General features: G+C 48.8%; 64 protein-coding genes (1 of these 64 only partly in view). 62 read left to right on the forward strand and 2 right to left on the reverse strand.

Translation table 11 applies throughout. The features are described 5' to 3' along the window. The 48 genes from RWJ43_RS00005 to RWJ43_RS00240 form a co-directional block, all read left to right on the forward strand. Nucleotides 1-2,750: DNA-directed RNA polymerase subunit beta' (locus tag RWJ43_RS00005; protein ID WP_314006593.1), on the forward strand; the 2,750-nt coding region annotated here is incomplete at its 5' end. Between the two features lie 185 nt (nt 2,751-2,935). Further along, nucleotides 2,936-3,319 (forward strand): helix-turn-helix transcriptional regulator, encoded by a 384-nt coding sequence (locus RWJ43_RS00010; RefSeq protein WP_035426967.1) that lies wholly within the window; start codon nt 2,936-2,938, stop codon nt 3,317-3,319. A 29-nt stretch (nt 3,320-3,348) separates the two neighbouring features. Continuing rightward, nucleotides 3,349-4,023 carry a hydrogenase nickel incorporation protein HypB gene (hypB, locus tag RWJ43_RS00015; RefSeq protein ID WP_314006596.1) on the forward strand — a complete coding sequence of 225 codons (675 nt, stop codon included), beginning with the start codon at nt 3,349-3,351 and terminating at the stop codon, nt 4,021-4,023. Between the two features lie 47 nt (nt 4,024-4,070). Next, entirely contained in the window at nt 4,071-7,076 is a 3,006-nt protein-coding gene (locus tag RWJ43_RS00020; RefSeq protein WP_314006598.1) for an FAD-dependent oxidoreductase, read from the forward strand. Nucleotide 7,077: 1 nt separating this feature from the next. After that, a complete protein-coding gene (locus tag RWJ43_RS00025) occupies nt 7,078-7,422 on the forward strand; it encodes a hydrogenase maturation nickel metallochaperone HypA (RefSeq protein ID WP_314006600.1) in 345 nt (114 codons plus the stop codon). Nucleotides 7,423-7,476: 54 nt separating this feature from the next. Beyond that, nucleotides 7,477-7,662 (forward strand): ArsR family transcriptional regulator, encoded by a 186-nt coding sequence (locus RWJ43_RS00030; RefSeq protein WP_314006602.1) that lies wholly within the window; start codon nt 7,477-7,479, stop codon nt 7,660-7,662. 95 nt (nt 7,663-7,757) lie between these two features. Further along, nucleotides 7,758-8,279 (forward strand): GNAT family N-acetyltransferase, encoded by a 522-nt coding sequence (locus tag RWJ43_RS00035; protein WP_314006604.1) that lies wholly within the window; start codon nt 7,758-7,760, stop codon nt 8,277-8,279. Nucleotides 8,280-8,281: 2 nt separating this feature from the next. Next, entirely contained in the window at nt 8,282-8,923 is a 642-nt protein-coding gene (locus RWJ43_RS00040; protein WP_314006606.1) for a CPBP family intramembrane glutamic endopeptidase, read from the forward strand. Between the two features lie 237 nt (nt 8,924-9,160). After that, the gene (rpsL, locus tag RWJ43_RS00045) at nt 9,161-9,532 is read left to right on the forward strand and encodes a 30S ribosomal protein S12 (protein ID WP_035427082.1); all 372 of its coding nucleotides are present in this window, start codon (nt 9,161-9,163) and stop codon (nt 9,530-9,532) included. A gap of 38 nt (nt 9,533-9,570) precedes the next feature. Then, the gene (gene rpsG, locus RWJ43_RS00050; RefSeq protein ID WP_012809249.1) at nt 9,571-10,041 is read left to right on the forward strand and encodes a 30S ribosomal protein S7; all 471 of its coding nucleotides are present in this window, start codon (nt 9,571-9,573) and stop codon (nt 10,039-10,041) included. 24 nt (nt 10,042-10,065) lie between these two features. Further along, a complete protein-coding gene (gene fusA, locus RWJ43_RS00055; protein ID WP_314006608.1) occupies nt 10,066-12,162 on the forward strand; it encodes an elongation factor G in 2,097 nt (698 codons plus the stop codon). Between the two features lie 43 nt (nt 12,163-12,205). Beyond that, entirely contained in the window at nt 12,206-12,514 is a 309-nt protein-coding gene (gene rpsJ, locus RWJ43_RS00060) for a 30S ribosomal protein S10 (RefSeq protein WP_314006610.1), read from the forward strand. A 538-nt stretch (nt 12,515-13,052) separates the two neighbouring features. Then, complete coding sequence (locus RWJ43_RS00065) at nt 13,053-13,508, forward strand: low molecular weight protein-tyrosine-phosphatase (protein ID WP_396427216.1); 456 nt, start codon at nt 13,053-13,055, stop codon at nt 13,506-13,508. A gap of 357 nt (nt 13,509-13,865) precedes the next feature. Next, nucleotides 13,866-14,486, forward strand: a complete 621-nt coding sequence (gene rplC, locus RWJ43_RS00070) for a 50S ribosomal protein L3 (protein ID WP_035426957.1) — start codon at nt 13,866-13,868, stop codon at nt 14,484-14,486. A gap of 39 nt (nt 14,487-14,525) precedes the next feature. Then, a complete protein-coding gene (rplD, locus tag RWJ43_RS00075) occupies nt 14,526-15,152 on the forward strand; it encodes a 50S ribosomal protein L4 (protein ID WP_035426955.1) in 627 nt (208 codons plus the stop codon). Then, entirely contained in the window at nt 15,152-15,451 is a 300-nt protein-coding gene (gene rplW / locus RWJ43_RS00080; protein ID WP_035426953.1) for a 50S ribosomal protein L23, read from the forward strand. The genes rplD and rplW overlap by 1 nt, the downstream gene beginning before the upstream one ends. A gap of 138 nt (nt 15,452-15,589) precedes the next feature. Beyond that, a complete protein-coding gene (rplB, locus tag RWJ43_RS00085; protein WP_314006614.1) occupies nt 15,590-16,426 on the forward strand; it encodes a 50S ribosomal protein L2 in 837 nt (278 codons plus the stop codon). A gap of 21 nt (nt 16,427-16,447) precedes the next feature. Beyond that, nucleotides 16,448-16,708 (forward strand): 30S ribosomal protein S19, encoded by a 261-nt coding sequence (rpsS, locus tag RWJ43_RS00090; protein ID WP_035426948.1) that lies wholly within the window; start codon nt 16,448-16,450, stop codon nt 16,706-16,708. Between the two features lie 35 nt (nt 16,709-16,743). Further along, entirely contained in the window at nt 16,744-17,085 is a 342-nt protein-coding gene (gene rplV / locus RWJ43_RS00095) for a 50S ribosomal protein L22 (RefSeq protein ID WP_232215476.1), read from the forward strand. A 2-nt stretch (nt 17,086-17,087) separates the two neighbouring features. Beyond that, entirely contained in the window at nt 17,088-17,798 is a 711-nt protein-coding gene (gene rpsC, locus RWJ43_RS00100; RefSeq protein ID WP_035426947.1) for a 30S ribosomal protein S3, read from the forward strand. Continuing rightward, nucleotides 17,798-18,223, forward strand: coding sequence for a 50S ribosomal protein L16 (rplP, locus tag RWJ43_RS00105; RefSeq protein WP_035426946.1), 426 nt, complete (start codon nt 17,798-17,800; stop codon nt 18,221-18,223). The genes rpsC and rplP overlap by 1 nt, the downstream gene beginning before the upstream one ends. Beyond that, complete coding sequence (rpmC, locus tag RWJ43_RS00110) at nt 18,223-18,438, forward strand: 50S ribosomal protein L29 (protein WP_035426945.1); 216 nt, start codon at nt 18,223-18,225, stop codon at nt 18,436-18,438. Before rplP ends, rpmC begins: the two co-directional genes overlap by 1 nt. Before the next feature lie 17 nt (nt 18,439-18,455). Beyond that, nucleotides 18,456-18,722: a 30S ribosomal protein S17 gene (gene rpsQ, locus RWJ43_RS00115; RefSeq protein ID WP_012809236.1), complete on the forward strand. Its 267-nt coding sequence runs from the start codon at nt 18,456-18,458 to the stop codon at nt 18,720-18,722. Between the two features lie 110 nt (nt 18,723-18,832). Next, nucleotides 18,833-19,201: a 50S ribosomal protein L14 gene (rplN, locus tag RWJ43_RS00120; protein WP_012809235.1), complete on the forward strand. Its 369-nt coding sequence runs from the start codon at nt 18,833-18,835 to the stop codon at nt 19,199-19,201. 11 nt (nt 19,202-19,212) lie between these two features. After that, entirely contained in the window at nt 19,213-19,530 is a 318-nt protein-coding gene (gene rplX / locus RWJ43_RS00125; RefSeq protein ID WP_035426943.1) for a 50S ribosomal protein L24, read from the forward strand. A 302-nt stretch (nt 19,531-19,832) separates the two neighbouring features. Beyond that, complete coding sequence (gene rplE, locus RWJ43_RS00130) at nt 19,833-20,393, forward strand: 50S ribosomal protein L5 (RefSeq protein ID WP_035432050.1); 561 nt, start codon at nt 19,833-19,835, stop codon at nt 20,391-20,393. A gap of 124 nt (nt 20,394-20,517) precedes the next feature. Then, on the forward strand, nt 20,518-20,703 hold the full coding sequence (locus RWJ43_RS00135) for a type Z 30S ribosomal protein S14 (protein ID WP_012809232.1): 186 nt from the start codon (nt 20,518-20,520) through the stop codon (nt 20,701-20,703). An 89-nt stretch (nt 20,704-20,792) separates the two neighbouring features. Continuing rightward, entirely contained in the window at nt 20,793-21,191 is a 399-nt protein-coding gene (rpsH, locus tag RWJ43_RS00140; RefSeq protein WP_035426940.1) for a 30S ribosomal protein S8, read from the forward strand. 27 nt (nt 21,192-21,218) lie between these two features. Continuing rightward, nucleotides 21,219-21,755, forward strand: coding sequence for a 50S ribosomal protein L6 (rplF, locus tag RWJ43_RS00145; RefSeq protein WP_035432048.1), 537 nt, complete (start codon nt 21,219-21,221; stop codon nt 21,753-21,755). Between the two features lie 68 nt (nt 21,756-21,823). Beyond that, nucleotides 21,824-22,192, forward strand: a complete 369-nt coding sequence (gene rplR, locus RWJ43_RS00150) for a 50S ribosomal protein L18 (protein ID WP_035426936.1) — start codon at nt 21,824-21,826, stop codon at nt 22,190-22,192. A gap of 9 nt (nt 22,193-22,201) precedes the next feature. After that, entirely contained in the window at nt 22,202-22,723 is a 522-nt protein-coding gene (gene rpsE / locus RWJ43_RS00155) for a 30S ribosomal protein S5 (protein WP_035426935.1), read from the forward strand. Nucleotides 22,724-22,725: 2 nt separating this feature from the next. After that, a complete protein-coding gene (gene rpmD / locus RWJ43_RS00160) occupies nt 22,726-22,911 on the forward strand; it encodes a 50S ribosomal protein L30 (RefSeq protein ID WP_012809227.1) in 186 nt (61 codons plus the stop codon). Nucleotides 22,912-22,922: 11 nt separating this feature from the next. Beyond that, complete coding sequence (gene rplO, locus RWJ43_RS00165; protein ID WP_035426932.1) at nt 22,923-23,369, forward strand: 50S ribosomal protein L15; 447 nt, start codon at nt 22,923-22,925, stop codon at nt 23,367-23,369. Then, entirely contained in the window at nt 23,369-24,649 is a 1,281-nt protein-coding gene (gene secY, locus RWJ43_RS00170) for a preprotein translocase subunit SecY (protein ID WP_035432046.1), read from the forward strand. The genes rplO and secY overlap by 1 nt, the downstream gene beginning before the upstream one ends. A gap of 67 nt (nt 24,650-24,716) precedes the next feature. Next, nucleotides 24,717-25,343 carry an adenylate kinase gene (locus RWJ43_RS00175; protein WP_314006617.1) on the forward strand — a complete coding sequence of 209 codons (627 nt, stop codon included), beginning with the start codon at nt 24,717-24,719 and terminating at the stop codon, nt 25,341-25,343. Further along, nucleotides 25,340-26,128, forward strand: a complete 789-nt coding sequence (map, locus tag RWJ43_RS00180) for a type I methionyl aminopeptidase (protein WP_035432042.1) — start codon at nt 25,340-25,342, stop codon at nt 26,126-26,128. Before RWJ43_RS00175 ends, map begins: the two co-directional genes overlap by 4 nt. A 113-nt stretch (nt 26,129-26,241) precedes the next feature. Further along, nucleotides 26,242-26,460: a translation initiation factor IF-1 gene (gene infA / locus RWJ43_RS00185; protein ID WP_012809222.1), complete on the forward strand. Its 219-nt coding sequence runs from the start codon at nt 26,242-26,244 to the stop codon at nt 26,458-26,460. Nucleotides 26,461-26,606: 146 nt separating this feature from the next. After that, on the forward strand, nt 26,607-26,720 hold the full coding sequence (gene rpmJ / locus RWJ43_RS00190; protein WP_002563183.1) for a 50S ribosomal protein L36: 114 nt from the start codon (nt 26,607-26,609) through the stop codon (nt 26,718-26,720). 15 nt (nt 26,721-26,735) lie between these two features. Next, on the forward strand, nt 26,736-27,104 hold the full coding sequence (gene rpsM, locus RWJ43_RS00195; RefSeq protein ID WP_035426925.1) for a 30S ribosomal protein S13: 369 nt from the start codon (nt 26,736-26,738) through the stop codon (nt 27,102-27,104). A gap of 14 nt (nt 27,105-27,118) precedes the next feature. Then, nucleotides 27,119-27,520, forward strand: a complete 402-nt coding sequence (gene rpsK, locus RWJ43_RS00200) for a 30S ribosomal protein S11 (protein ID WP_012809220.1) — start codon at nt 27,119-27,121, stop codon at nt 27,518-27,520. A gap of 17 nt (nt 27,521-27,537) precedes the next feature. Next, complete coding sequence (rpsD, locus tag RWJ43_RS00205; protein ID WP_012809219.1) at nt 27,538-28,131, forward strand: 30S ribosomal protein S4; 594 nt, start codon at nt 27,538-27,540, stop codon at nt 28,129-28,131. Between the two features lie 24 nt (nt 28,132-28,155). Continuing rightward, nucleotides 28,156-29,097: a DNA-directed RNA polymerase subunit alpha gene (locus RWJ43_RS00210; RefSeq protein WP_314006619.1), complete on the forward strand. Its 942-nt coding sequence runs from the start codon at nt 28,156-28,158 to the stop codon at nt 29,095-29,097. A gap of 33 nt (nt 29,098-29,130) precedes the next feature. After that, nucleotides 29,131-29,616, forward strand: coding sequence for a 50S ribosomal protein L17 (gene rplQ / locus RWJ43_RS00215; protein WP_035426920.1), 486 nt, complete (start codon nt 29,131-29,133; stop codon nt 29,614-29,616). Nucleotides 29,617-29,689: 73 nt separating this feature from the next. Then, entirely contained in the window at nt 29,690-31,402 is a 1,713-nt protein-coding gene (locus RWJ43_RS00220; protein WP_314006620.1) for an ABC transporter ATP-binding protein, read from the forward strand. Beyond that, a complete protein-coding gene (locus RWJ43_RS00225) occupies nt 31,395-32,171 on the forward strand; it encodes an energy-coupling factor transporter transmembrane component T (protein WP_314006622.1) in 777 nt (258 codons plus the stop codon). Before RWJ43_RS00220 ends, RWJ43_RS00225 begins: the two co-directional genes overlap by 8 nt. A 128-nt stretch (nt 32,172-32,299) precedes the next feature. After that, nucleotides 32,300-33,196 carry a tRNA pseudouridine(38-40) synthase TruA gene (truA, locus tag RWJ43_RS00230; protein WP_314006624.1) on the forward strand — a complete coding sequence of 299 codons (897 nt, stop codon included), beginning with the start codon at nt 32,300-32,302 and terminating at the stop codon, nt 33,194-33,196. A 197-nt stretch (nt 33,197-33,393) separates the two neighbouring features. Beyond that, nucleotides 33,394-34,134: a hypothetical protein gene (locus RWJ43_RS00235; protein ID WP_314006626.1), complete on the forward strand. Its 741-nt coding sequence runs from the start codon at nt 33,394-33,396 to the stop codon at nt 34,132-34,134. A gap of 199 nt (nt 34,135-34,333) precedes the next feature. Further along, entirely contained in the window at nt 34,334-35,347 is a 1,014-nt protein-coding gene (locus RWJ43_RS00240) for a glycosyltransferase (protein ID WP_314006628.1), read from the forward strand. Between the two features lie 51 nt (nt 35,348-35,398). Here RWJ43_RS00240 and RWJ43_RS00245 read toward each other — a convergent pair whose 3' ends face one another. After that, nucleotides 35,399-36,565, reverse strand: coding sequence for a glycosyltransferase (locus RWJ43_RS00245; protein ID WP_314006630.1), 1,167 nt, complete (start codon nt 36,563-36,565; stop codon nt 35,399-35,401). Between the two features lie 73 nt (nt 36,566-36,638). On the opposite strand from RWJ43_RS00245, the gene RWJ43_RS00250 reads away from it, so the two are divergent. The 3 genes from RWJ43_RS00250 (at nt 36,639) to nrdG (ending at nt 40,930) form a co-directional block, all read left to right on the forward strand. After that, entirely contained in the window at nt 36,639-37,628 is a 990-nt protein-coding gene (locus RWJ43_RS00250) for a glycosyltransferase (RefSeq protein ID WP_314006631.1), read from the forward strand. Between the two features lie 423 nt (nt 37,629-38,051). Then, nucleotides 38,052-40,274 (forward strand): anaerobic ribonucleoside-triphosphate reductase, encoded by a 2,223-nt coding sequence (gene nrdD, locus RWJ43_RS00255; RefSeq protein WP_314006633.1) that lies wholly within the window; start codon nt 38,052-38,054, stop codon nt 40,272-40,274. 113 nt (nt 40,275-40,387) lie between these two features. Further along, nucleotides 40,388-40,930 carry an anaerobic ribonucleoside-triphosphate reductase activating protein gene (gene nrdG / locus RWJ43_RS00260; RefSeq protein ID WP_314006635.1) on the forward strand — a complete coding sequence of 181 codons (543 nt, stop codon included), beginning with the start codon at nt 40,388-40,390 and terminating at the stop codon, nt 40,928-40,930. Nucleotides 40,931-40,998: 68 nt separating this feature from the next. Here the strand turns inward: nrdG and RWJ43_RS00265 are convergent, their stop codons facing one another. Continuing rightward, nucleotides 40,999-41,946 carry a DMT family transporter gene (locus RWJ43_RS00265; RefSeq protein ID WP_314006637.1) on the reverse strand — a complete coding sequence of 316 codons (948 nt, stop codon included), beginning with the start codon at nt 41,944-41,946 and terminating at the stop codon, nt 40,999-41,001. 201 nt (nt 41,947-42,147) lie between these two features. Between RWJ43_RS00265 and RWJ43_RS00270 the strand changes: the two genes are divergently transcribed. The 11 genes from RWJ43_RS00270 to ligA all read left to right on the forward strand — a co-directional run. Continuing rightward, nucleotides 42,148-43,032, forward strand: coding sequence for a DegV family protein (locus RWJ43_RS00270; protein ID WP_314006639.1), 885 nt, complete (start codon nt 42,148-42,150; stop codon nt 43,030-43,032). Nucleotides 43,033-43,067: 35 nt separating this feature from the next. Beyond that, nucleotides 43,068-44,261 carry an iron-containing alcohol dehydrogenase gene (locus RWJ43_RS00275; RefSeq protein WP_314006641.1) on the forward strand — a complete coding sequence of 398 codons (1,194 nt, stop codon included), beginning with the start codon at nt 43,068-43,070 and terminating at the stop codon, nt 44,259-44,261. A 93-nt stretch (nt 44,262-44,354) separates the two neighbouring features. Beyond that, nucleotides 44,355-44,813 (forward strand): fructose PTS transporter subunit IIA, encoded by a 459-nt coding sequence (locus RWJ43_RS00280; RefSeq protein WP_314006642.1) that lies wholly within the window; start codon nt 44,355-44,357, stop codon nt 44,811-44,813. A 150-nt stretch (nt 44,814-44,963) separates the two neighbouring features. Further along, on the forward strand, nt 44,964-45,536 hold the full coding sequence (locus tag RWJ43_RS00285) for a DJ-1 family glyoxalase III (RefSeq protein WP_314006644.1): 573 nt from the start codon (nt 44,964-44,966) through the stop codon (nt 45,534-45,536). Between the two features lie 3 nt (nt 45,537-45,539). Then, a complete protein-coding gene (locus RWJ43_RS00290) occupies nt 45,540-46,883 on the forward strand; it encodes a DNA repair protein (RefSeq protein ID WP_314006646.1) in 1,344 nt (447 codons plus the stop codon). After that, nucleotides 46,858-47,094, forward strand: a complete 237-nt coding sequence (locus tag RWJ43_RS00295; protein ID WP_314006648.1) for a hypothetical protein — start codon at nt 46,858-46,860, stop codon at nt 47,092-47,094. The genes RWJ43_RS00290 and RWJ43_RS00295 overlap by 26 nt, the downstream gene beginning before the upstream one ends. Nucleotides 47,095-47,143: 49 nt before the next feature. Beyond that, nucleotides 47,144-47,743 (forward strand): hypothetical protein, encoded by a 600-nt coding sequence (locus RWJ43_RS00300; protein ID WP_314006649.1) that lies wholly within the window; start codon nt 47,144-47,146, stop codon nt 47,741-47,743. A gap of 54 nt (nt 47,744-47,797) precedes the next feature. Further along, nucleotides 47,798-48,499, forward strand: a complete 702-nt coding sequence (locus RWJ43_RS00305) for an ABC transporter ATP-binding protein (protein ID WP_314006650.1) — start codon at nt 47,798-47,800, stop codon at nt 48,497-48,499. A 2-nt stretch (nt 48,500-48,501) separates the two neighbouring features. Next, on the forward strand, nt 48,502-51,834 hold the full coding sequence (locus RWJ43_RS00310) for an FtsX-like permease family protein (RefSeq protein WP_314006652.1): 3,333 nt from the start codon (nt 48,502-48,504) through the stop codon (nt 51,832-51,834). Nucleotides 51,835-51,914: 80 nt separating this feature from the next. After that, complete coding sequence (locus RWJ43_RS00315; protein WP_314006654.1) at nt 51,915-54,959, forward strand: DUF4422 domain-containing protein; 3,045 nt, start codon at nt 51,915-51,917, stop codon at nt 54,957-54,959. 54 nt (nt 54,960-55,013) lie between these two features. Next, nucleotides 55,014-56,949: the 5' portion of an NAD-dependent DNA ligase LigA gene (gene ligA, locus RWJ43_RS00320; protein WP_314006656.1), read on the forward strand. The gene runs 182 nt beyond the window's last position; 1,936 of the gene's 2,118 nt are visible here — the first part of the coding sequence; its start codon is at nt 55,014-55,016; its stop codon lies beyond the right edge, outside the window.

The following is a 56,949-nucleotide window of genomic DNA, read 5'->3' on the forward strand; positions in this document are numbered from 1 at the left end:
GCAACAACCTCAGAAGCCCTGCTTCTGGTAAGGTTCTGACCGTTCCTTCTCAGGATATGGTCTTTGGTGTCTACTACCTCACTTCCGAGAAGACCGGTGAAGATGCTAAGACGCTTACCTTTGCAAGCTTTGAGGATGCTCTTCTGGCTATTGAGGCTAACCGTGACCTTGATCTTCAGGCAAAGGTTGTTGTCCGCGTAAGCTCCAAGGATGCAAACGTTGCTGATAGCGATCGCGCTATCTTCCGCGTTATGACCGGCCGTGGTCAGTATGAGGACCTGGACGTTACTGAGGGTACTAAGCGTTTTGAGACCACTGTTGGTCGCATTATCTTCAACCGTCAGTGCCTGCCAGAGGATTACCCATACATCAACTACAAGATGGTTAAGTCTGATATTGGTGTTCTGGTCAACGATTGCTGCGACCGTTACCCAATGGCTGATGTTGAGCCAATTCTGGATAACATCAAGAAGACTGGTTTCCACTACGCAACTCTTGCTGGTCTGACCGTTTCTGTTTGGGACGCTGTCATTCCTCCACACAAGCCACAGCTGCTTCAGGAGGCACAGGACCGCGTTGACCAGATCAACGAGTACTACGAGGACGGCTTCCTTTCCGAGCGAGAGCGTCACGTTGAGGTTGTTAACGCATGGACCGAGTGCACCGATCTTCTCGGCTCTGAGATGCTTACAGGCTTTGCAGAGAACAACCCAATTTACATGATGGCTGACTCTGGAGCTCGTGGTTCTAAGACACAGCTTCGCCAGCTTGCTGGTATGCGAGGCCTGATGGCGGATATGTCCGGTGAAACCATCGACCTTCCAATTAAGGCAAACTTCCGCGAGGGTCTTGAGCCTCTTGAGTACTTCATTTCTACCTACGGCGCTCGTAAGGGTCTGGTAGATACCGCATCCCACACCTCCGACTCTGGTTACCTGACTCGTCGACTCGTCGACGTTGCACAGGACGTCATTGTCCGCGAGGAGGACTGCGGCACTGATGAGGCAGTTACCTATCCTCTGATTAAGCCTGGTCAGACTTCTGTTGATACTGACCTGATTGGCCGCTGCACCCTTGAGGATGTCTGCGATCCAAACACTGGCGAGGTTCTTATCCCTGCTGGTGGCTATGTTGAGTCCAAGCAGGATCTTGAGCGTCTTGTTGAGCACGGCCTTGCTAAGGTTCAGCTCCGTGCGCTTCTGACCTGTAAGTCTAAGTACGGCGTCTGCCAGAAGTGCTACGGTTGGGATCTTTCCACCCGTCGTCCTGTCAACATTGGTACTGCAGTTGGTATTATTGCAGCTCAGTCCATTGGTGAGCCTGGTACTCAGTTGACCATGCGTACCATTCACTCTGGTGGTGTTGCAGGCGCAGACGATATTACGCAGGGTCTTCCTACCGTTGCTCGTATGTTCGACGTCGTCGGCAACGTCAACGAGAAGATTCTTGGTCGCGAGGCTGACCTGGCTCCTGTTTCTGGTGTTCTTCACATCACCCCAGAGACCACCGAGTACCTGCTGCGTATTGTTGATGCAGACGATGCTTCCCGTGTTATCGAGGAGTGGCGTGTACCTGCATCCGTCCGCTTTATGCCTGGCATTGAGGATGGCGTTGTTGTCCGTGCTGGTGATCAGATTACCCGCGGCTTCGTCAACTTCCGTATGCTCCGTCGACTCACTGACATTGAGTCCACCATGCACACCTTCGTTGAGTCCGTTAAGGACGTTTATACCTCTCAGGGTGTAGAACTCAACGATAAGCACATCGAGGTTATCGCACGTCAGATGCTTCGTCGTGTTCAGGTTACCAACCCAGGTGACTCTTCGTACCTGCTTGGTCAGTATGTGGACCGCTATGTCTTTGCAGAGACTGTCCAGAATATTGCCCTTGCTGGTGGTACTCCACCAGAGGCAGAGCCAGCAATCCTTGGTACTCTGAAGGTTGCAAGCTCTATCGATTCTTGGCTCTCCAGCGCATCGTTCATTCGTACTGCAGGCGTTCTTACCTCTGCAGCTATCGAGGGCGACGTTGACCACCTGCTTGACCTCAAGTCCAACGTTATTGTTGGTAAGCAGATTCCTGCAGGTACTGGTCTCTCCGCATACAACGATGTTGAGCTTACGTACCATGGCACCAAGATTGATGGCCCAACTTCTTCTCTTGCTAAGTCTCTTCCAGACTGGGCACCAGCAGAGCTTAAGGACATCGAGGAGCAGCTTCCTAAGCAGCTTGACTGGGTCAACGAGGATTACAACGGTGGCGTTTACTCCAAGAATGGTCGCACGCTTTCAAGCGAGGACGCAAAGCTGTATCTCTTCGACGATCTTGGCGTGTCACAGCGTTGGACCAACAAGTTCAGCGAGGTTGGCATTGAGACCGTAGGCGATCTTATCGGTAAGACCGAGGAAGACCTGCTTCGCATCGATGGTATTGGTGCAAAGGCAATCGAGGAGCTCCGCGATGGCCTTGAGGCTCGTAACCTCCTCTACATCCTTGAGCCAGAAGAGGATGAGGCAGATTCTGAGGATCTTTCTCAGCTGCTCAACATGGTCTTCTCGCCAGAAGGCGATGGCGGCTTGATGCTGGGCTCTGCAGCTCCATCCACGCACTCTGATTACACCGAGACACTCATCGGTTCTTCTTCCGACGAGGTTAGCCCTGATGTAATCAACGAGGACCTTGGTTCTCTGGATGACCTTCTCAATCAGGTTGTCCGCATGGACGCTGAGGCAGACGGCGAAGACGAGTAAGTAATCTCGCCTGATACATCAAACTTTTTCGGAGATTGACTCCGATACAGAAGAGGACTTCAGCCGTTAGCTGGAGTCCTCTTTTAGTTACGCTTACAGAAGCGAGTATCGGTATATACTAATCTTTTATGAATTACGTTTGGTAAGCCATTTATTTTGCGGCTCTTAAAGGATAGGAATAGCAAATGGATAGTCACTCCCACGATTCCGAAAAATGCGAGCACACTCATTCTACGTGCGATTATGTTTCTGATCAGAAGCTGAATGAATACCTGGTAAACGATGACATCATCTACGATGCAACCCAGATTTTTGATGCACTGTCTGATTTCACTCGATTCCAGATTTTGGGTGCTCTAGTAAATGGCGAGAAAAGCGTAACAGAGCTGCAGGAAATGCTTTCGGTATCTCAGTCAGCAACCTCTCACCAGTTGCGTCTTTTGCGCGACCGCGGTCTTGTCAATGCAAAAAGAGATGGCAGAAAAGTTATCTACTCACTTGCAGATGAGCACGTCACAACGCTGATTCGCGTTGGCCTTGCACATGCAGCTCATCTGTTGGGTCATTAACATACGTTTCGGAACTGTGGAGAGAACTTATGGGTGAGTATCGCATCATTGAAGTTAAGCAGAGTGTTTTTGCAGCTAACGAGAAAAGCGCCGATCAACTAAGAGAAGAAATGAAGAAAAAGGGAACTCTGCTGGTAAACCTTATGTCTTCTCCAGGTTCTGGCAAAACTACCACCCTTAAAAAGACCATTGCTGCCCTGAAAGATAAGGTTTCCATTGCTGTTATGGAAGCTGATATTGATTCAGATGTTGATGCTGCTGCTATTTCAGAAACGGGCGTGAAAGTCATTCAGCTGCATACTGGCGGCATGTGTCACCTCGATGCGCATATGTGCGCTCAGGGTCTTGAAGGTCTCAATGCAGGTGATGTGGACCTTATCTTTTTAGAGAACGTTGGGAACTTGGTATGTCCGGCAGAGTTTGACACCGGTGCCGGCGTAAACGTCACTATTCTTTCTGTTCCCGAAGGCGACGATAAGCCGTTGAAATACCCTTTGATGTATCAGGTCTGTGATGTGGTGCTTGTTAACAAAATAGACGTAGCACCGTATTTTGATTTTGACCTGGAAAAACTCAAGGAAAATGTGGCCCTTAGAAATCCAAAGGCGGTTGTTATTCCTTTCTCTGCCAAAACTGGGGAAGGATTAAACGCTTGGACTGAATGGCTTTCTCGCAAAGTTGCTGAGTGGAAAAGCAGTCAGTAACCAATAGCTAGCGCTTAAAGAATGTCTTATGCCTGATAGGAGAGGTCATGGCAGAGGAAGTACCAGCACGTAAGACTCCAAAAGGTCAAAATGCCATGCGCGGCAGTCTTACTGATGAAGAAATTGCACGCAGAAATGTATTGCCAACTACTAACCCTGCTGGCGGTCCTACTCGCATACTCGCTCAAAATCACATTACTGAAAATGACGAGGTAGTTCATTACAAAACTGTAGATCCAAATGAGCCTGGACCAGCTTCTTCTGAGCAATTTAAGCCTCTTGTAAGAGATGAAGTTCAAAAAATTACGAGTCGCCTTGGTCACAAAATTGTAAAAGATGACCCAGAATATTGGGGCATAGCAGCAATTATGACTGAGGAAGAAGCTGCGGTAACCAAATACATGAAGGTTCGCCAGCCAGTTACCTTAGAGGAGCTTTGCAAGCGTACTGGAAAAACTGCGGGGGAGCTTCAGCCTATCCTAGACACCCTGTCTGTAAAGGGCATGATTGAGTACAACTGGGAAAACAAGAGCAAGCAAAAGCAGTATGTTCTTCCTATGTTTGTTCCTGGCTCCGCAGAGTTTACCGTGATGAACGAGCGTCAACTCGAAGAACATCCCGAGATGGGTTCTTTGTTTGAGCGTATGACCTATCTACCGCTCAAAAATGTCACCAAGTTAGTTCCTGAAGGCGGCGCGGGCGTTGGAATGCATGTCATTCCTGTTGAACGATCCATTGAGCAGGTAAATCACACAGTTACTGTCGAGCATATTTCGCATTGGCTAAAGAAATACGATAGATATGCTGCTACTCCCTGTTCTTGTCGCCTTGCTGAACGAGTTCGTGGCGACGGCTGTGCTGACGATCCAGAAGATTGGTGTCTTGCTATTGGTGATATGGCTGATTACTGCGTAGAAACAGGAAAAGGCCACTACATTACCTACGATGAGGTTATCGATATCTGTACAAAGGCCGAGAAAAACGGTTTTGTTCATCAGATTACCAACATTGACGGTGAAGATAAGATCTTTGCCATTTGTAACTGCAACGTAAATGTTTGCTATGCACTCAGAACTTCTCAGCTGTTTAATACGCCTAATTTGTCTCGTTCGGCTTTTGTGGCTCACGTTGATGAAGAAAAATGTGTTGCTTGCGGTGGGTGCGTAGAGGTTTGTCCAGCTGGAGCCCCTCAGTTAGGTCAGAAACTTCCTACCAGGAAGGGCAAAATTTCCTACCCAACGCAGGATCTTCCAGATGATAAGTTCTGGGGAGAGTCTGATTGGGATTGGAATTATAAAAATAACAACCGTATTGAGTGTCACGATACCGGTACCGCTCCTTGTAAGGTTGCCTGTCCAGCGCATATTTCTGTTCAGGGTTATCTGCGCATGGCTGCTGAAGGTCGCTATCGAGATGCGCTTGAGCTCATCAAAAAAGAAAATCCATTCCCTGCTGTTTGTGGTCGCGTTTGCAATAAACGTTGCGAGGCAGCGTGTACGCGAGGAACTATTGACCAGGCAGTAGCCATTGATGACGTTAAGAAATTTATTGCTCAAAAAGATCTTGAGGCAGAACATCGCTTTATTCCAGAGCCAGTTATCCCGTCAAATAGAGGCCGATTCAACCAGAAAATTGCCATTATTGGTGCAGGTCCAGCCGGCCTGTCCTGTGCATATTACCTGGCAGAACGCGGTTACAACCCCGTTGTTTTTGAGAAGAACCTTCTTCCTGGCGGAATGATGGTATATGGCATCCCTTCTTACAAGCTCGAGAAAAACGTTGTTGCCGCAGAGATTGACGTTCTTAAAGAAATGGGCGTTGAGATTCGCTGTGGTGTTGAGGTAGGAAAAGACATAACCCTTGATGAACTGCGTGCTCAAGGCTTTATTGGTTTTTATGTTGCCATTGGTTGCCAGGGCGGTAGAAAGGCCAATATTGCTGGAGAAGACGCCGATGGGGTTATTTCTGCTGTTGATTTCTTGCATTTTGTAACCGAACATCCTCTGCATGAAGTACCTGGAAAGACAGTGGTCATTGGCGGCGGTAATGTTGCCATTGATGCGGCTCGAGTCTCTGCTCGTTGCGGATCAGAGTCAGTTACTATGGTGTGCCTAGAGCAGCCAGATGAGATGCCTGCACTACCAGAAGAAATCACAGAAGCGCAGGAAGATGGTGTGTCAATCAAGAATGGTTGGGGACCTGCTTTTATTGCCACGGATGAGCAAGGACACGTTTGCGGCGTGATGTTTAAACGCTGTATGCGGGTTTTTGACAATGATAAGCGTTTCTCGCCTTGTTTTGATGACGAGCAAACAATGTATCTTGAGGCAGATGCAGTGGTCTTGTCTATTGGACAAACCGTTGAGTGGGGAAGTCTTTTGGAGGGAGAGGCAGTTGAGCTTACGCGCGGCAATTTTGCGCGTGCTGATTCCCAGACGTATCAGACTGCTCAGCCCGATGTCTTTGTGGGTGGAGACGTGTACACGGGTCCTCGCTTTGTTATCGATGCTATTGCCGCAGGTCATGAAGCTGCTGTTTCACTGCATCGTTTTGTGCAGAAAGGCTCTTCTTTGACTATTGGCCGTAACCAGCGCCATTATGTTGAGCTTGATAAATCTGACGCAGCAGTTGAGTCTTGTGGATACGATCACGCAGGTCGTCAGCGTTCCGCATGCGATTCAGTTAAAAACATCAGGCATAACTGGACAGATCCTAGCCATACTTTTACGCCAGAGCAAATCAGAATCGAGACCGCACGCTGCTTGAAGTGCGGCGCTTCAATTGTTGATGCAAATAAGTGTATTGGTTGTGGTCTCTGTACTACACGCTGCGAGTTTGATGCAATTCACCTGTTCCGAGACAATCCTCACTGTTCAGATATGGTTGCCGCAGAGCATAAGGCAGGAAAGATTCTCTCGTATGTTGGAAAACGTGCGGTAAAGATTATTAAGAACCCCGCGAGAAAAACAAAGACTCCTAAGCCTCAGTCACACGTAACAACCGATGAGCTTGGTAATCCCGTTTCTGCGGGCAGTACGGGAATTTCAAGTTAACATGCATGAGCTGGGAATTGCGTTTTACCTCATAGATATGGTTGAGGACCTGGGAAAACAGAACAACCTCACCTCAGTTGCACGTGTAAAGTTGCAGCTAGGGGAGGTATCTGGAGTTGTTCCAACGTATTTGTTGGATGTATGGCGTTGGGCAGCTGATCGCACGGAGTTGCTACACGGAGCTCAGCTAGAAATTGAAGAAGTGCCAGCTCTAACACAGTGTTTATCGTGCAATAAAACGTACGCTACGGTAACGTATGGTCGCACATGCCCTTACTGTTCTAGCGAGAAAACAGAACTCATCCAAGGCTTAGAAATTGAGCTTGCTGAGATTGAGGTTACCTAGCATTTGTAATTTCTATGAAGTATAGATACACCCAGCACAGTGGCTTGGTGACATGTGGCTTTCATCAGCGTAAAGTACTTCCTTTCTCAGTCTGCTACTTCTCATCAGCTCCGTCTCCTGCGTGATCGTGGTCTGGTAACTGCAAAAAGAGATGGTCGTCGCGTCATTTATTCTTTTGCTGACGATCATGTCATTACACTTATTAGCGTTGGCCTTGCTCACGCTGCACATCAGCACTAAAATATTAGAAGTTTTTGGTGTCTTGATTTTCAACGAGAAATGAATTTTTTGATTGATACCGTATGTTAAGTCTTCAGCACATAAACGGAAGAAACGTGTGGGACATTCTTAAGCTCAAGGTGTCCGAGGACCAGCAAGACTTTGTTGCTGGAAATGATGTAAGTCTTATCGAAGCCTATATAGCTAAGGCAGAAAACGGACAGATTTTCCCTTTTGGTATATACAAGAATGATTTACCAATAGGGTTTTTGATGATTGGGTTTGGCACAGATAGTAGCTGGGACAAAGCTCCAGCAATAGCTCAAAATAATTACGATCTTCGACGTCTGATGATTGATGCAAAATTCCAAGGTAGGGGATACGGTAAAGAAGCGCTCATGCTTGCGTTGGAGTTTATACGTACCTTTCCCTGTGGAAAAGCAGAGTTTTGTTGGCTATCCTATGAGCCTGAAAATAAAGCTGCTCGTAATCTCTATCGTACGTTTGGATTTGTTGAGACGGGCGAGAAGGACGGCGAAGAATCGATCGCTGTTTTAAAGCTATCCGCGGATGTAACTGAAGGAACACTCAGTACTAAGACACTTTTCTCTAACGATAAATGTAGAACGGTGAAGTAAGGATGGAAAATAAACAGAAAAAACAATTCAAGAATGAAGCTCTTTATAGTTATTTAATTTTGGTTTTCATAATTTTTATTGCATCGTTAGAATATAAATACAATGCGAATTTGTTTGAAAATAGTTACATTAGTAAAATAGCTTTTAGTATGGTCATTTCAATTTATCCTGTATATATAACCATAAAACATTACAGTAATATTATTGCTAAAAGTTTCAAACCTGCTAATATAGCCATTTTATTGCTCATTTCATTTATTCCTGTTCTTTTTTCTCAAGAAAATTATATTGATAGAATTTACGCTTGGGTTCACTATTTATTTTTAGTGGCACTTCCTGAGGAATTTTTCTTCCGAGTTTACCTAACCGAACAATTTAATGAAGGTTTATTAAGATATTGGAAGATCACTAATGTATCAGCATATATTATAGGTTCATTATTTGCTAACGTATTGTGGGGGGTAACTCATATAATCTTTCCGCTTGTAAATAATGTTAATAATCTTGAACCTCTTTGGTCTTATATTACCTTTGGTATTGGAAATGGTTTGTTATACACAGCTTTATTTTTAATATTTCGAAAGAATGTCTTGGCTCCTGTTCTCTTTCACGCAGTTATAGATATGTGCAATAAATTCTTATAAAAATTTTAAGATTGTGAATATCGGATTTTCAATAAAGGTTTTTGATAGTTAGACAAGTTATTTTGATTCTATATTATGTGCAGTTTATGAAGTATAGATACGCCCGGCACAGTGGCTTGTTGACATGTGGCTTTCATCAGCGTAAAGTACTTCCCTGCGTAATTCCAAGGGGACAGTGCTGTGTCACCTTTCGAATATGTAAAACTGCAGGTAGATAGGTATAAGAAGGAGAAGATCTTGCCTACTATTAACCAGCTCGTACGTAAGGGCCGCGTGAGCGTCAAGTCAAAGTCTAAGAACGCCGCTCTTCAGCACAACCCACAGAAGCGTGGTGTTTGCACCCGCGTTTTCACCACTACGCCAAAGAAGCCTAACTCAGCACTCCGTAAGGTTGCTCGTGTTCGTCTTGTTAATGGCATTGAGGTAACCGCTTACATTCCTGGTGAGGGCCACAACCTCCAGGAGCACTCCATTGTTCTGGTTCGTGGCGGCCGTGTCCGTGACCTTCCTGGTGTTCGTTACAAGGTTGTTCGCGGTGCATTCGACTGCGCAGCAGTTCAGAATCGTGCTCAGGGCCGTTCCCGTTACGGCACTAAGCGTGCTAAGTAATCACGTCCACTACTCGAACTAGTTCTTAGGAGATTAATATGCCGCGTCGCGCAGCAGCAGTACGTCGTGAGGTTATGCCTGACGCCGTCTACAACAATCGTCTGGTAACCCAGCTTATTAACAAGGTCCTTCTCGACGGCAAGAAAGCAACCGCAGAGCGCATTGTCTACGGTGCATTTGACATCGTCGCAGAGAAGACTGGTGAGGATGCCCTCACTGTCTTCAAGAAGGCTATGGATAACATTCGCCCAACACTTGAGGTTAAGCCTAAGCGTGTTGGTGGCGCTACTTACCAGGTCCCAATGGAGGTCAACTCCCGTCGTGCAACTACTCTTGCTATCCGCTGGATGGTCACTTTCAGCCGTAGCCGTAAAGAGAAGACCATGGCAGAGCGTCTTGCAAACGAGATCATCGACGCAACTAACGGCGTAGGTGCATCCGTCAAGCGCCGCGAGGACCTGTACAAGATGGCTGAGGCCAACCGCGCCTTCTCCCACTACCGCTTCTAGTCGGAATTCAGGAGTAGCAAACAAATGGCTAAGACTAAGTACAATCTTAAAGACCTCCGCAACATCGGCATCATGGCTCACATCGATGCTGGTAAGACCACCACTACGGAGCGTATTCTTTACTACACCGGTAAGACCCACAAGATTGGTGAGGTCCACGACGGTGCAGCAACCATGGACTGGATGATTCAGGAGCAGGAGCGCGGCGTAACCATTACTTCCGCAGCTACCACTTGCTTCTGGAAAGACCATGTCATCCAGATCATCGACACCCCAGGCCACGTTGACTTTACCGCTGAGGTTGAGCGTTCTCTTCGTGTTCTGGACGGCGCAGTTGCAGTCTTCGACGCAGTTGCAGGCGTTCAGCCACAGTCCGAGACCGTTTGGCGTCAGGCTACCAAGTACGGCGTACCTCGTATTGCATTCATCAACAAGTTTGACCGCGTAGGCGCAGACTTCTTCCGTGCAATCCAGACCATGCGTGACCGCCTTGGCGCAAACGCAATTGCAGCTCAGGTCCCAATGGGTGCTGAGTCCAACTTCTGGGGTCTTATCGACCTTGTCACTAACACTGCATGGGACTTCAAAGAGGATGCTAAGGGCATGATTTACCCTGAGCCACTCGACGAGATTCCTGCTGAGTTTGTAGAGATTGCAGCTGAGAAGCGTGAAGAGCTTCTTGAGGCAGCTTCTGACTTCTCTGAGGAGCTCATGATGGCTGTTCTCGAGGGTGAAGAGGTTGACGTTGAGACCCTTAAGGGTGCTCTTCGTGCTGGCGTTCTTGCTGGTCAGATTAACCCTGTCTTTGTTGGTTCCGCTTACAAGAACAAGGGTATTCAGGAGCTTCTGGACGCAGTCATCGACTTCCTTCCAAGCCCTCTGGATGTTCCAGAGATTGATGGTGTCACTCCTAAGGGTGACGAGGCTGTCCGTCACGCAGACGTCAAAGAGCCATTCTCCGCTCTTGCATTCAAGATTATGACTGACCCTTATGTCGGTAAGCTTACCTACATTCGTGTCTACTCTGGTCAGGCTGAGGCAGGTTCTTACGTCTACAACTCCGTCAAGGACAACCGTGAACGTTTTGGCCGCATCCTCGAGATGAACGCAAACGACCGTGTTGACCGTGAAGAGTGCTCCGCAGGCGACATCGTTGCATGCGTTGGTCTCAAGAACACCACTACTGGTGACACCCTTTGTGACGAGAAGAACCCAATCATCCTTGAGTCCATCAGCTTCGCAGATCCTGTTATCGACGTTGCTGTTGAGCCTAAAACCAAGGCTGAGCAGGAGAAGATGTCCATCGGCCTTTCTAAGCTGGCTGAAGAGGACCCAACCTTCCAGGTTCACACTGATCACGAGACCGGCCAGACCATCATTGCTGGTATGGGTGAGCTTCACCTTGAGATTATTGTTGACCGTCTCCGTCGTGAGTTTAAGGTTGACTGCAACGTTGGTAAGCCACAGGTTGCTTACCGCGAGACTGCTGGTAAGGCAGTAAGCCACGCTGAGGGCAAGTTTGTCCGTCAGTCTGGTGGTAAGGGTCAGTATGGCCACGCAGTCATCGACCTTGAGCCACAGGAAGAGGGCAAGGGTTACGAGTTTGTCAACGCTATCGTCGGTGGTGTTATTCCTAAGGAGTACATCCCATCTATCGATAAGGGCATTCGTGAGGCTCTTGAGAACGGTGTTATTGCTGGTTACCCAGTAGTCGACATCAAGGTCACTCTTGTTGATGGTTCTTACCACGAGGTCGACTCCTCTGAGGCAGCATTCAAGATTGCTGGTTCTATGGCAATTAAGGATGCTCTCAAGAAGTCCAACCCAGTCCTTCTCGAGCCAGTTGAGTCTGTTGAGGTTGAGACACCTGAGCAGTACATGGGCGACGTTATGGGCAACCTTTCTTCCCGTCGTGGCAAGATTGAGGGTATGGACGATCGTATGGACGCCAAGGTCATCCGCGCTAAGGTGCCTCTTGGTGAGATGTTCGGTTACGCAACCGACCTTCGTTCCCAGACCCAGGGCCGCGCGAGCTACACCATGCAGTTCGATTCTTACGAGCCCGTTCCTAACGCTGTACGCGAAGAGATTGTCGCCAAAAACGGCGGCTCTGCATCCTAAGTAAACGACCACGAGCTCTAGCTCATGTATGGAGGTACCCAAAGTGTCAAGCCAGAAGATCAGGATTCGCCTCAAGGGCTATGATCACGAGGTCATTGATCAGTCCGCTAAGCTGATTGTTGACACCGCACAGAAGACAGGTGCGCGTGTTTCCGGTCCTATCCCTCTGCCAACCGAGCGTAACCTTTACACCGTTATCCGCTCCCCACACAAGGATAAGGATTCCCGTGATCAGTTTGAGATGCGCACTCACAAGCGTCTCATCGATATTCTCGACCCAAGCTCTTCTACCGTTGATTCGCTTATGCGTCTCGACCTTCCAACTGGTGTCGATATCGAGATCAAGCTCTAAGCATTCGGCTTAATCCAACATATAAACCCTCCTGCGCACTTTTACGCAGGAGGGTTTTTGTGTGGGTATACTTTCCGCTTGCGCTTGATTTGCTCCAAGCCTGATTTCTGCAAAGAATCTGTAAATTCTGCCTAAAAACATTAAAGAATCTGTGGATTTGCCTGATTTTACAAAAGAATCGGTGGCTCAAATACAGATTCTTTGCACTTTTCAGGCAGGGTTTAAAGCGTGTCCGAGCTCACCCTTTCAGGGAGCCTGATGTTATCGTCATGTCTGAACGTTTTGCCGGAAAAGTGCACCAAGTCTGAGCGATTTGCCTGTTTTTCTCGCCATGTCTGAGTAAATTTACTCAGACTTGATGCCCTTTTCAGGCTGGCTAATGCAGGAGCACGTTACTTTACAGAGTAAAGGGCATGTTTAGCGAGAAACCCGTAGAATAGGGAAGCGAATACTTTTACAGCGCACAGGAGAAGAGATGAAGGATACTCGGATAAACGCTCATCACCAGCTAAACAACGTCCACTCAGAAAACGCTCATGTGACCAAGGTTCTCTTTGTGTGTCACGGAAATATCTGCAGGTCAACAATGGCACAGTACGTCATGCAGGACCTTGTCGAGAAAAATGGTCTCGCAGACTCGTTTGTCATTGACTCAGCCGCAACCTCCACTGAAGAGATTGGTAACCCTGTTGACCCTCGTACGCGACACAAGCTTCAGCAAGAGGGGATTCGTTGTGGCAATCATCGTGCGAGGCAGATGACGCGCGCAGATTACGAGAACTTCGATTACCTCATTGGCATGGACCACAATAACCTGCGCAACATGATGCGTATGCTTAAGAATGATCCGCTTGGAAAGGTTTCGCTGCTCCTTGATTGGACGGAAAAGCCTCGCGATATTGCGGATCCATGGTATTCAGGAAATTTTGATCTGACGTATAAGGATGTTACTGAGGGTTGCGAAGCATTGCTCAAAAAACTTTTGGCAAGGTAATTTCGGCAGCCTGATTTTTCAAAGTTATTACCGTGGATTGTTTTTACAAAATTTCTGAAAAAACTTTTCAAAATTCTTTGGGTTTATCGCCAATAGATACGCCCGGGTCAGCGGTTTGACCTCGCAAAATAGGTGAGAAGAAAGATCTCGCAGCTAGATGGTATCAAACGGTCTTCACAAAGCGTTCATCTTTTAGAGATTTTAGGCTTGTTTCTTGTCAAAAATGAGTGTAAAGTAGACGGGCTGCTCAAACAGGACAATTATGTCTAAAGGCAGTATGTACAGGACGTGGTCCGCTGGGGAAGAGTACCCGATGTGCTCTCAAGGTCCCATGACCACCGAAGGTTAGGAAAGAGCATGGTTAATACCATCCTCGGCCGCAAGCTGGGCATGACCCAGGTATGGGACGAGAACGACAACGTCGTTCCTGTTACCGTCGTTCTTGCTGGCCCCTGCACCGTTTCACAGGTAAAGACTGTTGAGACGGACGGCTACAATGCCGTACAGATTGGCTTCGGCGACATCTCCGAGAAGCATGTCAACAAGCCAATGGCTGGTCACTTCAAGGCACAGGGCGTCGAGCCAATGCGTTACCTCCGCGAGGTCCGCGTTGAGGATGCTTCTGAGCACAAGACCGGCGATGTTGTCACAGTTGCTGACTTCTCTGAGGTCACCGCTGTTGACGTAACAGGCACTTCTAAGGGTAAGGGTTTCCAGGGTACCGTTAAGCGCTGGAACTTCTCTCGCGGTCCAATGACTCACGGTTCTCGTAACCAGCGTCGTCCAGGTTCCATTGGTCAGTGCGCATACCCTGCACGCGTTCGTAAGGGCCTTCACATGTATGGTCACATGGGCGCAGAGCGCGTTACGGTCAAGAACCTTAAGCTTGTCCGCGTTGATGCTGAGCAGAACCTCATGCTTATCAAGGGTGCTGTTCCTGGCGGCAAGAATGCCCTCGTCCAGGTCCGCATGGCCTAAGGGCCTTTAGGCAAACACTTAGGCTAACAAGGAGACAACATGTCCAAGTATGAGATTAAGAACGTAGAGGGAAAGAAGGTCGGCGACGCCGAGCTCTCCTCTGACGTCTATGGCATTGAGCCAAACATCCCTGTTGTGCACCAGGTTGTAGTCTGCCAGGACGCATCCGCACGTCAGGGTACCCACTCTACAAAGAACCGTCACGAGGTATCCGGCGGTGGCGTTAAGCCTTACCGTCAGAAGGGTACTGGTCGTGCTCGCCAGGGTTCTATTCGTGCTGGTCAGTGGACTGGTGGTGGCGTCATCTTTGGACCTACCCCTCGTTCCCACGCACGTCGTATTAACAACAAGATGGTCAAGCTTGCTATGAGGTCCGTCCTCTCCGGCAAGGTTGCAGATTCCGAGCTTGTCCTCGTTGACTCTCTCGAGTTTGCTCAGCCTTCCACCAAGCAGGCAAAGGCTGCACTTCAGAACCTCGGTATTGAGGGTAAGCGCGTTACCGTCATCGTCCCAGACGACGACGTCAACACCTACCTCTCTTTCCGCAACCTTCCTAAGGTTTCAATCTTCGGCGTTTCTGAGGTTACTACTCGTTTCCTGATCGACAACGGCGCACTTGTTATGTCCGCTGATGTCGCTAAGCAGCTTGGGGAGGTGCTCGCATAATGAACTCTCCTTATGAGGTCATCATTCGTCCTATCGTTTCAGAGCGTGCTTTCGATCTGATGGAGCAGGGCAAGTACACTTTTGAGGTTGCTCGTAACGCAGGTAAAGAAGAGATTGCTGCAGCTGTAGAGAAGCTCTTCTCTGTACACGTCACCAAGGTAAACACACTTTCTGTTAAGCCAAAGAACAAGCGTGTACGTTATCAGCAGGCAGGCAAGACCCGCCAGTGGAAGAAGGCTATTGTTACCCTCGCTGCTGGTGAGACTATCGAGATCTTCGGTAATAACTCTGCTGAGTAAGGTTTTTCTCCCGTGCCTCTTTTGAGGTACGGGTTCGTATGCCGCGCATAGTAGATACGCGCGGTACCGTGGTAATCCGGTGTTAGCTCGACTTTCCCTTAAGCGGGCTAGCCAACGGAGAAGAAAGGGATACTGTTTATGGCAGTTAGGCATCTAAAGCCAACAAGCGCAGGCAGGCGCTTCCAGACAATCTCAGACTTTGCTGAGATTACAACTGATAAGCCCGAGAAGTCCCTTCTCGAGCCTCTGCCAAAGAAGGCTGGCCGCAACAACAATGGCCGCATCACTACCCGTCACCAGGGTGGTGGCCACAAGCGCCAGTACCGTCGTATCGACTTCAAGCGTCGCAAGGATGACATCCCAGCTAAGGTCGCTACTGTTGAGTACGATCCTAACCGTTCCGCTCGTATTGCTCTTCTGCACTATGCAGACGGCGCAAAGGCATACATCCATTGCCCAGAGGGCCTGAGCGTCGGTGACACCGTTCTTTCTGGTACCAAGGACATCGACATCAAGCCTGGTAACTGCACCACTCTTGAGCAGATTCCAGTAGGTACTCTTGTTCACGCAGTTGAGTTCCAGCCTGGCAAGGGTGCTGCAATGGCACGTGCTGCTGGTACTTCCGTCCAGCTCATGGGTAAGGACAACGGCTATGCAGTTCTGCGTATGCCTTCCTCCGAGCTCCGTCGTGTTCTTCTGACCTGCCGTGCAACCATCGGCGAGGTTGGTAACGCTGAGCACTCCAACATTGTTGTTGGTAAGGCTGGTCGTTCCCGTTGGGCAGGCGTCCGTCCTACCGTCCGTGGTACTGTCATGAACCCTGTTGACCACCCACACGGCGGTGGTGAAGGTAAGAACCATACTTCTGGTCGTCCTTCCGTCACCCCATGGGGTAAGCCAACCAAGGGTTATAAGACCCGCGACCCGAAGAAGGCTTCTAACCGCCTGATCATTCGCCGTCGTAAGTCCAAGTAAGACACGAGTAGGAGTAGATAAATGAGCAGAAGTCTCAAAAAAGGCCCCTTTGTGGAGACTCGCCTCCTTGCGCGTGTCGCTGCAATGAACGAGGCTGGCAAGAAGGACGTTATCAAGACTTGGTCACGTTCCTCAACCATCTTCCCTGAGATGGTCGGTCACACCATCGCTGTTCACGATGGTCGTAAGCATGTACCTGTGTACGTCACCGAGTCCATGGTTGGTCACAAGTTGGGCGAGTTCTCCCCATCCCGTACCTTCCGCGGTCACAAGGCCAAATAGGGGGAGTGTAGTAAATGGCTAAGAACACCGATTCTATTGAGGTTCGCGCAACAGCTAAGTATGTTCGCGTTGCTCCTCGTAAGGCTCGCGCAGTTGTCGCGCTTGTCCGCGGTAAGTCTGTCGAGAAGGCCCTTGAGGTTCTTCAGTTCTCGACTCGTGCTGCCGCTACTGATGTTGCTAAGGTTCTGCGCTCTGCAGTTGCTAACGCCGAGAACAACAATGGTCTCCGTGCTAACAACCTGGTAGTCAAGACCGCTTTTGTTGACGAAGGCCCAACGCTTAAGCGTATTCGCCCTCGTGCAAAGGGTTCGGCTTCCCGCATTAACAAGCGCATGAGCCACATTACCGTTGTCGTTGCACCTCGAAAGGAGGCGTAGGAATGGGTCAGAAAGTACAGCCTACAGGCTTCCGTCTTGGTGTAACCGAGAGCTGGCGTTCTCGTTGGTACGCCGATAAGGACTACGCCGAGCAGCTCGGCAACGATCTTGCTATCCGCAAGTATCTTGAGAAGCGCCTTGAGAAGGCAGCTGTTGCTCGCATTGACATCGAGCGCGCTGGCGATAAGGTCAAGGTAACTATTTTCTCCGCACGTCCTGGTATTGTCATTGGCAAGAAGGGTGCAGAGATTGACGGCCTCCGTGCAGATCTTGAGCGTGTTGCTAAGGTCGGCAAGGGTCAGGTCAACGTTGATGTTGTCGAGGTTAAGCGTCCTGAGCTTGACGCAAACCTTGTTGCTCAGTCCATCGCAGAGCAGCTTGAGCAGCGTGTCGCTTTCCGTCGCGCTATGCGTAAGGCTGTTCAGTCCGCTCGTAAGGCTGGCGCTAAGGGTATTCGTATCCAGTGCTCCGGTCGTCTGAACGGTGCTGAGATGGGCCGCCGTGAGTGGTACCGTGAGGGTCGCGTGCCTCTGCACACCCTTCGTGCTGCAATCGGCTATGGTACCGCTACAGGTCGCACCACCATGGGCGCTGTTGGTATCAAGGTTTGGATTTATTACGGCGAGAAGATGCCTGGACAGCCAACACCTAACCCAGCTCTTGAGGGCTCCGCTCGTCCTCGTCGTGCTCGCAATGAGAGGAGGGGCCGTTAATGCTTGCTCCAAAGCGTGTATTGCACCGTAAGGTACAGCGCGGTTCCATGAAGGGCCAGGCAAAGGGTAATACCCAGCTGCATTTTGGTTCCTGGGGCATCCGTGCAGAGGAGGCTCACTGGATTACTAACCGCCAGATTGAGGCTGCTCGTATTGCTCTCACCCGTGAGATGAAGCGTGGCGGTAAGGTTTGGATTACTATCTTCCCAGATAAGCCAATCACCAAGAAGCCTGCAGAGACTCGCATGGGTTCCGGTAAGGGTAACCCAGAAGAGTGGGTAGCAGTTGTTAAGCCTGGTCGTATCATGTTTGAGATTGATGGCGTACCAGAGGAAGTTGCTCGTGAGGCTCTCCGTCTTGCTCAGCACAAGCTTCCAATCAAGACCAAGATTGTCTCCAAGGCCGATCAGGACGGTGAGAACTAATGAAGTACACCGAAATCAAGGCTATGAGCGATGCAGACCTCGCTAAGAAACTCGAGGAAGGCCGCGCAGAGCTCTTTAATCTTCGTTTCCAGATGGCAACCAGCCAGCTGGACAACACCGCTCGTGTCAAGGCTGTTAAGCGTGACATTGCTCGCGTTCAGACCGAGATGCGCACCCGTCAAATTGCTGCGGAAGCATCCGCAGAGCAGAACTAGATCGCAGGAGATAAGTTATGGCAGAGACCGAAAGCAGAAATGCGCGTAAGGTTCGTACCGGACTCGTCGTCTCCATCTCTGGCGAGAAGACGATTACGGTAGAGATTACGTACCGTAAGCACCACCCTAAGTATGGCAAGATGATGACCATCGGCAAGAAGCTTCACGTTCACGATGAGAACAACGAGGCTGGTCTGGGCGATACCGTCCGCGTCATGGAGACTCGTCCTCTTTCCAAGACCAAGCGTTGGCGTCTCGCAGAGATCGTTGAGCGCGCTAAGTAATTAGCACCTAGGAAACAGCTTTTAGCTCAACCTAGTTTTGTATCTATCATTATTTCTCATGTGCGCAAATACGCGCACCTCTGAGAAATTAGGTTCCGGAGGAACGTCACATGATTCAGATGGAGACCATTCTCAACGTCGCTGACAACAGCGGCGCAAGGCGCGTAAAGTGCGTCAAGGTCCTTGGTGGCTCCAAGCGTCGTTACGCCGGCCTTGCCGACGTCATCATTGGCGCTGTCCAGGAGGCTACTCCAGGTGGTTCGGTGAAGAAGGGCGACATTGTTCGCTGTGTCATCGTTCGTACCGCTAAGGACACCCGTCGCAAGGACGGTAGCTACATCCGCTTTGACCAGAACGCATGCGTTCTTGTAAACAAAGAGGGTGAGCCCAAGGGTACTCGTATCTTTGGACCAGTCGCTCGCGAGCTGCGCGACCACAAGTACATGAAGATTGTCTCACTTGCACCTGAGACCCTTTAAGGAGGAACGACATGCCTAAGATGAAGATCAAGAAGGGCGACAAGGTCGAGGTCCTCACTGGTAAGGACAAGGGTAAGCGCGGCGAGGTACTTCGCGTATATCCAGAGAAGAACAAGGTTGTCGTTGAGGGCGTTGCAATTGCAAAGCGCCATGTCAAGCCAAACGCAGCTAACCAGCAGGGTGGCATCGTTGAGGCAGAGGCAGCAATCGACGCTTCCAATGTTGCTCTTATCGACCCTAAGACCGACAAGCCAACTCGTGTTGGCTACCTGATCAAGGAGGACGGCACTAAGGTCCGCGTCTCCAAGAAGTCAGGCGCTGAGCTCTAAGTTATACGTGTTTCTCGCTTTGTAGAAACATCTCAGAGCTACTTCAAACCCCGTTATCATCAGATAGCGGGGTTTTCTTTTTGGGCGAGAAGTGCGGTGTTGTGTAAGTCGTGTGATGACACGAAAAAATATCAGCTAGCTTGAAATTCTCGCCCCATTTTTGCTCAATAAGGTCTAATATTGTTCATTGCGTCTTTCTATGGGACACGTATGTCTCGAGGATGCAGATGGCTCCTAGTTCGCCAAACTAGGAGGTGCGAGGCGATCCCCGCACTTAAAACCCCAAGAGTTAAGGAGAAACCATGGCAGACGAGAAGTACACACCTCGCCTTAAAGAGCTTTACTACGCATCCGTGCGTGATGCTCTGAAGGAGAAATTTGGTTATACCAACGTTAACCAGATTCCTAAGTTTGAGAAGATTGTTGTCAACATGGGTGTTGGCGAGGCAGCTACAGACGCTAAGGCAATTGATGGCGCTGTAAATGACCTCCGTACCATCACTGGTCAGCAGCCACTTGTTACACACGCTCGCAAGTCTATCGCAACCTTTAAGCTTCGCCAGGGTATGCCAATTGGCGCTAAAGTTACCCTTCGTGGCGATCGTATGTGGGAGTTCCTGGATCGTCTGATCGCAGTTGCAATTCCTCGTATCCGCGACTTCCGTGGTATCTCTGCTAAGAGCTTCGACGGCCGTGGTAACTTCTCCATGGGCGTAACCGAGCAGCTCATCTTCCCAGAGATTGACTTTGACAAGATGGACCACACCCGCGGTATGGACATCACCATTGTCACCACTGCTAACACCAACGAGGAGGGTAAGGCACTTCTCGACGCCTTCCACTTCCCATTCAAGCAGGACTAACTTTTACCTGTGCTTAAATTAAGCGCATTCCTGTTGGCATCTTCGATGCCGGGTGACATAGTCACCAGCACTATTGTTTGAAGTCATCTTGGCGTTCGCCAAGTTGCATTTTGAAGGAGGATTTGTGGCTAAGACTTCGATGATCGTCAAAGCCTCGCGTGAGCCGAAGTACTCTACGCGCACACAGAACCGTTGCCAGCGTTGTGGACGTCCCCACTCCGTTTACCGCAAGTTTGGTCTGTGCCGTGTGTGCTTCCGTGAGCTAGCGAGCAAGGGCGAGCTTCCTGGTGTCCGCAAGGCAAGCTGGTAGGACTCAGGGCTCTGGCGTCAAGGCATCTGCGCCACGGGTGTAGATGAACCAGACACGCAGTTTCATCATTAACGAAGGAGAAGGATCAAATGAAAATTACCGATCCCATTTCAGACATGCTGACGCGTATTCGTAACGCAAACTCAGCTGGCAAGGATTCCGTATCCATGCCATCGAGCAAGGTGCTCGTTGAGATTGCTCGCGTCATCACCGAAGAGGGCTATGTCGAGGGTTACACCGTTGAGGATACTAAGCCTCAGAAGACTCTTCACATCACCCTTAAGTATGGTAAGAAGCGCGCTAAGGTTATCCGCGGCATCCGTCGCATTTCTAAGCCTGGTCTGCGCATTTACTCCACCGCTGAGAAGCTTCCACGCGTTCTTGGTGGTCTTGGTACTGCAGTGGTTTCCACTTCTAAGGGCATGATGTGCGACCGCGACGCTCGTAAGAACGGCGTTGGCGGCGAGGTCATCGCTTACGTTTGGTAAATCTGACAGGAATGAAAGGAGACAGCCGTGTCTCGTATTGGTAAGAAGCCTGTCCAGATTCCTGCTGGAGTCACTGTGACAGTTGATAACACCACCGTTACCGTTAAGGGTTCTAAGGGCGAGCTGACTCGTACTTTCTCTGAGCTGGTTGCTATTGCTCAGGAGGGCGAGGAGATTCTTGTTACTCGCGTTGACGAGTCCACTGAGTCCAATGCTCAGCAGGGTCTTGTCCGTACCCTTATCCACAACATGGTTGTTGGTGTCTCTGAGGGCTTCGAGAAGAAGCTTGAGCTCACCGGCGTTGGTTACCGTGTAGCACTTAAGGGCAAGGATCTTGACCTTTCCCTTGGTTATTCTCATCCAGTTCTCTATGTTGCACCTGAGGGCATTAGCTTTGAGGTACCTGATAACACCCACCTTACTGTTAAGGGTATTTCTAAGGAGAAGGTCGGCCAGGTCGCAGCTGAGATTCGTATGAAGCGTCCACCAGAGCCTTACAAGGGCAAGGGCATTCACTACGAAGGTGAGCACATCCGCAGGAAGCTCGGTAAGGCTGCTAAGTAAAGCAACCCTACTTTTAGGCTAAAAGACCATCACCCCGTTAGGTGATGGCATGTCTCTAAGGAGAAGGAATGAACAAGCAGCAGGCGAAAAAGGCGGGTCTCGAACGCCGCAAGCGCCGCGTACGTGCCAAGGTCTTTGGTACACCTGAGCGTCCGCGTCTTGCAGTTCACCGCACAAACGCAAACATTTATGCACAGCTTATTGACGACGCTTCTGGAAGAACTCTCTGCTCTGCCTCTACGCTTGACCCAGAGTTCCGTTCTACTGGCAAGGTTGGCTCCAACAAGGAGGCAGCTGAGTTCGTAGGTGAGCTTATCGGTAAGCGCGCTGCCGAGAAGAACGTCACTGAGGTCACTTTTGACCGTGGTGGCCGTCTCTATCACGGCCGCGTCAAGGCTTTGGCAGATGGCGCCCGCAACGCGGGCCTGAAGTTCTAGGAGGATTCAATGGCACGTGATCGTAAGCGCCAGCAGGATACGGATCTTCAGGAGCGCGTCGTTTATATTCACCGCGTTTCCAAGACCGTTAAGGGTGGCCGCCGTATGTCACTCGTTGCTCTGGTAGTCGTTGGCGACGGTAAGGGTAACGTTGGTATTGGCCAGGGTCGTTCCGCTGAGGTACCTCTGGCAATTCAGAAGGGCGTCGAGGACGCAAAGAGGAACATGTTCAAGGTCCCACTGACCGAGACTGGTTCCGTACCACACGCAGTCACTGGTCACTACGGTGCAGGTTCTGTTCTTATTAAGCCTGCATTCGAGGGTACTGGTGTTATTGCTGGTGGTCCTATTCGTCCACTCTTCGAGCTTGCAGGTATCACCAATGTACTTTCTAAGTCCCTTGGTACCGACAACGCTCTGAACATGATTAAGGCAGCAGCTGAGGGTCTGAAGGAGCTTTCCAGCCCAGAAGAAGCAGCTGAGCGTCGTGGCCTAACCGTCGGCGATATGTTCGTCGGAAAGGAGAACTAACGATGGCTAAGAACCTTAGCATCAAGCTTGTCCGTGGCGCTGTCGCAGGCGTCAAGAAGGACCAGACTGCTACGGTGAAGGCCCTCGGCCTCCACAAGATCGGCGATACCGTCGAGCAGCCTGACAACCCAAGCATTCGTGGAATGATCTTCAAGGTTAAGCACCTTGTCGAGGTTGAAGAGAACTAGAGGTAGTAATAATGCAGCTCAATGATCTTCGCCCCGCAGTGGGTTCGCGCAAAAATCGTAAGCGCGTAGGTCGCGGTAATTCTTCAGGCAATGGTACTTTTGCCGGCCGCGGTATGAATGGTCAGCTCTCCCGCTCTGGTGGCGGTAAGGGCGCTGGCTTCGAGGGTGGACAGCAGCCACTGGCTATGCGTCTTCCTAAGCTTCCTGGTTTCACTAACCACAACCGTGTTGAGTACGCTCCAGTCAACGTTGCTCGTCTGAATGCTCTCTTTGCAGACGGCGAGACCGTAGACGCAGAGGCTCTGGTTGCTAAGGGAGTTATTAAGTACAACTTCATCCCAGTCAAGGTTCTGGGTGATGGCGAGCTTTCTAAGAAGCTCACTGTTAAGGTCGACAAGGTTTCCGCCTCCGCAAAGGCTAAGATCGAGGCGGCCGGTGGAAAGGTTGAGGCCGAGTAGTGAGTAAAGGAATCGCCAACGCATTTCGTGTTCCGGAACTAAGGGGAAAGATTCTCCTTACGGTACTGATTCTTCTTCTGTACCGTTTTGGTGCGTATCTTCCTGTGCCCGGTGCTCCATTCCAGCAGATGCTTTCTGTTTATCAGAATGGTCTTTCTAAGAATGGCGCAATGGCCGTGCTTAACCTATTTTCGGGTGGCGCTCTTTCTCGCATGTCTGTTTTCAGTCTGGGCATCATGCCTTACATTACGGCTCAGATCATCTTCCAGATGATGCAGTCCGTTATTCCATCTCTTGGCGAGCTTGCTAAAGATGGTGAGAGCGGCCAGCGTAAGATTACGCAGTACACGCGTTATCTTACGGTTGGCCTAGCTCTGCTCAATGCAGTTGGTTACCTGTTCTTGTTTAAGAGCTATGGTGTATCTTTTGCATCTATGGAGGGCGTGCCTGAGGCACTTGAAAACTTCCTGGTAGTCTTTACCATGCTAGTTGGTGCCATCATTATTATGTGGCTCGGTGAGGTTATTACCCAGCAGGGTGTTGGCAACGGAATGAGTCTTATCATCTTTGCAAACATCATGGCTGGACTTCCAACAGCCCTTATTTCTTCAGTAGCTACTCGTGGAAACATTGTTCTTACCGTTGTTACTGTTGTGGTTATGCTCGCTATTATTCCGCTCATTGTTTACATTGAGCGTGGTCAGCGTCGTATTCCTATCAACTATGCCAAGCGCGTTGTTGGTCGTCGTATGATGGGTGGTCAGTCAACGTACCTTCCAATTAAGGTAAACACTGCAGGCGTTGTGCCAATCATCTTTGCATCTGCAATCCTGTACCTTCCTGCTCAGGTTGCTGTGTTCTTCCCAGGAGTAGAGTGGATTCAAAATCTTGCTACTTCACTTTCTTCTGGATGGGTTAACTGGGTTCTCTCAGTTATGTTCATTGTCTTCTTTGCATACTTCTACACCTCAATGGTGTTCAATCCAGAGGAGACAGCAGACCAGCTTAAGAAGCAGGGTGGCTTTATTCCTGGTGTTCGTCCAGGTACTGCTACTTCAACGTATATCAAGACTGTTATTGACAGAGTCACCCTCCCCGGTGCTATCTTTATGGCAGTTCTTGCAATCGTCCCAACCATTATTTTCTGGTTCACAGGCGATTCGTTGATACAGGCGTTTGGTGGAACTTCCGTCCTTATTATGGTCGGTGTTGCAATGGATACACTCTCTTCCATTGAGTCCCACCTTAAGATGCACAACTATGAGGGCTTCTTTAAGTAGTTCTTAATACGTAGCATAAAGGGGCCTGGAAACAGGCCCCTTTTATTATTTGAAAGGAAGGCGAAGCATGAACATTGTTCTTCTCGGCGCACCTGGCGCTGGCAAGGGTACACAGGCTCAGAAGCTCGTTGCAGAGTATGGACTTGCTCACATCTCAACCGGTGACCTTCTTCGTGCTGCTGTTAAAGCTCAGTCTGAGCTTGGCGTTAAGGCTAAAGAGTATATGGATGCTGGTCAGCTTGTTCCAGATCAGCTTGTCATTGACCTGGTAAAAGAGCGCCTTTCTGCAGACGATGCAAAGGCTGGTTTTATTCTTGATGGCTTCCCACGCAACACCGCTCAGGCAGTAACCCTTGATTCTGAGCTTCAGAATATGGGCCTCAAGCTTGATGCAGCTCTGCTTGTTGCTGTTGAGCCAGAGGTTATTGTTGAGCGTCTTTCTTCTCGCCGTACGTGCAAAGAGTGTGGTTATACTGCACCTGCTGGTACAGAGACTTGCCCAAATTGCTCTGGTGAGATGTATCAGCGTGATGACGATAAGCCAGAGACAATTCGTAAGCGTCTTGATGTATACGAGAACCAGACTTCTCCTTTGATCGAGTACTACAAGGGTCATGGAATTCTGAAGGAGGTCAACGGAGATCGTCCTGTTGACGAGGTATTCGCCGACGTAAAGACACTCCTCGCACTATGATTACGATAAAAACACCTGAACAAATCGAGGCAATGAAGGTGTCGGGCGCCCTTTCTAAGGCAGCTCTTCGCCGTGCTGGATCCATGATTAGACCTGGTGTTTCAACGCTCGAGATTGACCGTGCTGTTGAAGCTTTTATTAGACTTCATGGCGGAACCCCTACCTTTAAGGGCTACGGTGGATTCCCTGGATCTGTTTGCTCTTCTATTAACGAGCAGATTGTTCACGGTATTCCATCAGCTAACGTCATTTTGCAAGATGGCGATATTCTGACCATTGACACGGGTGCTACCGTTAACGGTTGGGCAGGAGATAACGCTTGGACGTTCTACTGCGGAACAGTTGACGAGAAAACCCAGGCACTTTGCGAGGTTACCCGCGATTGCCTTAAGGCAGGTATTGCAGCTGCTGTTCCTGGTGCTCGCCTTGGCGATGTTGGACATGCAGTTCAGAAACTTGCTGAGGATAATGGCTATGGTGTCATTCGTGATTTTGTTGGTCATGGTATTGGTCGCAATCTTCACGAGGATCCAGAGGTCAGAAACTATGGTCGTGCAGGCAACGGCATTGTTCTTCGTGAGGGAATGGTAATTGCAATTGAGCCTATGATTGCTATGGGTACCTACGATTGCACCGTTCTTGAAAATGGTTGGACCGTTGTTACAGATGATGGCCTGCCATCAGCACATTATGAGAACACGGTTGCTATTACTGCCGATGGTCCCGTTATCGTTTCAGAAGATGAAGTTGGTCCATGGTGCGAGATGCAAGGCGGTCTTGAGTAACACATACATTGTTTTTCTCGCTATCTAATTGTGTTGAAAAAATAAGTGATAGACGAGTGGCACATTTTTATGTATTATTGATAACCGCTGTCGATGTGTCGAGAGGATGAAAGTTGGCTAAACAAGACGCGATTGAGCTTGAAGGCAAGGTACTAGAACCCCTGCCAAACGCTATGTTTAACGTTGAGTTAGAGAACGGCAAGACCATCCTTTGCACCATCTCAGGTAAGATTCGAATGAACTATATTCGAATTCTCCCTGGTGACAAGGTTGTAGTAGAGATTTCTCCTTACGATCTTACCAGGGGTCGCATTACCTACCGTTATAAGTAAGTAATGCAAAAACCTCGTGCCATGCATGAGGTTATCTGTGTCTTTGTGCACGTCGCAAGGGCACATGTACGTAAGTACAGTCGGTATTTCACGCCAGCGGCTGGGCGAGTATATAGTTCGTATCAGCAGAACCGAAAGGAAGACACATGAAGGTACGTCCTTCGGTAAAGAAGATGTGCGACAAGTGCAAAGTCATCCGTCGCCACGGTAAGGTTTACGTGATTTGCGAGAACCCGCGCCACAAGCAGCGTCAGGGCTAAGGAAGGAGCACCAAGTTGGCCCGTATTAACGGCGTCGACCTGCCACGCGATAAGCGTGTTGAGGTCGGACTCACCTATCTTTACGGCATTGGTCAGACTCGTGCAACCAAGATTTGCAACGAGACTGGTATCGATGTAAATACTCGCGTCAAGGACCTCACAGAGGAAGAAGTCACCAAGATTCGTGACTTTATTGACGCAAATTACACCACCGAGGGCGATCTTCGCCGCGAGGTGCGTCAAAATGTTGCCCGCCTGATGGAGATTGGCTGCTACCGCGGCCTCCGTCACCGCAAGGGCCTCCCTGTCCACGGTCAGCGTACCCACACTAACGCTCGTACTCGTAAGGGTAAGAAGCGTCAGGTGGGCGGCAAGAAGAAGTAGGCGAGGAGTAGCTAATGGCACAGAAAAAGAACGCTCGCACTACACGCGTCCGCCGCTCCGAGCGTAAAAACATTGCAGTGGGCCAGGCCCACATCAAGAGCACATTCAATAACACGATTGTCTCTATTTCCGATCCCCAGGGTAATGTAATTTCCTGGCAGTCCGGTGGTACCGTCGGCTTCAAGGGCTCTCGTAAGTCCACTCCTTTTGCTGCACAGCTTGCAGCAGAGGCAGCAGCAAAGGCAGCAATGGAGCACGGTCTCCACAAGGTAGCTGTTTTTGTTAAGGGCCCAGGCTCTGGTCGCGAGACCGCAATCCGTTCCCTTCAGGCAGCAGGCCTCGAGGTTTCGGGTATTCAGGATAAGACACCTATTGCACACAACGGCTGCCGTCCTAAAAAGCGCCGTCGCAACTAGCACGAAAGGACAAGCAAATGGCAATTGATAGGACCCCGGTCCTTAAAAGATGTCGTCAGCTTGGCATCGATCCCGTTGTGATGGGGATCAATAAGACTTCTAACCGTGAGCCACGTCGCCGTCGTCGCCAGGAGAGCGAGTACGGTATGCAGCTCCGTGAGAAGCAGAAGGCTAAGTTCATTTACGGCGTCCTTGAGAACCAGTTCCACGGCTACTATGAAATGGCTAAGAAGAACCCAGGCATTACTGGTGACAACCTGATGAGCATTCTTGAGACTCGTCTTGACAACGTCATCTTCCGCCTTGGCTTTGCTCGTACACGTAAAGAGGCTCGTCAGACTGTTCGTCACGGTCACATCACCGTTAACGGTCAGCGCGTTGACATTCCTTCTTATCGCGTAAAGAGCGGCGATGTTATCGCTGTCGCTTCCAAGGCAAAGGATCTTCTTCCAATCAAGGAAGCTCTCATTTCCTCCGAGCACATGGCAGTTCCTGCATGGCTTGAGGTTGACATTGAGAAGCTGCAGGGCACTGTTCTTCAGCTTCCAACCCGCGATCAGATCGACCTTGAGATTGACGCACAGCTGATCGTCGAGCTCTACTCCAAGTAAGCCCGACCCGTTTTGGAGGTAGCAATGTCCGAATTTATCCGACCAAATGTGTCGGTAGATGAAATCGGCGCAAACGTCGCTCGTGTGAGCGTAGAGCCGCTTGAGCGTGGCTATGGTGACACGCTTGGCAACTCCCTCCGCCGCGTACTGCTTTCCTCTCTTGAGGGAGCTGCGGTTGAGGCCATCCAGATTGATGGCGTTCAGCATGAGTTCACTACGGTTGAAGGCGTCTATGAGGACGTTACTGACATCGTTCTGAACGTTAAGGGCCTAGTTTTCCGCAACACCAACAACTCTGATGAGGCTGAGGCTTCTATCTCTGTTGATGGTCCTTGCACAGTCACTGGTGCTGATCTTGATGTTCCTATGGGCTATGAGCTGGTTAACCCAGCTCAGCACATTTGCACTCTTGCTGAGGGAGCTCATCTTTCCATGAGACTTCGCCTTGGTAATGGTCGCGGTTATGTTTCCGGTGAGGATAACGAGCGCGAGAGCGATCCAATTGGATTCATTCACGTTGACTCGATTTTCTCGCCAGTTCGCCGCTGCGCTAAGGCTGTTGAGCCTTGCCGTGTTGGCCGTCACACCGACTATGATCGTCTGGTGCTTGAGGTTGAGACCAATGGTGCAATCAGCCCTCGCGAGGCTGTCGTTGAGGCTGCAAACATCATTAACCAGCACATGAGCGCATTCATGGGACTTACTGATTTTGACGAGACTCAGGAAGAGGCTTCGATTTTTGCTAAGGCAGACGTCGAGGACGATTCCGAGCTTGAGAAGCAGGTTGAGGATTTGGACCTTTCCGTCCGTTCTTACAACTGCCTCAAGCGTGCAGGAATTCACTCTGTCCGTCAGCTCGTTGATTTCTCTGAGAACGATCTTCTCAACATCAGAAACTTTGGTGTTAAGTCTATTGAAGAAGTCAAGGAAAAGCTCGAGAGCATGGGCCTGTCCCTTAAGGCTTAGTCGCGCCTTGTCACGCATAGGAGAATGTAAATTATGAGGCACAATAAGAAGAGGGGCATGAAGCTTGGTACTGATGCTAGCCACACCAAGGCCATCAAGAAGAGCCTGATCCAAGCCCTTTTCACTAACGATCGTATTAAGACTCTTGACGTCCGCGCTAAGGCAGTTCGCGGCGAGGTCGACAAGGTCATCACTTGGGCAAAGCGCGGCGACCTTCACGCTCGTCGTCTTGCTATGGCCAAGGTTGGTAACGCAGAGCTTGTCCGTGAGGTATTTGACAAGGCTGCTCAGGGTATGTGGGCTGACCGCAATGGCGGCTACACCCGTATCATGAAGCTTGGTCCTCGTAAGGGCGATGCTTCTGAGGTTGTTATCCTTGAGCTCGTTACCGAGCCAGTTCAGCCAAAGGCTTCTAACAAGAAGGCTAAGGCTACCAAGGTTGCTCCTGCTCCTGTAAAGGAAGAGGAGACCGAGGCTCCAGCAGAGGAGACCGAGCAGACCGAAGAGGCTGCAGAGTAACTTCTGTCAAAGTGAATCTGAAGAGGTCCTGGCTTTTTGCTGGGACCTCTTTTTCAAATAAAGGAGGGTTGTCATGATTGAGTTCAAAAACGTATCTTTCGCATACGGTACGTTAGCTGCTGCGCAATCTATGACTGACTCTGTTTCTGAAGATGCCATAGGAGCCACTGAGAGCCAATCTCCGCATCCAATGGCACTAACCCTTGATAACGTTTCATTTACCCTAAAGCCGGGCTCTAGAACGGTTGTGCTTGGCCACAATGGTTCAGGCAAGTCAACGCTTGCAAATCTTTGTAATGCATCACTTTTTCCTCTATCCGGAGAGGTTTTAGTAGACGGCAATTCAGTTGCTGTAGTGCCTTCTACTCAGATTTCTTCTGTTGTGGGGATGGTTCGCCAAGATCCAACAGCGCAGCTTGTTTGTGCAACGGTTTTTGATGAGGTTGCCTTTGGTCCTGCTAATCTTGGTTTGCCAAAAGAAGAGATAGTTTCTCGCGTTACTCAAACACTGGAGCTTTGTGGCATTGCCGATTTGATTGATGCACCTACGCACACGCTTTCTGGAGGCCAACAGCAGCTTGTTTCTATTGCAGCAGCACTTTCAGTGCGCCCACGTTATCTGGTGCTTGATGAGGCATTTGCTCAGCTTGATACTCGATTCAGAAATCACCTTTCTAAGCTGGTAAATACCCTTGTTGCAAACGGGATGGGTGTGCTTGAGATTTCTCATTCGTTTGAGTCTCTTCCCGGGGCTGACCAGGTACTTGTTTTGGAGAAAGGTCAGCTCGTTTGGTCGGGAACTCCCACAGAGTTTCTCTTGGATGCAAACGCAATCGCAAACGCTGGTTTTGATGATGTGCTCACAGCAACAGCACATATAGCTGCACAGGCTGGCTATAAGTTTGATGTGACTTTTAACGCATCAGAGTTTGTTGCGTTTCTTGTTCAGAACAACCTTGCGTTTGATGCTTTGGATACCCTTGTGTATCAGCGAGCTCTTGAGGTAGTGCGAGCAAACAACTATGACGGAATTCAAGCTCTTAGCGAGGAACACGAGCTGGCAGTTTGTGGCGTGTCTCATGCGTTTGACAAGCCCGTTCTGCATGACGTAATACTATCTGCCACAGGGGAGCTTGTTGTTCTGGTAGGCGCTTCTGGCTCTGGAAAAACAACCTGCGCCCGCATAGCCGCTGGCCTCATAGAGGCTGATACCGGGCACGCAACAATCGATGCGCGACTGGTGTGCCCTGGAGATGTCGGCATGTGTTTTCAGCGTCCTCAGGATCAACTCTTTGCCCAAAGTGTTGCTGAAGATATTGCGTTTGGTCCAACTAACAAGGGTTTCTCGCCAGATGATGTTGAGGTGCTTGTCGCGTATGCGGCAGCACGTGTGGGGCTTGACCAGCAGGTCATGAATGCGTCTCCGCTAACGCTTTCTGGTGGCCAGGCTCGTCGCGCAGCGCTTGCAGGAACGCTGGCCTGCGCAACGTACGCGGTGGTGTTTGATGAGGCAACGTCTGGACTTGATGGCGAGGCGCGCTCGCAGGTGCTGCATCTTGCTCGCGAGCTGGCAAACGAGGGCAAAGCGGTTTTTGCAATCACACACGATGTAAGTGAATGGCTTCCTTTTGCTGACAGAGTAGTGTTTCTCGAGAAGGGCTGTGTTGTTGCAGACGTCAATGTGCAAGAAGCGCAGACAACCCCAGAGATATACGAGGCTGCGCAGCTTGATTGCCCGCTGTTTGTAAGCGTATTGCATGAGCTTTTGGAGGCCTGCTATGTCTAAGTGCCCCTGTGCTCTGCTTAAGCACTTCTCGCTTGCTTCATTGACAGCGCAGACAAAAATCGTTGCCACTTTTGTAGGTATTGTTGCTCTCTTCTCAGTACAACAGCCACTTGCCTTTGTGGTATTCGCCTTGATTTGCGTGAGCCTTTTGTGGAGTGCTCGTGTAAGCTTGCCGGAGTTTTTGCGCGTAGCAAAGCCTGCAGCGTTCATTTTGCTTATATCATTTGTGGCCAATACGCTGGTATTTATTGGACATCCCGATATTATTTTCTCCGGATCAGTCGGTCTTTCTGTGGCGGGTTTTTACAGAAGCACCGTAGCTATTGCCCGCGTGTTGCTTGCTTTGGCGCTGGTTTTATCGGTTGCGTCAACAACTACACCTACGCAGCTTGCTGATGGCTTTTCTGTACTATTGCTGCCGTTGCGCCTTATTCATGTTGACGTTGATGGTTTGAGCATTGTGCTCTCAATTGCTCTGAGGGCAATTCCGCTTACCTTAGAAGAACTCGACAGAATTAGAGCAGCTCAGAGGGCACGTGGATTCAATTTTGAATCAGGCGGTATTGTTGAGCGCATCAAAAAGTGGTTTACGCTTTTGGTGCCACTGACCGTCTCGCTCTTTCAGCGCGCAGATCAGATGGCGCAAACCATGACGGATCGCTGTCTTGGCTCCGCAAAACGTACGCGTATCTCTGCAAAAATGCAGCTTGTTGACTGGGTAGTGTTGCTGCTGTGGGTTGCACTGTGCTTTGGTCTTACAACGCTGTAGTAATCTTGCATTGCAGGTACTGCCTTGCATTGCTGTAGCGGTCTTGTGTCCAGCAGCTGCAATGAGTGCGTCAACTTTGAGCCTACGATACAATCACTCTAGTGGGCAAAGTCATTCCAGGGAGCTTCATGAACTCAGAAACATCACAGAATATTGCATCAAATTGCAGTTTTGATGCATGCGAGGAGTCTTCGGCTGAACCTTCAGTTCCTGAGACTCTCGCTGAAGCTTCTTCTGAGCCTGAAGCCACGCTTGTTATCCAGCTAGGTTATCGCGGCGCTGCATTCTGCGGCTTTGCCGAGCAGCCCACTCAGCGCACCGTGGCAGGCGACCTTCGCCGCGCGCTTCAGACCGTTTTGCGCAGAGAGGTCGAGCTCACCTGCGCGGGCAGAACCGACGCCGGCGTGCACGCCCAGGCCCAGTACGTGAGCCTGCCTGTGTACGGCGCTGAGCTGGCGCTGTCTGGCGAGAAACTCGTCCGCTCGCTCACCGCTCTGACCGACGATGACATCTCTATCCGACAACTCTTTCGTGCCCCACAGGGTTTCTCGGCACGCTTTGATGCCCAGGCTCGCTCGTACCGCTATCGCATTTGTGCAGATAGCGCTCGTCCCGTGCTGGGCTGGGACCACGTGTGGTGGTACAACGGTCACTTGGATGCAGAGCTTATGGACAAGGCGGCGCAGGCGCTGGTGGGAGAGCACGATTTCAAGAGCTTCTGCAAGGCAATTTCTGCCGAGGGCAAGCCAACGCATCGTTTTGTGGAGCGCCTTACCGTTGAAGAAATTGAAGAGGCTGGCGAGAAACTCATTGCAGTTGATATTACGGGTAACGCCTTCTTGCATAACATGGTGCGCACGATTGTGGGCACACTGGTTGAGATTGGCCGAGGTCACAGGCCTGTTGAGTGGATCGACGAGGTTCTAGCTGCTCAGAATAGAATTGCTGCTGGCAGTTGTGCACCTGCTCAGGGCCTCACGTTTGAGAGCGTTCGCTATCCAGAGGGTGTTTTGCAACCCTGGTAGCGCTTTCGGTTCCTTGATTGCGTCGTAGTTTCTGTGTGCCAATCCAGCTCCATCGGTCTTCTCGCGCCGTTTACGAAGTCTTTTCTACCACTTGTATTGTGTGCGGTGGTTTCCTTTGCAAAGAAATAGCATCATAGAAGAGAGCGTCTTTTTAGGAGCTCTTGCAGAACTGATGCACAGTGAGGCAGGGAGCCAATATGTTTAGGAAAAGAGAAAGATTTGAGCGCAGCGATGTCCCGCGCGAGAGTCCCTATACCAACGTGATTGGCCTTGCCGTAATTGCCATTGTTGCTGTTCTTGTAGGCATTGTTGTTGTAACTCTTTGGGATCGCGCGCAGCTTGAGTCTCACTTGGGAGATCATGGGCTTAACAAGGCTGTAAAGAGCCAAAGTGTTTCAGGCAATCCGGATGGCACTACACAATCTGATGATGACTTTCTTACCTATGCCGTTATCAGCACAAATTCGCTTAAGGCAGGGGAGTCGACGCTTCAGTCTGTACGGCTTTTGGTCATTGATCGTACGCAGGGAACCGGCCATATAGTGTCTATTCCTACTGATGTGTATGCAGAAGTAGACTCAAACGCTAAAACACTGGCAGATATTTACAAAGATGACGGTCAGATCGCTTTTGTTAGCGCACTTGCTTCTGTCACCAACATCAAGATTACGCACGTTATCATTGCCACAGATGATGTGTGGGAGAAAATCTCGGCACTTTCTGGTTCGGGCGCTCGTTCACTGGTAAGCAATGCTTCTAGTTTGTTGTCTTCAATGATTACCGATATGAAGCCCAATCAGCTTCTTGAGCTTGTAGAGATTGTGCAGCCAATTGGCGTGTCTAATCTTGAGCATGATGAAGCTCCTGTTGTTGAAGGTTCAAGTGGCACTACCGTTGACCCTACGGCCTTAGGAAAGCTTGTTGGTATGCTCGTATAGACGTTATGGGCGTTGTGTGTAGCGCCGCTCCTACAAAACAGGTCAGATGTCCACATAACAGCAGTTAAACACGTTATGTGGAGAGATTTTGATAGAATAAAAATGTCTTTTTAATTCACTTTTTACGGGTAAACTGGTATCTAAAATTTAGGACCAGTTTGGGGGATGTGGAATGCACGAGCGCTCATACAATCCACATATGATTTCGGTTCTCATGGCTGCTGATAATGATGCTGATGCTATTAGAACGGTAATTAGGCAACTGCAAGAGCAAACCTACCCTCATTGGGAGCTCATCATTGTTGACAACAGCTCTGACCCTCAGATTGCTCGCATGCTGGATAACCTTGCTAATCAAGAACCTCGTTTAGATGTCTTGTGCCAATCGGGCATTAGCCATTTTGTTGCGCTTGAGATTGCTCAGGGTCGTGCTCGCGGAGCCTATACGCTTACCACTGAGCCTTCTTATAGGTTTAATCCCCATGTTTTGCAGAAGCTCTATGCTGCAGCTACTGCCCTCGGTCCTGTTGGTTCACCTAAAGCGGCAGATATTGTTATTGCGCACATGAAAAACGCCAATTCACCTATGGAATGCAAAAAGGCTTTTGGTGCAAAGGCTTCTGCGTTGTCGCAGGTATTTGAGGAGTCACAGCTTCCTTATTTGACGTCTATGAGCGGAAAGCTGTGCTCAACTCGTATTTTGACCGATATCAAACATGAGCCAGAGACTGATGGCGAATGCAATTTTGTAGGCTACTGTTTTGAGATTGCAAAAAACATCACGTATGCTCCAGAGGCAATTTTTGTAGATGTACCAGCAGATTCTTCTAAGGAAGAAGATGATATTACTGTCGCTATGGATAAACTTACCCAAGAGCGTCAGGCACTTGGTGCTCTTGCCAAGCATCTTGGCTTTGCAAACTCCAAAAAAGTTCAAAAGTTGATTAGTCGTTATCTGATCAGCAAGCTTCTTAAGAACATGTATCCCGTTTTTAACGGAGAGTCCCAGCTCAGCCATGAGGAGAAAGAAAATCTGATTATTAAAATTCTTTCTAATCCCGTAGCTCATCTGATTGTTACTGAGGCAACTTCTCCGCGATTGGTTGCTCACGCTTTGCTTGGTGCCATTTTGTCTACCACAGTGCAGGCACGCTATGCCTATGCACGAAGAGCTGTATGGTATGCGCGTTTTATGCGTATACCACTTGCGTAAGTAACTTCATGTAAGGTTGGACGGTATTTGGTCGCTTGATGTTCGTCAGCCTTAGCGCCTATCCATAAGCGATTTGAATGTCTGTGCAATGCCGTCGTTTTTGACGCGGAAGAATCCCTCTTTGGCTAGATATGCATAGCGAGCAAACTTATCATCTTTTGGCAAATCAATACCTCTCACCTGCGCAAAGAGCGCCTTTCCTGTGCTCGAGATTGCAGGGTTTTCAAACACGCGCTTTGCATCCATGCGCTCAAAGCTCTTGGCGAGAAGATCGTGCACTTCTGAGTCAATCTGACCTGCAGCACCATGTTCTTCTCGCCAGATAAGTGCGTCTTTTGTGAGCAGTGCGTAGTTGATACCGCGCAGCGTGAGCGCGTTGAGCACTACGCCTGAGGTGATGTTGCGTGCATCCACAACGTCCATCATGTCATTCCAGCGCTCAAGCGGAATTTTGGGCTGACGCTGCGCAAAGGTGGCAGCTTCTGCATAGCCATTCTCGCGATAGTTGTAAAGCGCTGAGTCTGTGTACACCAAACGGGTACCACAGCAATGTGAAGCAATAAGGAAGGGGTTGTCTGCCCAGCCTGCACCAGGGACTTCTTTAAAGCTGATGTTGTTCTGGGTCAAGAATTCTTTGCGATAGAGTGCCGTCCAAATGGCAGGATGGTGCAACAGAAGCTGAGCCATCTGGTCAATAGAACAGGGCTGATGCTTGGGTTTGACGCGGCCCTTATAAGCGCATGGAATCCTGTGCTCGCCAGAACCAGCAGCATTTTTTACCTGCGCTTTTACTCCTGCTCGACCGTTTTTCTGATTGCCAAACACACGCCAATACGCAGAACGTGCAATATCTACCTGGTCTTCTCCGCCGTTTGCTTGGATAAGATCAACAAGCTCTTGAACCATAGTTGGCTCAAGGTAATCGTCAGGCTCAACAATTCCTACCCATGTGCCGTGAGCTGCGGCAATACCACGATTACATGTTTTTCCGTAACCTTCGTTTGCTTTATCTATGATGACAAGGCGCCCATCGCGGGCAGCATATGCTTCTAAAAGAGCTAAAGACGAGTCAGTTGAGCCGTCGTTTAAGCAGATAATCTCCAGGTTGGTATAGCTCTGCGATTGAATGCTTGCCAGGCACTGCTCCAGATAGTCTGCAACGTTGTATATGGGCACAACAAGAGAAACCAAAGGTTGGTGGTTTTGAGCGTGACTCATCTAAACTCCTTTTGATTGCTGCTTTATACTATAGAGGCATCAACTCACTCACGAAGTCACATTTTGAGGAAATATGAAGCGCACCGCCCTTGTCATAGTCACCTTTAAACGCCAGGAACTGCTTTCCAACCTGCTCAATTCCATTACGCAGCTCACGCAGGCTCCATGGCGCATCATTGTTGTGGACAACGAAAACTCTTCTGAGACAGCCTCGCTTGTGTCGGAGTTTTCGGAGACGGTCAAAACCACGTGGGGAGAAACCACTGATGATCCCGACGCTCACGGTGGCACTAATCGCGTGTGTTACGTCCCTATGGAGCAAAACACCGGTGGTTCCGGTGGCTTCTCTGAGGGTGTGCGCGTAGGTTATGAGCTGGGCGCCGAGTGGTTCTGGGTTATGGACGATGACGTAGCTGTGCTGCCTGATGGTCTTGATAAGCTTGACGCATGGTCAGATAAGGCTGAGGTTATTCAAGGCCAGCGCTACGACTTTGATGGTGGTCCTTTCTTCTGGCAGTATCGCTTTAGCACCGCCCTGGGCATCTACAATCCGCTGGCAAAGGCTGGCTTTGACGGTGTACCTTATCGCGAGTGCAATGTGATGTGCTTTGAGGGCGCCTGCTTTAAGCGCTCTGTAGTGCAGAAGATTGGCCTACCTGACGCGCGCTTCTTTATCTATTGGGACGATGCTCTGTATGGCTATTTGGCCAGCAAGGTAACGCAGCCTATTTTGATTCCAGACTTTGTTCTTTCAAGATGTCGAGAAGTTCCTGGTCAGAGTATTGGTTCTGTGCGTCAGCTTAATTCAACCTCTGACATGACACGCTATTACATCACGCGTAACCGCGGCTATATTGCCCGTTACTTCCAGGTTCACGGTGATTACAACCCCGTGCTCTTTGGTGTTGGTACTGCGCTGACCTTTGCAAAAGAGATTATTCGACTCATTTTGGTAGACAGAGCGCACTTCTCGTCTGGTCTTTCTCGCCTTATAAAGGGCTGGAAGGATGCACGCCTTATCTATAAAGACGCAACCTGGCGTCCACAGCCTCCACTAGACTAGCCATCAAAGCTGACATTTTGTGTCGGCTTTTTTAGTCCCCAAACGCCCAACAAAAGTGAGTACTGAGGGGTGAATTGTGGCGCATTTGTGAAAGGCGACGAATGCCTACTTACAAAAAATCGAATTATTTTATGACCATTAATAAATTTTGTAATTAGCGAAGTTTCTAGCTAATTTTCTACCTGCAGAGATATTGGTTGCCGCAACGTGTCAATACATAATTTTGTATTCGTGTGGAAATTTCACAATATATTGTTATAGTTCTCGAACCCAAACACTATAAGTTGTGGCATAGTAGTTTCCATCACACAAGCGGGTTCCCAACTACTTCGCTTAGGCAAAAGCTTAGGAACCGCAGTGATAATCCAATTAAACACGCATGAAAGCGTTGCTTTCACCAACGTTTGTTCAAGGAGTTTGCACATGAAGATTATCAAGCGCAATGGCTCAGAGGTCACCTTCGAGGTTGAGAAGATTGTTAACGCAATCGCTAAGGCTAACGCAGAGGTCCCTGAGGATCAGCGCCTGACTGAGCGTGAGATTCAGTTTGCTTCCCTCAACGTTACCGATGAGTGTGAGAAGGCTGGACACACCGTCACCGTCGAGGAGGTCCAGGACCTTGTCGAGGATCAGCTCATGGCTCTTGACCGCTTTGAGGTTGCTCGTAAGTACATCATTTACCGCTACATCCAGAACCAGAAGCGTCACAAGAACACCACCGATGACAAGATTCTGTCTCTGATTGAGTGCAACAACGAGGAAGTCAAGCAGGAGAACTCCAACAAGAACCCTACCGTTGTTTCTGTTCAGCGTGACTACATGGCTGGTGAGGTTTCTAAGGACCTCGTTCAGCGTGAGCTTCTTCCAGAGGATATTGTTGCTGCTCACAACGAGGGTCTCATCCACTTCCACGATTCCGATTACTTTGCACAGCACATGCACAACTGTGACCTCATCAACCTTGATGACATGCTGCAGAACGGCACTGTTATCTCCGGTACTCTGATTGAGCGTCCACACAGCTTCTCCACTGCATGCAACATTGCAACTCAGATCATTGCTCAGGTAGCATCCTGCCAGTACGGTGGTCAGTCCATCTCCTTGGCTCACCTTGCTCCATTTGTTGATGTTTCTCGTAAGAAGATCCGCAAGACCGTTATGGAGGAGATGAACTCCGTCGGTGTTGAGCTCTCTGCTGAGCAGCTCAACGAGATGGTTGAGAAGCGCCTTCGTGATGAGGTTTCTCGTGGCGTTCAGACCATTCAGTACCAGGTTGTCACTTTGATGACCACCAACGGCCAGGCTCCTTTCATTACTGTCTTCATGTATCTCAACGAGGCAAAGAATGAGCAGGAGAAGGAGGACCTTGCACTCATCATTGAGGAGATGCTCCGTCAGCGTTACCAGGGCGTAAAGAACGAGGAGGGTGTCTGGATTACTCCTGCATTCCCTAAGCTCATCTACGTTCTTGAAGAGGACAACGTTTACGAGGATTCCAAGTACTACTACCTCACTCAGATGGCTGCAAAGTGCACCGCTCGCCGCCTTGTCCCTGACTACATCTCTGAGAAGAAGATGAAGGAGTACAAGCTTTCTAAGGGCGAGAAGGAAGGCGAGGGCGATACCTTCACTTGCATGGGCTGCCGTTCCTTCCTGACTCCAGACCGTTCTGGTAATGGCTTCAACAACGTTGCTCGCGCAAAGAACTATGAGCCAAACAAGCCTAAGTACTACGGCCGCTTCAACCAGGGCGTTGTAACTATCAACCTTCCTGATGTTGCTCTTTCTGCTGGTCGCGATATGGACAAGTTCTGGAAGATCTTTGATGAGCGTCTTGAGCTTTGCCACCGTGCACTCCGCGCTCGTCACGATCGCCTGAAGGGTACCCTGTCCGATGCTGCTCCAATCCTTTGGCAGTACGGCGCACTTGCTCGCCTGGACAAGGGTGAGGTTATCGATCCTTTGCTTTACGGCGGATATTCCACTATCTCCCTTGGTTATGCAGGCCTATACGAGTGCGTTAAGGCTATGACTGGTCACAGCCACACTGACAAAGAGGCAACTCCATTTGCACTCCAGGTTATGCAGCACATGAACGATAAGTGCACCGAGTGGAAGGAAGCAGAGGATATCGATTACTCCCTCTACGGAACTCCTCTTGAGTCCACTACCTACAAGTTTGCTAAGGCACTTCAGCGTCGCTTTGGTGTTATCCCAGGCATCACCGATAAGGGCTACATCACCAACAGCTACCACGTCCACGTTGCAGAAGAGATTGACGCATTCCAGAAGCTCCAGTTTGAGTCTGAGTTCCAGCGTCTTTCCCCAGGTGGAGCAATCTCTTACGTTGAGGTTCCTAACATGCAGGACAATATCGAGGCTGTTCTCAGCGTCATGCAGTTCATCTATGACCACATCATGTATGCAGAGCTCAACACCAAGTCTGACTTCTGCCAGGAGTGCGGTTATGACGGTGAGATTCATATTGTCGAGGAGGACGGCAAGCTGGTTTGGGAGTGCCCACACTGCGGCAACCGTGACCAGACCAAGATGAATGTTGCTCGTCGTACCTGCGGCTACATTGGTACCCAGTTCTGGAACCAGGGCCGTACCCAGGAGATCAAGGACCGCGTCCTTCACCTCTAAGATTTATGTACTAGACAAACGAGCAGAAGAGCGCCTTGGCCCTTCTGCTCGTTTTTATTATCTCTATCAGGTAACATCCACAATATGTGAAAGTTACCCATCAAAGGTTATGTATGAACTATTCAAATATTAAGTTTTCAGATATTGCAAATGGTGTTGGCGTAAGAACAACTCTGTTTGTTTCAGGCTGCCGTCTGCACTGTGAAGGCTGCTTTAATTACGAGGCGTGGGACTTCAAGAGCGGCGGAGAGTTTACTCCAGAAGTTGAGCAAGAGATTATTGACTCTCTTGCACCTGTCTATATCAACGGTCTTTCCATCCTTGGTGGAGAGCCTTTTGAGCCGGAAAACCAAGAAGGTCTTGTTGAGTTTGTCGAGAAGGTCAGAGCTACCTATCCACAAAAGAGCATTTGGATGTATTCGGGTCACACCTGGGATCAGCTGACCGAGGGAAAGTGGCACACAGAGTACACTGATCGCATTCTGTCTTGTATTGATGTTCTGGTAGATGGTCCATGGGTTCAGAGCCTTCACGATATTACCTTGCGTTTTAGAGGCTCCTCCAACCAGCGTCTTATTGATGTTCCTAAAACGCTTACTTCAGGAGAGATTACACTTTGGTCCGATGGACCTATGCTGAGCTCTCGTGAGATGTAAGAGCTCCAAAACGCAAAAAAGCCCGCGTATGCAGGCTTTTTGTTTAGGGTCGTGTTGTATAGAGAGCTTTAGTTTTCTGAAGGAGTTTGGGACTCTGCGGGTTTCTCGCCAAGCTCACTGATAAAGATTGCAACAAAGATAACAATGAAGCCCAGGAAAATTGTAGGGGTAATAACTTCGGCAAGGAAGATAACGCCAAAAACTGCTGCAAAAATACTGTCCAGAGAAATAATTAGTGAGGCCTGAACAGGAGCAACTGACTTCTGTGCGCGGTTCTGCAAAACACCAGTCAGTGCGGTTGCAATAAGAGTGATGTAGGCGAGAGCAACCCAGGCATTTGTGGACAATACCGCAAAATTGGGAACCGTTTCAAAGCAAAGCGCGTAGGCAAGGCAGGGAAGGGCACTCACGCCAAGCTGCACCACCGTAAGCGTGATGATGTCGTATTTGTGAGCAAGCTCGGCAGTAAGCACAAAAACGAAGGCAAAAATAATGGCTGAGAGCAAGGTCATCTGCTCGCCCAAGCCAAACGAGAACGAAAAATCAGTGCCCAGTGAGATAAGACCAATGCCAGCTACGCATAAAAAGGCTGCAAAAATACTGGTTCCATGAGGTTTTTTCTTTGCAATGAGCCAGTTTACAAACGGAATCATCGCGCAATAAATTGATGCAATAAAAGCAGCTTTACCTGCAGTGGTATAAGCAAGAGCTCCATTTTGGAACAGAAATCCTAGACCGTTAAGAACGCCTAAGAGCACGCCGTATTTGATATGTGTGACATTCAAGTGTTCTTTAAGTTTTTTTCTAAAGATGATGGCAACAATACCTACGGCAAAGACAAAACGTAAAGTCATAAGCCAAGCTGCCGAGATGTAACTAATTGCATCTTTGATAACGACAAATGACCCGCCCCAGATAAGTGCGCAGACAAGAAGAGCAAACTTCCATACAAGCGCAGAAGAAGTATCTAGTGTGAGTCTGGAAGAGTTTCTAGTAGAAAGATCTGATAATGCCACGCGCTATCCATTCCCGTCGAAGATAAAAGTTAAGGTATAGGTAGTGTTCTGAGAAAATCAAACGCGTGCAAGTATACGTGATTTTGCACTTGAAGGGCCCCACAAGCAGCATAAAAATGAGATTAGAAGTATACTCACATCTGAAAGAAAAATAAGTGTGTGCGATTGTTTTATGCAAGAAGATATTTCAAGGAGACTTGTATGTCCAACTACGTTTTGACCTGTTGTTCTACGGCCGATGTAAGTGAGAAGTACCTTCAGTCACGTGATGTGAAATACGTATATTTCAACTACGAGCTTGACGGTGTTCAGTGCAAGGATGACTTTGGTCGCACTAATGCACCAGCTGATCTCTATAAAAAGATGCTTGCAGGTGCTGAGTGCCGCACTTCACAGGTATCAATTGGTGAGTACATGGCCTTCTGGCGTCCTTTCCTGGAGGAAGGCAAAGACGTTCTTCATGTTTCGTTAAGTTCTGGCGTTTCTGGAACATACGAGTCTGCTTGCCAGGCAAAGGTAGAGATTGAGCAGGAGTTCCCTGACAGAAAGATTGAGGTTGTTGACTCTCTGCAGGCATCTTCTGGTTATGGTCTCTTGGTAGATGGTCTTGCCGATAAACGCGATGAAGGCCTGTCTTTTGACGAGGCAGTTGCATGGGCTAAAGAAGCACGTCATCGTGTGTATGGCTGGTTCTTCTCTACAGATTTGACCTTCTTTGTTCGTGGTGGTCGCATTTCTAAGACAGCTGGCTTACTTGGTGGCATGCTTAACATTTGTCCTGTTATGGATGCCGAGGCCGACGGCTCTTTGGCTGTTAAAGAGAAGGCACGTGGCAAAAAGAAGGCAATTGCTCGCGTTGTTGAGATTATGACTCAGACTGCTGAGCGGGGAAACGCTTATGCGCGTAAGGTGTTTATCTCTAACTCCGAGTGCGCTTCTGATGCTCAGGCTGTTAAAGAGCTTATTAAAGAAAAACTTCCTCAGACAGGCGATATCAACATCTTTACTATTGGTGCAACAATTGGCGTTCATACTGGTCCTGGAACTGTTGCAACGTTCTGGTGGGGAGAAGAGCCTCGCGCTTAAGATGTTGCTCGAGTAGGTAAGAAAGGGCTTTAGTCATGGTTAATTTTGAGTACGTTGTACCTACTCAGGTGGTTTTTGGAAAAGATACTCAGCTTCGTGCGGCAGAGCTTGTCTCTGCTCACGGAGGCAGCAAGGTGCTAGTGCATTTTGGTGGCAATCATGTGGTAAAGAGCGGATTGCTTGACCAGATTCACCAGCTTTTAAGCGATGCTGGAATTACGTATGTTGATTGTGGTGGAGTTGTTCCTAACCCTCGTTTAGAGCTTGCAGAAGAAGCTGTAGAGCTGGGTAAACGCGAGGGTGTTGACTTCATTTTGGCTATCGGCGGCGGGTCTGTCATGGATTCCGCTAAGGCGATTGCATACGGCCTGGCCAATGACATTTCTCTTGAAGACCTCTATTTGCATAAGGTCAGTGTTTCAAAGGCAACTCCTATTGGTGTCATTTCTACTATTGCAGGAACTGGCTCTGAGACCTCTGATTCTTCCGTCATGAACATTACGCTGGCTGATGGTCGTGTGCTTAAGCGTTCTTATCACCATCAGAGCGGCCGTCCTTACTTTGCCATCATGAACCCAGAGCTCACTTACTCTGTGAGTGCGTATCAGACGGCGTCAACAGGCGCTGATATCATGATGCACACCATGGAGCGCTACTTTACGCTCGAGAAGGACGTGGCACTCACTGACGAGCTAGCTGAGGGGCTCTTACGCACCGTAAAAGAAGCTGTCTTGATTGCTGTCAAAGAACCAGAGAATTACGCTGCACGTGCAGATTTGCTCTGGGCATCGTCGCTTTCTCACTGCGGACTTACCGGAACTGGTCGCGTAAGCGATTTTGCTTCTCATGCAATTGAGCATGAGCTTAGCGCAAAGTATGATGTAGCTCACGGTGCTGGTCTCACGGCTATTTGGGCAAGTTGGGCTCGCTATGTTATGAGCCAAGATCCAGAGCGCTTTGCGCAGTTTGCGGTTAATGTTTTTGGAGTTCAAAATAACTTCCATAATCCAACAGCTACGGGCCTTGCGGGAATCGAAGCTTGGAACCAGTGGTGTCATGCAATTGGTATGCCAACCTCCCTTGCAGAGCTTGGAGTTGCCCCTTCTGAAGAGGATATTCTTCAGATGGCTGAGGGCACTATTGACGCTCGCGGTGGAGACCATGCAGGCAACTTTATGCAACTTAAAACAGCAGATGTTCAGCAGATTCTGAGGATGGCTCTAAAGTAAAGTTTTTCAAGGCAAATTTTGTTTCATTGCGGGTATTATTACTACATACGAAGTTACTGAGCCACAAAGCTCAAACATACGGAAGGAAGATTCATGAGCGGTTTTGTTAAAGCAGACAACGTTTTTGTTAATCAGAACGCAGCGAGCCGTAATGATGTCCTGCGTTTTATTGCCAATAAGGCTCAGGAGGCTGGCGTAACTGATAATGCAGACGCTGTTTACAACGCTTTCCTAGCTCGCGAGGAGATGGGTGAGACCGGCATGACTGACGGCTTTGCAGTTCCTCACGCAAAAGACGCGGCTATCAAGGACGCAGCTGTCTTTGTCTTCAAGAACAACACCCCTCTTGAGTGGCCTTCTTTTGACGAGAAGCCCGTTGATGTTGCTATTGCACTGCTTGTCCCAGATGGAGAGGCTGGCACCACTCACATCAAGCTTCTTTCTAAGACCGCTGTTCTTCTGATGAGAGATGAGTTTAAGTCCTTCCTTCGTGGCTCTAATGATCAGGAAGCTATCGCTCAGGCTATTAACGAGGGCATTAACGAGGAGTAGGGTTTCTCGCCAGGCTATAGGGGGCTTGACGGGTACTTTCTGTAACAGTTTAACTGGGTAAAATTTTGGACACTCAAGCACAAACTTGAGTGTCCTTTTTTGTGTAAAAAGGCGTACACTTGTACTAGTTTTAGTCGAGAAGGGAGTCAGATGTTAACACCATGTACTGACAAGCGCGTTGCTGTCTTTTTTGCTGATGGTTGTGAAGAGATTGAGGGACTGAGCGTTGTTGACGTCCTGTATCGTGCAGGTATTCCCTGTGACAAAGTGTCTATCTCTGATTCTTTGAGCGTGACTTCTTCTCACCAGGTTACTTTTTTAACAGACAAGCTGCTCAGTCAGGTCTCGTTTGATGATTACAGCATGTTGGTGCTTCCTGGTGGTCTTCCCGGAACCACTAATCTTGAAGCTTGTGAGCCACTTATGCAGGCAGTTGATGCGTTTGCAGCAGATGGTCGTGCGCTTGCCGCAATTTGTGCAGCTCCTTCAATTTACGCTAAGCGTGGATTGCTTGCGGGTAAGAAGGCTACGTCTAATCCAGGTTTCCAGCATTTTCTCTCAGAGAATGGCGCCAATCTTTCGCAAGATGCGGTTTGTGTTGATGGCTCTTTCATTACCAGCCAAGGTGCAGGAACCGCTCTTAAGTTTGGTCTAGAGATTGTCCGTTATCTTGTAGGTAATGACGTGGCAGAAAAAGTTTCTCAAGGTATTGTGCTTATCTAAGCCATGACACCTTCTCAAAAACAGTACCTGGTCATTGATTTAAAGAGTTTCTACGCATCGGTTGAGTGTGTTGAGCGAGGCCTTGATCCTATGAAGGCTAAGCTTGTTGTGGCAGATCTTACCAGGACAGAAAAGACAATTTGTTTGGCGGTTTCACCGGCGCTTCGTGCGTTGGGTGTTCCTGGACGTTGTCGCGTTTTTGAGATTCCCAAAAACCTTACTTACGAGGTAGCGCCTCCTCGTATGGCTCTATATGTGGAGCGCTCTGCAGACGTTTATTCGGTGTACCTCAAATACATTGCCCCAGAAGACATCCACGTTTACTCCATTGACGAGGCATTTATCGATGTAACACCGTACTTATCGCTTTACGGATGCACAGCAAGAGAGCTAGGCGAGAAGATCCGTGCAGACGTAGCAAAAACCACTGGTATCCCTGCTACTTGTGGTTTGGGCCCAAACTTGTACCTGGCAAAAATTGCGCTTGATATTACGGCAAAGCACAGCCCAAATTTCTTTGGTGAGCTTGATGAAGAGTCATACAAACTTAAACTTTGGAACCATAAACCTTTGACTGATTTTTGGCATATTGGTGCAGGTATTCAAAAGCGTCTTGCGGCAATGAATATTCACACCATGGGGCAGCTTGCCATGGCTCCTACAGAACCTTTGTATAAAGAATTTGGCGTTGATGCAGAAATTCTTATTGATCACGCATGGGGCATTGAACCAACTACCATTGCAGATATTAAGGCCTATAAGTCTCAAAGTCATTCAGTTTCAACAGCACAGGTCTTTGATCACAACAGAGACACAGAAGGTGCGCGCCTCATCTTTAAAGAGATGGTCGAGGCGTTGACGTTAGAGCTTGTAACGCAAAAGCTGGTCTGCTCTTCTATTGGCATCTATATTGGCTACTCGGCAACAGAGAGCCAGATGGAAGAGCTGAGGCAAACAGGGGATTATAGAAACTGGAGAAGACATATTCCCTCCAGTAGTGGTACTAGGAAACTCTCTTACCCTACTAACTCTAGAGATGAGCTTATGGCAGAGGTTTTGTCTTTCTTTGACGAGCGAGTAATACCTTCAGAAAGCGTGCATCGCGTTGGCCTTACCTTTGGAAACACTCAAGAAGAAACGGGCTCAGGTATTCAGACGTCGCTTTTCCAGGACAACACTGTTTTAGAAAGAGAACGCCAGCGTCAAGATACTATCAATGCCATAAAGAAGAAGTTTGGTAAGAATTCTTTGCTCAAAGCTATGGACTTACTTCCCGAAGCAACTGCACGGCAGAGAAATGCTCAGATTGGAGGACACCGTAGTGGAGAAGAAACCAATGAGGTCTAAACAGGGTTTCTCGCCAGTAGAAGCTAGCGCAAAAGAGGATGCGTTTGCAGCGCAGATGCACTACGGACACCCTCGCATGTCGCGGGCAAACAGGGCAAAAATATTTATGCCTTTTGATGCTCTGAAAGGTTTACGAGAAGCCTTGGCAGAAAGAGAACAAGAAGCTCAAGACCATATAAAAGACTTTCATGACTTACCACACTGGTCATAGGTTTATACGATAAAATAGACAGGTCGTATAAAGAAATCGAGGAGGTTTCATGAACCCCAAAGCAAAGATTGCCATTCCAGCAATTGTGGCTCTCATTTTTATCGTCATTGATTTTGTTGCACCAGTTCAGTATCTCAGCTATTTCCACACGGTATTTAACTTTGCAACTCGTCAGACAAACCCTATTTCTCTGATTCTTGCACGTATTACCTATATTATTTTCCTGTGCTATCTTTTTGCTGCGGTTTCAGGTCTTTTGAGGGGCTTCCGTCCTCGTCTTAGGTGGGGTCTTTCCATTCTCTCTGTAGTTGGTTTGACTTCCGCACTTACCGAGCTCTCTGTGATGATTTCTATCAGCCAGGCGGTAAACTTCACCACCCTTATTCTTAACATCATGATTGTGGGCTTCTTGTTCCTCACGGCTCTTCTTGCACTTCTCATTTGGGTTCGTGCTAAGAAAGAGTTTGACCAGCGTCAGGCTGATCTTGAGGAGGAAGAGGTTGTTGTTTCTCCAATGCCTCTTGCTACCGAGGGCGCAGAGGTTGCTCCTGTAGTTCCTGTAACTGCAGAGGCTGCAGCAGCACCTGAGGTACCAGCAGCTCCAGCAGCACCTGAGGCTCCTGCAGCACCAGAGGCTCCACAGGAGTAGTTGCTCACCCACTCTCTTCTTGTTTGGAGGAATTCTTACTTATAGGAGAACCGTATGTCTTTTGTTGAATTTAAAGAGGTAACAAAGACGTATACCATGGGCTCCGTCAAGGTACACGCTGTCCATGACATGAACTTCTCCATAGAAGAGGGCGAGCTTTGCGTAATTGTTGGCCCATCAGGTGCCGGTAAAACAACTGTCTTAAATATGCTCGGAGGTATGGATACCTGTACCTCCGGGTCTATTTATTTAGACGGAAAAGAAATTGGCGGGCTTTCGGAAAAAGAAAGAACGCTCTATCGCCGTCATGACATTGGCTTTGTTTTCCAGTTTTACAATCTTGTTCCTAATCTCACTGCAAAAGAAAACGTTGAGCTTGCTTCTCAGATTTGTCTTGACCCTATGCAGCCAGAAGATGCACTTCGAGCTGTTGGTCTTGAGCATCGTATGGATAACTTCCCAGCTCAGCTCTCCGGTGGAGAGCAGCAACGCGTTTCTATTGCACGCGCTTTGGCAAAGAATCCGCGTCTTCTGCTCTGCGATGAGCCAACAGGTGCGCTGGATTATAAAACAGGAAAGCAAATTCTTAAGCTCTTGCAGGATATGTGCAAAGAGCAGCATAAGACCGTGGCTATTGTCACGCACAACTTTGCGTTCACTCAAATTGCCGATAGGGTAATCCACGTTAAAGAGGGTCAAGCTCAATCGGTAGAAATTAATCAGCATCCAGCTGACGCACTTACTGTCGAGTGGTAGTTATGCCCCGCGCTCTTTTTACCGAGATTACTCGGACCATCAAAGGGTCTCTCGCCAGATTTCTTGCAATTGCAGGAATTGTGGCGTTGGGCTGCGGCTTCTTTGCGGGACTCAAAATGGCAAGCCCTGACATGCAAGAAGCGGCTCATGCGTTTTATGCAAACCAGCATCTTTATGACCTTCGCGTCATCTCAACGCTTGGATTAAGCGAGAAGGACGTTTCTGCCCTGGCGTCAGTTGAGGGTGTTGAAACGGTTATGCCTTCTCGTACGGTAGACGTTATGGCTACACTGACATCTTCGCAATCTACTGCTCGTGTGAGTTCTTTTAGACCTGGTGAGCTTAATCAACCAACAGTTGTGGAGGGAAGGCTTCCTCAACGGCCTTACGAGTGTGTGATGAGCGCGGATCCCAAGAAACGTGCAGATATTAGCCTTGGTCAACAGATTGAGCTGCCAGACACTTCAAACGGCGTTCATTTAAAGGGTGGTTCGTACACGGTTGTTGGTTTTGTAAATGCACCAACATATCCGTATGTAAGCAATTTTGGTACTACATCGTTAGGCAATGGCATTGTCCAGCAATTTGTGTATGTCACGGAAGATGCTTTTGCAAATGATGACCCTTATACCGAAGTGTATGTGACAGTTCAGGGTGCTACCAGTTATAAAAGCGGCTCATCAGACTATCAGAGTGCCGTTGATAGCGTTGCAGAACGCATCAAGCAAATGAATCCATCGCTAGCAACTCTTCGCTTACAAGAGCTCAAAGATGACGCTCAGACTCAAGTTGATGAGGCTCGTCAAAAGCTGGAGCAATCAAGGCAGGAAGCCGCAGATAAACTAGGGGATGCTCAAAAGAAGCTTGATGACGCGGAAGCGCAGATTTCCGCTCAACAGCAAAAACTGGCTGATAGTCAGCGTCAATATGATGCGGGACGTCAGCAGCTTACAGCTTCTCGCTACAGTGCTGAGCGGCAATTTGCACAAGCGGAAGCTCAGATTACTGCCTCAGAGGCTCAGATAGCTCAGGGTACAGCTGAGCTCAGTGCAGGAGAGGCCCAGTATCAGGCTGGTCTTGCTGCCTATAATGCAGGACAAGCAACGTTTACACAGCAAAAGAGTGCGTTTGAAGCGGGTAGAGATGCGTATCTTGCGGGGCTTGCTGCGCAAGGCATCACCGCTTCAAGTCTTGAAGAAGCGCAGCAACGACTCAGCGCTTTAGGTCTGGCAACTACGCAAGTAGACGCCCTTCTCGCCACACAAGCGCAGATTACGGCTGCAGAGACAGAATTGGCTACCCAGCAGCAGACTCTTGCGGCTGCGAGGGAAGAGCTTGATCAGCGCACAGCTCAACTGCATGAGGCAGAGTCACAAGTGGCTCAGACGCGTCAGGATTTGAGTGAGGCGAGAAGTGCTGCTGCAGATCAGCTGTCTGCGGCTCAAGAAAAACTTGCTGCGTCGCTTAGTCGCCTGAGCGCAGGACAAACAGCCCTCCAAAGTGCAGAAGCTCAGACTAACGAGGGAAGACAGAGTCTTGAGGAGCAACGCACTGAGGTTGAGAAACAACTTGCTGACGGTCAGAAAGAGCTTGATGAAGCTCAGAAGAAGATTGATGAGCTTAAAGAACCTGATGTGTATGTACTTGATCGCACAAAAGAGATTGGTGTTGCAGCTTATCAAGCAGACTCTGAGCGTATCAATGATATTGCTAATGTATTCCCGCTGATGTTCTTCTTGGTTGCAGCTCTGGTTTCACTTACCAGTATGACGCGTATGGTTTCTGAAGAGCGTACACTTATTGGTGTTCATAAGGCGCTTGGTTATTCAACCGCTCAGATTGCGGCAAAGTACCTGTTATATGCCTTGCTCGCCTCACTTTTGGGTGCTGTTATTGGCATAGCATGTTTAAGTCAAGTGTTGCCAGGCGTTATTATCTCTGCATACGGGTCAATTTATACCATTCCAAATGGGGGAGCTCCTTATTCTATTCAGCTTGACAGTGTACTACTCTCTGGACTTTCCGGTATAGGCATCACGCTTCTTTCAACCATGGCTGCCGTTTTATCCTCATTGAAAGAAGAACCATCTAGCCTCATGCTTCCAAAAGCTCCAAAAGCGGGCTCAAAGATTTTGCTTGAGCGCGTTGAGCCTCTATGGTCCAGATTGTCTTTCTCGTGGAAAGTTACAATCAGAAACCTTGTCCGCTATAAGCGACGCTTGATTATGACGCTGGTAGGAATTGCTGGATGTACTGCGCTTTTATTGGTGGCTTTTGGTCTTAGAGATTCCATTAGCGACATCATTGATAACCAATGGCCAGCTATTTCGCATTATGACTACATAGTGGGAATGACTTCTGATGTTTCTGAGGAAGAAGCAAATCAGATTAATGCAGAGCTTAATCAGGTGGGCGCTACAAATATCCGCCGCATAACCAGAGAAAACGTTCTTCTTGAGTCTTCTACACAAAAGGCAGGCTCACTGACAAGAACAACTATTATGACCAGTGATTCTCTTCAAGACCTCACGGGTTTAGCTACCCTGCGCAATCGTCTTTCTGGTCAAACAATAGAGCTTGGAGAAGATTCGGTTGTAATTACAGAAAAGCTTGCAAAACGGCTTGGGGTAGGCGTGGGAGATACCATTCAGGTCTATGCTCAAGACAGAATCGGAAACGCTTCTGGCGAGCCAAGTACGCTTACTATTACAGGAGTTGCCGAGAATTACGTTGGGTCGTATCTGTATCTGGGACCTTCAGCATGGCATTCTCTAGGTATTCAAGATCAAGCAGCGGACGGCTGGTATGCAACGCTTCCCGAAGATCAAGCAACGAGAGAGGCATTTGGAGAAAAGCTTATTAACCAGACAGGAGTTGCAACTGTTGATGACGTCAATGAAGCTATCCGCACCTATAGAGAATCACTTGCCGTAGTTAATCGTGTTGTAGCTATTCTTATTGTGGCTGCAGCTCTGCTGGCATTTATCGTCTTGTATAACCTCACCAATATCAATATTGAAGAGCGCATTAGAGAAATTGCAAGCCTCAAAGTACTTGGATTTACGCGTCATGAAGTTGATGCCTATGTCTTTAGAGAGATTGCTTTGTTGGCCATCTTTGGAGCGTTTTTTGGACTTGTTCTAGGAACATACCTTGAGGGATTTGTAGTTCAAACTGCTGAGATTGACCTTGTTATGTTTGGTCGAGCTATCCATGCACCAAGCTATTGGTTTGCCTTTGGACTCACGCTTGTCTTCTCGCTGTTGGTATATGTTGCCATGCGACCTAAGCTCAAAAATATTGATATGGTTGAGAGCTTGAAGAGCGTCGAGTAGACATCTTTTGCCCGCCCAAGAGAGGCATATTTTAGATAAGATAGAAGATAGTTGAGATTGCTTATTTATAAGGAGTTGGTATGCCTAAGGTTTCTTTTGTAATTCCTGCATACAACATCGAATCATACATTGGGCGTTGTATTCAAAGTGTAAAGAATCAGACATTTGGTGATTTTGAAGCAATTATTGTTGATGACGCCTCAACAGATTCCACTCCAGAGAAAATTGTTACAGCAGTAGGTGATGACTCAAGGTTCAAGGTTGTCACTCATCCAACCAATCAAGGCCTCCATCTGGCACGTAAAACTGCTGCAGCTCATACAAAAGGTGAGTGGGTCTTTTGCCTAGACGGTGATGATGAGGTTACTTCTGATTTTCTTGAGCAGGTAGTTGCTCGTATTGATCAGAACCCTGTTGATATTCTTCACCTTGGCATTACTGTTATTCCAGAAAATGGCGTTGATCCAACTGATGCAAAGTCTTTTGAGAGCTACATTAACCAACAATCAGACTTTACTCAGGGTGACGATATCCTTCGCATTATTTATGATGAAGGCTATGGACAGAAGCTTGATTGGCGAGCTACGCAACGCTTGTATCGCGGAGAACTTTTCCGCTCTGCCTTTGCAGAGATGACTTCGGAGCGCCTGGTAAGAGCAGAAGATGCCTATGAGGTATTTATCCTGGCAGATAAGGCTCAGACCGCCGATGGCTTTGAGTTTTGCAGAGGGTTTTTGTACCACTATGGTATTGGTGTAACTGGCGCTTCTCGTATTTCTTTAGATAAATTTGGAGAGTTCTGCTATCAGTTCTTGGACAACATTGACCAGGTAGAACTCTATATTGGCAAATCAGATAACATTGCGCATCTCAATTCGTTTAGGGGCATGAAGCATAGATTGTTGGAGCTTCTGAGTGCTGAGTGGAGATTCCGTCTTGCTCCTGAAGATCAAGAGACAGCCCTTGAGCCGTTTGCCATTCTCTTTGGACCATCGGTAGCTGCTCGAGAGCTTTATCGTTTTGTAAGAGATGAAGCATACGAGGCCATTGCCACTGATACTGAGCTTCCAGAAGACAGCGATGCATATCGCTTTAGAAAGTATGCAAAGAAGTATGCTGATCTGATGAATCAAGATGAGGGGCTGTCGTTTGATAGGGCAGTTCGCATGAAACAGATTGCCGATGAGCACATGGAGTATCTAGAGAGAAAGCACATGGTAAAGATGTTTGAGCAGCAGCCTATTCGCATCCTGATTACTTCTCATAAAGATGTTGATGTTCCCGCAAGTAAGTACCTTCAGCCTATTCAGGTAGGACCAGGCCAGAAGACCAATCGCTTTACGTATATGCTCCATGACGATGAGGGCGATACCATTACCGAGAAAAACCCCATGTACTGTGAGATGACTACACAGTATTGTGCATGGAAGAACATCACCAATGCTCGCTATGTTGGCTTTGGTCATTATCGTCGCTACTTCAACTTTCCCGATACGGTATATCCAGAAAATCCGTTTGGTGAGGTTATGGATGACTTCATTGATGAGGATGCTATCAAGAAATATGGTCTTGATGATCAGACCATAGCTCAGTGCATTGAGGGCTATGACCTCATTACTACTGGGGTAAAGGATATTCGTAAATTCCCCGGAAGCGCTAACACACCTCTTGAGCAGTACCATTCCGCTCCGCTGCTTCATCCAAAGGATATGGATACTATTGCTGCGCTTATCATTGAGCGTCATCCAGAGTATGCAGAGGACGTAAACGCTTTTCTCAACGGTCATCAGCAGTGCTTCTGCAACATGTATATAATGCGTAAAGAGCTCTTTGATCGCTATGCAGCATGGGTGTTCCCACTTGTTGACGAGTGGACTGCCCGTACTGATATGTCCACCTATAGCAAAGAGGCCCTAAGAACCCCAGGTCATCTGACTGAGCGCCTTTTTAATATCTGGCGTATGCATATGCTGCGTACAGAGGGCAAAAATTGGAAGGTAAAAGAGCTTCAATGCATTCACTTTACTAATCCAGAGCCTCGTCAGAAGTTTATTCCTCTCTTTGAAGAGAAGCCTGAGATTGCAAGCCAGAACGTTGTTCCTGTTGTTTTTGCAGCAGACAACAACTATGTTCCAATTCTTACCTGCGCTATGGGCTCAATGCTTGAAAACGCCGATCCTAACCGTTTCTACGATGTGGTCGTTCTCAACACCAATATTGGCGGATCAAAGCAGGAGCTGGTTAAGAAGCACTTCTCGCGTTATAAGAATGCTCGTATTACGTTCTATAACGTGTGGCGCATGGTCAAAGACTACAAGCTAGACACTAATAACGCTCATATTAGTGTTGAAACGTACTTCCGCTTCTTGGCTCAAGACATTCTTTCTGCTTACGATAAGGTTGTCTATCTTGACTCTGACCTTGTGGTTAACGGTAATGTTGCAGAACTGTATGACGTAAGAATGGGCAATAATCTTATTGCGGCAACGCTTGATATTGACTATCTAGCAAACCTCAACATTCGCGGCGGAGACCGTATGAAGTACAGCCTTGACGTGCTTAATCTTAAGAATCCTTATGCCTACTTCCAGGCAGGAGTTATGGTCTTCAATACTGCTGAGCTGCGCCGTTATCACACTGTTCCGGAGTGGTTACGTATTGCAACCAATCCGATCTTTATCTACAACGATCAAGATATTCTGAATAGCGAGTGCCAGGGTCGTGTTGTCTATCTACCAGCTGACTGGAACGTTACGCACAACATTTTTGGTCGTGCCGAGAAACTCTATCCAATGGCACCAAACAGCGTTTTTGATGATTATCAAGCAACCCGCCGCTCACCAAAGATTGTTCACTTTGCCGGTGCTATTAAGCCTTGGCAGAACGCCAGCTGCGACATGGCTTCCTATTTCTGGAAGTACGCGCGTAATACCCCGTTCTATGAGGTCATTATTCAGGACATGGTGCCAGGCGCCAGAAATGACGCAGATGTCACGGAGTTCCACGAGCGCGCTCTTTCTGATGCAAGTCCTCTGCGCAAGATTATTGACCCTCTTGCACCATATGGTAGTGCAAGGCGAGAAGCCCTTAAGGCCCTTGGTAGAACCTTAAGAGGACGCAAATAAATACCTGGTAGGTGCAAGATTTCTTGCACCTACGTTTTTATGTTTGGAGTAGTAATGGCAGCATTTTCGCCAAAAGACGCCGCTCGTGCAGCGGAGCTTAATAGAATCTTGAACCATGCGGCATATGCCTACTATGCTCTTGATAATCCAGAGCTTACTGACGCTGAGTTTGACCGCCTGCTTATTGAGCTCCAGCAGCTTGAGGCAGCATATCCAGAGCTTGTAACTGAGGATAGCTATACGCAGCGCGTAGGCGGCTATGTTTCTGAACAGTTTGAGCCTGTTCAGCATGCTGCTCGTATGTATTCCATGGACGATGCCATGAACCTAGAAGAGCTGGATGCATGGCTTTCCAGAACTGATGAGGCTCTTGGCGCATCGCCCACTAATCCTGTGGCATATACCTGCGAGCTTAAGATTGACGGCTTAGGTGTTGCACTCACATATCGTGACGGTCAGTTTGTACGTGCTGCTACACGAGGCGACGGTAGCACGGGAGAAAACGTCACAGCAAACGTTTTAACTATCTCTGACGTCCCACGAGAGCTTGCTTTGGCTGGTCTTGAGCAGGTAGAGAATAGAGGTCTTAACCAGAGCATTGAGGTGCGCGGTGAGGTTTATATGCCAAAGCACTCCTTCATTCGTCTGAATGAGGATGCGGACGCTGCTGGTAAACAGCCTTTTGCTAATCCAAGAAATGCAGCTGCTGGATCTTTGCGCCAGAAGGATCCAAAGATTACAGCACACCGAGACCTTGAGACCTTTATCTACGCAGTAGCCGATGAAGGCCCTCTTGATGTTCACAGTCAGTGGGAGTTTTTAAACTGGCTTCGTAGCTGCGGCTTTAATGTTAATCCTCATGCCCGCCGTTGCCTGAGCGCTCAGGAGGTCCACGATTTCTGCGCGCAAGCTCTTGAGCAGCGAGGAGATCTTAACTACGACATTGATGGCGTGGTAGTAAAGGTTGACTCATTTGCGAGCCAAGAGGCTCTAGGATTTACTTCTCGCGCTCCTCGTTGGGCTATTGCATTTAAGTTCCCACCAGAGGAAAAGCAGACCGTTTTGCGAGAAATTCGTATTCAGGTAGGTCGTACGGGCGTACTCACACCTGTTGCTGAGTTTGATCCCGTTACTGTTGCAGGTTCTACCATTGCGCGTGCAACCCTCCACAACCTTGACGAGATTCGTCGTAAAAACGTGCGCGAGGGCGATACCATCATTGTCCACAAGGCAGGAGATGTCATTCCAGAGGTTGTAGGACCAGTTTTGAGTCTTCGACCTGCAGATGCTGTTGAGTTCCAGATGCCAGCTACCTGCCCAAGCTGTGGCAGCCCTGTTATTCAAGAAGAGGGAGAGGTAGCCTTCCGCTGCGTCTCTATTGATTGTCCCGCTCAGGCAGTTGAGCGTCTGATTCACTGGGGTAGCCGTAAGGCCATGGACATAGACGGCCTTGGCGACGAGCTTATTAACCGTATGGTTGAAGAGGGCGTTCTTTCTGACGTAGCTGACTTCTATGACAAGCTTACTGAAGAGGTGCTGGCCTGTATGCCTACAGGTCGTGTGTACGACACAGATACTGCAGACCACCTTTCTGGCGATAGCATTCCCGTGGGTCATACTATTGCTAAGAAGGTTATGGCACAGGTTGAGGAATCAAAGACGCGAGGTCTTGGCCGCGTGCTCTTTGGTATTGGTATGAGGCATGTTGGCGCTAACGTTGCAGAGCTCCTTGCTCAGGAGTTTGGCTCTATCCAGGCGCTTGCTACAGCCCCTGTCGAGAAGATCGCTGAAATCTCAGGTATTGGCCCTAAGATTGCAGAGTCTGTACACGAGTTCTTCTCGATATCAGAAAATGTTGCCGTTATTGAGCGTCTTCGTCAGGCGGGTGTAATGCTCGAGGAAGAGAAGCCAGAAAACGAGCTTCCTCAGACGCTTGCTGGACTTACTTTTGTTTTAACGGGAACCCTTGAGCACTTCACACGCGATGAGG

Origin of the sequence: Lancefieldella parvula, from assembly GCF_963530955.1 — a bacterium.
GTDB classification, from domain to species: Bacteria; Actinomycetota; Coriobacteriia; order Coriobacteriales; family Atopobiaceae; genus Lancefieldella; species Lancefieldella parvula_A.

Excerpts from the sequence above, each read along its gene's own strand:
- rpsQ (WP_012809236.1), top strand. The coding sequence starts at position 18,456 with ATGGCAGAGACCGAAAGCAGAAATGCGCGTAAGGTTCGTACCGGACTC.
- RWJ43_RS00270 (WP_314006639.1), top strand. The coding sequence starts at position 42,148 with ATGTCCAACTACGTTTTGACCTGTTGTTCTACGGCCGATGTAAGTGAG.
- RWJ43_RS00285 (WP_314006644.1), top strand. The coding sequence starts at position 44,964 with ATGTTAACACCATGTACTGACAAGCGCGTTGCTGTCTTTTTTGCTGAT.
- RWJ43_RS00250 (WP_314006631.1), top strand. The coding sequence starts at position 36,639 with ATGAAGCGCACCGCCCTTGTCATAGTCACCTTTAAACGCCAGGAACTG.
- rplQ (WP_035426920.1), top strand. The coding sequence starts at position 29,131 with ATGAGGCACAATAAGAAGAGGGGCATGAAGCTTGGTACTGATGCTAGC.
- rplE (WP_035432050.1), top strand. The coding sequence starts at position 19,833 with ATGGCAGACGAGAAGTACACACCTCGCCTTAAAGAGCTTTACTACGCA.
- hypB (WP_314006596.1), top strand. The coding sequence starts at position 3,349 with ATGGGTGAGTATCGCATCATTGAAGTTAAGCAGAGTGTTTTTGCAGCT.
- rpmC (WP_035426945.1), top strand. The coding sequence starts at position 18,223 with ATGAAGTACACCGAAATCAAGGCTATGAGCGATGCAGACCTCGCTAAG.
- fusA (WP_314006608.1), top strand. The coding sequence starts at position 10,066 with ATGGCTAAGACTAAGTACAATCTTAAAGACCTCCGCAACATCGGCATC.
- rpsS (WP_035426948.1), top strand. The coding sequence starts at position 16,448 with ATGAGCAGAAGTCTCAAAAAAGGCCCCTTTGTGGAGACTCGCCTCCTT.
- rplW (WP_035426953.1), top strand. The coding sequence starts at position 15,152 with ATGAACTCTCCTTATGAGGTCATCATTCGTCCTATCGTTTCAGAGCGT.
- RWJ43_RS00025 (WP_314006600.1), top strand. The coding sequence starts at position 7,078 with ATGCATGAGCTGGGAATTGCGTTTTACCTCATAGATATGGTTGAGGAC.
- RWJ43_RS00275 (WP_314006641.1), top strand. The coding sequence starts at position 43,068 with ATGGTTAATTTTGAGTACGTTGTACCTACTCAGGTGGTTTTTGGAAAA.
- RWJ43_RS00235 (WP_314006626.1), top strand. The coding sequence starts at position 33,394 with ATGTTTAGGAAAAGAGAAAGATTTGAGCGCAGCGATGTCCCGCGCGAG.
- rpmD (WP_012809227.1), top strand. The coding sequence starts at position 22,726 with ATGGCTAAGAACCTTAGCATCAAGCTTGTCCGTGGCGCTGTCGCAGGC.
- rplD (WP_035426955.1), top strand. The coding sequence starts at position 14,526 with ATGTCCAAGTATGAGATTAAGAACGTAGAGGGAAAGAAGGTCGGCGAC.
- map (WP_035432042.1), top strand. The coding sequence starts at position 25,340 with ATGATTACGATAAAAACACCTGAACAAATCGAGGCAATGAAGGTGTCG.
- rpsH (WP_035426940.1), top strand. The coding sequence starts at position 20,793 with ATGAAAATTACCGATCCCATTTCAGACATGCTGACGCGTATTCGTAAC.
- RWJ43_RS00020 (WP_314006598.1), top strand. The coding sequence starts at position 4,071 with ATGGCAGAGGAAGTACCAGCACGTAAGACTCCAAAAGGTCAAAATGCC.
- RWJ43_RS00310 (WP_314006652.1), top strand. The coding sequence starts at position 48,502 with ATGCCCCGCGCTCTTTTTACCGAGATTACTCGGACCATCAAAGGGTCT.
- rpmJ (WP_002563183.1), top strand. The coding sequence starts at position 26,607 with ATGAAGGTACGTCCTTCGGTAAAGAAGATGTGCGACAAGTGCAAAGTC.
- RWJ43_RS00280 (WP_314006642.1), top strand. The coding sequence starts at position 44,355 with ATGAGCGGTTTTGTTAAAGCAGACAACGTTTTTGTTAATCAGAACGCA.
- RWJ43_RS00220 (WP_314006620.1), top strand. The coding sequence starts at position 29,690 with ATGATTGAGTTCAAAAACGTATCTTTCGCATACGGTACGTTAGCTGCT.
- truA (WP_314006624.1), top strand. The coding sequence starts at position 32,300 with ATGAACTCAGAAACATCACAGAATATTGCATCAAATTGCAGTTTTGAT.
- rplB (WP_314006614.1), top strand. The coding sequence starts at position 15,590 with ATGGCAGTTAGGCATCTAAAGCCAACAAGCGCAGGCAGGCGCTTCCAG.
- rplO (WP_035426932.1), top strand. The coding sequence starts at position 22,923 with ATGCAGCTCAATGATCTTCGCCCCGCAGTGGGTTCGCGCAAAAATCGT.
- rpsG (WP_012809249.1), top strand. The coding sequence starts at position 9,571 with ATGCCGCGTCGCGCAGCAGCAGTACGTCGTGAGGTTATGCCTGACGCC.
- RWJ43_RS00210 (WP_314006619.1), top strand. The coding sequence starts at position 28,156 with ATGTCCGAATTTATCCGACCAAATGTGTCGGTAGATGAAATCGGCGCA.
- nrdD (WP_314006633.1), top strand. The coding sequence starts at position 38,052 with ATGAAGATTATCAAGCGCAATGGCTCAGAGGTCACCTTCGAGGTTGAG.
- rpsC (WP_035426947.1), top strand. The coding sequence starts at position 17,088 with ATGGGTCAGAAAGTACAGCCTACAGGCTTCCGTCTTGGTGTAACCGAG.
- RWJ43_RS00245 (WP_314006630.1), bottom strand. The coding sequence starts at position 36,565 with ATGAGTCACGCTCAAAACCACCAACCTTTGGTTTCTCTTGTTGTGCCC.
- rpsE (WP_035426935.1), top strand. The coding sequence starts at position 22,202 with ATGGCACGTGATCGTAAGCGCCAGCAGGATACGGATCTTCAGGAGCGC.
- rplP (WP_035426946.1), top strand. The coding sequence starts at position 17,798 with ATGCTTGCTCCAAAGCGTGTATTGCACCGTAAGGTACAGCGCGGTTCC.
- rpsK (WP_012809220.1), top strand. The coding sequence starts at position 27,119 with ATGGCACAGAAAAAGAACGCTCGCACTACACGCGTCCGCCGCTCCGAG.
- rplX (WP_035426943.1), top strand. The coding sequence starts at position 19,213 with ATGCCTAAGATGAAGATCAAGAAGGGCGACAAGGTCGAGGTCCTCACT.
- RWJ43_RS00010 (WP_035426967.1), top strand. The coding sequence starts at position 2,936 with ATGGATAGTCACTCCCACGATTCCGAAAAATGCGAGCACACTCATTCT.
- RWJ43_RS00290 (WP_314006646.1), top strand. The coding sequence starts at position 45,540 with ATGACACCTTCTCAAAAACAGTACCTGGTCATTGATTTAAAGAGTTTC.
- RWJ43_RS00315 (WP_314006654.1), top strand. The coding sequence starts at position 51,915 with ATGCCTAAGGTTTCTTTTGTAATTCCTGCATACAACATCGAATCATAC.
- rpsD (WP_012809219.1), top strand. The coding sequence starts at position 27,538 with ATGGCAATTGATAGGACCCCGGTCCTTAAAAGATGTCGTCAGCTTGGC.
- rplR (WP_035426936.1), top strand. The coding sequence starts at position 21,824 with ATGAACAAGCAGCAGGCGAAAAAGGCGGGTCTCGAACGCCGCAAGCGC.
- RWJ43_RS00305 (WP_314006650.1), top strand. The coding sequence starts at position 47,798 with ATGTCTTTTGTTGAATTTAAAGAGGTAACAAAGACGTATACCATGGGC.
- rplC (WP_035426957.1), top strand. The coding sequence starts at position 13,866 with ATGGTTAATACCATCCTCGGCCGCAAGCTGGGCATGACCCAGGTATGG.
- RWJ43_RS00240 (WP_314006628.1), top strand. The coding sequence starts at position 34,334 with ATGATTTCGGTTCTCATGGCTGCTGATAATGATGCTGATGCTATTAGA.
- rplN (WP_012809235.1), top strand. The coding sequence starts at position 18,833 with ATGATTCAGATGGAGACCATTCTCAACGTCGCTGACAACAGCGGCGCA.
- nrdG (WP_314006635.1), top strand. The coding sequence starts at position 40,388 with ATGAACTATTCAAATATTAAGTTTTCAGATATTGCAAATGGTGTTGGC.
- RWJ43_RS00040 (WP_314006606.1), top strand. The coding sequence starts at position 8,282 with ATGGAAAATAAACAGAAAAAACAATTCAAGAATGAAGCTCTTTATAGT.
- RWJ43_RS00225 (WP_314006622.1), top strand. The coding sequence starts at position 31,395 with ATGTCTAAGTGCCCCTGTGCTCTGCTTAAGCACTTCTCGCTTGCTTCA.
- RWJ43_RS00175 (WP_314006617.1), top strand. The coding sequence starts at position 24,717 with ATGAACATTGTTCTTCTCGGCGCACCTGGCGCTGGCAAGGGTACACAG.
- RWJ43_RS00300 (WP_314006649.1), top strand. The coding sequence starts at position 47,144 with ATGAACCCCAAAGCAAAGATTGCCATTCCAGCAATTGTGGCTCTCATT.